Genomic DNA, 56177 nt, shown 5'->3' with positions numbered 1-56177 from the left:
CCACGGCCACCGCGTTGAGCACGATGCCGAGCGCCACCACCCGGTTGGCCCCCGCGGGCTCCAGGCCGAACGCCTCCACCAGGATCGTCTGCCCGAAGATCGCGAACGTCCAGTAGAGCACCTGCCAGCCGGTGTTGCCCAGGACGTGTGCCCACAGGTGGGGATGGCGGAACAGCTCGCGCACCCGTCCGGCGTCGATCTTCTCCTCCGCCGCGACGGCCTCCTCGGCGTCGAGCACCTGGGCCCGCAGCGCCGCCGACGGCTCGGCGATCTTCCAGACGATGACCGCGCACATGGCCAGCGAGACGACGCCCATGATGATCGCCTGCGACTGCCAGGCGTTGTCGAACAGCGGCAGCGTGAACCCGGCGATGAACGAGGCCAGGAAGGACGCCCCGACCGGCCCCCACGTCCAGAACGCGAACGCCTGGGCGCGGCCGAGCCGCGGAGAGAAGTCGCGGACGAGGGAGGCGGTGATGGTGATCCCGGCACCCTCGATGAACAACATCAGGCAGCGCACCCAGAACAGGCCGGCCACGGTGTCCACGGTGGCGAGCAGGAAGTTGCAGGCGGCCGTGACGGTGAGGGTGGGCACCAGGAGCGTGACCCGTCCCCAGCGGTCGGACAGGATGCCGCCGACGCCCGCCGACAGGCCGCCGATCAGCACCGATCCCGCGGCGAGCAGGCCGTAGACCGTGAGCGACATGCCCAGGTCCTTCATCAGCAGCGGCAGGATCGTGGCGAGCGTGGTCTCGAAGTTGGCCACCAGGCTCGCCAGCACGGCTATCGCCAGCAGGAAGATCCGCCGGCGACCGACCGGGTACACGCTCAGCTCGCGGACATAGAACGGCTTCATTCCCATCCTCCGGGGACGGTGTGTGACGGTCGCTCTAGAACGCGTTTCTAGTGGCCTCAGAGTTGCCCTTCTCAGGGGGGTTCGTCAACGGCGGCGGCGGTCACGATGTGATCTCGATCACAGCATTCCCGTTGTGACGGAATCGCTCCCGATTCACAGAACAACCAGCCGCGAATAGGCATAAACTGCGCGCCTGTGAGCCTGCCTGTACGTGAACGTTCCCCCCGGCCCGGCGGCGGCCGGCACCGCCGCCCCGTGCCCACGTCCCTGCCGCCGGACGCGCCCATGCTCGTGCTGGCCACCCCCGGCGGCACCGGCGGCGTGGCCGAAGAGATCGCGGCCGTGGTGCGGGTCGACAACCCGCAGATCGAGGTGCGGCTGACCGCCGTCGCCGACCTGGCAGACGCGCTGCCCGCGGGCCGCGACGCCGTCGTGGTGCCCCTGCTCACCTGGGACGACCCGGTCGTCATGGCCGAGATCGGCAAGGCCATCGCGGCCGCCGGCTCCGGCGCGGTCGCCACCGAGGCGCTCGGCCCCCACCCGCTGCTCGCCGAGGCCCTGCACATCAGGCTGGCCGAGCGCGGCCTGGCCAGGGCCGACCGGGTGCGCCTGCTCAACGTCTCCAGCCCCGTCGACGCCGTCATCCTGGGCACGGTGGGCGGCGAGCGCGCGGTGCACGCCGTCCAGGCCACGGCCGTGCTGCTGGCCTCCAGGCTCACGCTGCCGGTCGTCGCCGCCTCGCTGGACAGCGAGCCCGGCGTGGACGTCGCCGCCCAGCGCCTGCGCGCCGCCGGGGCCGAGCGGCTGGCCATCGCGCCCTGCCTGATCGGTCACGAGGCCCCGGGGGAGCTCGTCGAGCGCGCCGCCGCCGCCGTCGAGGCCGGTCACGCCGAGCCGCTCGGGGCGCACAGCGCCGTCGCCGAACTTGTCGCGCGGGCTTACGGCAGTCAGCTGGCGACTTGACACCCTTGTAAAGATCGCTACAGTCGCGTTACCTTCTGCGCATGCGGCGCGTGATGGTCATCGGCGAGCGAATCGGACTTCGTGACCTCACCGACGCCGACGTCGTCCCGCTGCACTCCGTCTACGGCGATCCGGCGGCCACGCAGCACATGCCGTTCGCGCCGCGCAGCGTGCAGGAGGTCGCCGCCCTGGTCGGCCAGGCCATGGAGGCGGCCGCCGCCGAGCCGCGCCGCCTCTACGTGCTGGCGGTCGTGGACGCCGACCGGCGGCACGTGATCGGCGTGGCCCGCCTGAAGATCGACCCCGACCTGCCCCACAGCGCCGAGATCGGCTTCGGCCTCCATCCCGACCAGTGGGGCCGCGGCATCGGCACCGACCTGGTACGCCTGCTGCTGTCGTTCGGCTTCAAGCAGCTCGGGCTGCACCGCGTCTGGGGCGCGAGGTCGCCGGCCAACCTGCCCGCCCAGCTCGCCATGCTGACGGCCGGGATGGTCGAGGAGGGACGGATCCGGCACCACGTCCACACCCCGCACGGGTGGCGCGACTCCATCGTGCACGCGGCGATCCAGGACGAATGGACCGCGCGCTAGCGGCGACGAGCGGCCCGGGGGTGGACGGTGAGTGGCCCGTGCGGCGAACGGGGAGTGGCCCGGGCGGTGGACGGTGAGTGGCGCGCCGCGGAATTGTCGGTGGCAGGTCCTACGATGAGCCTCCTCACGGAGGGATAGCCGCATGCCTGACTCGCTGATCGTGCCCCTGTTCGTCACCACCGACCTCCCGCCGCACGCGGACCTGGCCGAGTTCGGTGAGCTGCTGGCCCGCACGGCGCGGGTGCTCGGCCCGGGCGGCTCCGAGGCGGTCCTGTCCGGCAAGGTGTTCTGGCTCGACCGGCCGGTGCTGCCGGCGCAGCGGCCCGCCGCCGACGACGAGCTGCGCTTCGCCGGGATGCTCGGTCACCTCGTCACGTCCGGGCCCGGCGTCCGCGAGGTGGTGGCCGGCGTGCGGCGGGCGATCGGCGCGGCGGTGACCGAGCGCTACGGCGACGTGGGCGCGGCGCCCGCCGTGTTCGCGATCCGCGACCGCGACGTGCGCGAGCGCACCCCCGACTCGGCCCTCCCGCTCGACAGCCGGCGGGCCGCCGAGCTGGTCGGCGCGGCCCGGTGAGGACACCCCCGCGCGGGGTAGTCCAGAGGCATGCTCTATGGCAAGGAACACGTGCAGCGCTATCAGGCCACCGACGGCGCGGAGGGGCACGACTGGAACAACACCACCGTCCTCCTCCTGACCACCAAGGGGCGTAACTCCGGCAGGCCGTACACCACGCCGCTGATCTACCAGCGGTTCGGCGACGACTTCCTCGTGGTCGCCTCCAAGGGCGGCGACCCCGAAGATCCCCAGTGGTACAAGAACCTGCTGGCCCATCCCGACGTCGAGGTGCAGGTCAAGGGCGACAGGTTCAAGGCGCGCGCCCGCACCGCCTCGGAGGAGGAGAAGCCCGAGATGTGGCGGACGATGACCCGCACCTGGCCCCAGTACGACGAATACCAGGAGAAGACCGACCGCCAGATCCCGGTGGTCGTGCTCGAACGCACCACGTAGGCATCGGCCCCCGGTGGTCGCGCTCGAACGCACCACGTAGGCGTCAGGCCGCCACAAGGGCCTCGTCGGCCTCGGGGAGCCAGGAGCCCGGCGGGCGGCGCAGCCAGTGGCGGGCCCGTCCGAGTTCGGCGACGGCGGCCAGGAGCGCGGCGAGGCCCGGGTGCCGCAGGCCCTTGGGATGCACCAGGTTCTGCAGGCCGAGCGGCACGGGCTCGGCCAGCGGCCGGTTCACCGCGCCCGGGATCCCGCCGATCCCCACGCTGGACAGCACGGGCTCGCGATGCCGGCGCAGGTAGTGCCCCATCTCCGCGGCCCCCTCGGGCGCGGCGTGCGGCCGGGCCAGCCGCAGCCCGAACGCCTCGGCCAGCCGCTCCCCCAGGTCGCTCCACTCCCGCGTGCCGGCGTTCCCTGCCATGACGTCCAGCGGGAAGGCGGCCAGCGCGGCGAGCGGCACGGCGTCCAGTTCCGCCAGCGGGTGGTCCGCCGGCAGGAGCACGGCCAGGGGCTGCAGGCGCACCGGGACCTGGGCCAGCCGGGCGCGCACGTCCGCGGGCAGCCCGGCGAAGCGCCCGAACGACACGTCGAGCCGTCCGTCCAGCATCGCGGCCGCGCCCGCGGCCAGGCCGCCGTGGAAACGGGCCAGCATCTCGGTCCCGGGGGCCAGTTCCCGGGCTCTGACCAGCGGCTCGGGCAGGTCGGGGCCCTGCATGGTGACGTCCACGAGCAGGGGGCGATCGGCGCCGAGCACGTCGGCGACGACCTCGTCGTGCAGCGCCAGCAGCCGTCGCGCCCCGGGCAGCAGCCGGGCGCCGGCGGGGGTCAGCTCCACCCGGCGGGTGGACCGGACGAACAGCGGCATCCCGAGCCGGGTCTCCAGCGTGCGCACGTCCCGGCTGAGCGCCTGCTGGGCCAGGAAGAGCCGGGCGGCGGCGCGCCCGAAGTGCAGCTCCTCGGCGACGGCGACGAAGACGCGCAGCAGCCGGGGGTGCAGATCCACGACGCCACATTAACCACAAAAGCGCGTCAATCGCGATATTTCGGTGTTGGACCGGGCGCAGGCGTCACCGCGACGCTGGGCACCATGATCCGCCGTCTTCTGACCCGTCTCCTCCGCCCCGCGCCGCCCGCTCCGGCCCAGGTCCGCGCGCTGTTCGGGCTGCCACGGCCGCCCGGCACGTGCGGTTGCCTGCTCGACCTCCCGCACGACCCGTCGGCCCATCCGGCGGGCCCCTGAGCCCGGCACGGAACGCGGGGGCACGTCCCGTTCGTTGGCCGGGCATGGCTGACATCCCCTACGACCGCAAAGAGCAGTTCAAGCAGATCGAGAGCGGCCTGCTCCCCGGCGAGCAGATCATCGCCGTCTACGACGCGATCGGGGCGGGCACCGGGTTCCTGGGGCTCACGGACCGGCGGGTGATCGTGCAGGACAAGTCGTTCGTGGGCAAGCGGATCGCGATCACCAGCATCCCCTACGCCAAGATCTCGGCGGTGAGCGTCGTGAGCAACAAGTCGCTGGCCGGCGGGTTCTTCTCCTCGGGCGCCATCGCCATCCACGTCGGCACGCACACCTACGAGGTGGACTTCCGCGGCGACAACAAGGCCCACCACGTGCACAACGTCATCCTCCACTACATTTCGCAGGGCTGATCGGCGTCACGCGTGGTCTCCTGGGCAGGGTGAGCGTATTCTGCCGATGATCACGAAGGGGGCGAGGTGCGGCGTTCCGTACGTGCCCGCGTGGCCGGTCTCGGCGTGCTGCTGGCGCTCCCGGCCTGCGCCGGGCCTCCCGGGCGGGACGTCCCGTCCGCTCCGGCGGTGAGCCTCACGGTCCAGGCCCGCTGCCCCCGGCCCGGCGGCGACGACCTGCGCGCCGAGCCCGTACGGTCGCCGTGGCGGACGGTCCCGGCGGGCGACGGGCACGGCACGCTCGACCGGCTCGCGGTCGCCCCCGACGGGGCGGTGTGGGCGGTGCGTTCCGTGCAGCGCGAGACGTCCGCCGGGATGGAGACGACGTCCGGCGGGCTGAGCCGGTGGGACGGCGCGCGCTGGCGCACGTACGCGCTGCCGTCCCGGATGACGGTCGCCGCGGTCGGGGCGGTCTCGGGCGAGCGGGCGTGGGCCTTCGGGACCGGCGACGACGAACGTCCCGGCCTGGTCGCCGGCGTCGCGGACGGCGCCGTGAGCGCCTCCACGCCGCTCAAGGAGCGCGCCTCGGCCATCGGCCTGCACGGCACCGCGGCGAGCGGCCCGTGGGCCGTGTCCGGGCGCGACGCGCTGCGCTGGGACGGCTCGGCCTGGCGCGCGTACCGGCTGCCCGCCCCGGCGCGGGCCCTCGGCGGCGAGGGCGCGGACGTGTGGACGGTCGGCCGGACCGCGCACGATCCCGCCGCCCGCTGGAACGGCGTCGCGTGGCAGGCGGTGCACCTGCCCGAGCCGGGCGCGCCCGAAGGCGCGCGGCCGGCCCGGACAGAGCTCGGCGACGTGGCCGTGCTCGGGCCGGACGACGTGTGGGTGGTCGGCGGGGTGTCCTGGTTCCCGCCCGACGAGTACGACGAGCAGGGCGAGCCCCTGGAACGCCGCCGCCCGCTGGCGCTGCACTGGGACGGGTCGGCCTGGCGGTGCCGCTGGGGCCCGGAGGGCGCGGCCTTCACCGAGGCCGAGCCCGACGGCCGGGCGGGCCTGTGGGTGCTCGACTCGACCCGCTCCCGGCTGCACCACTACGCGGCCGGCCGCTGGACGACGACGACCGTGCGCGGCACGGTCACCGCCCTGGCCCGCCGCCCCGGCACGACCGAGGTGTACGCGGCGGGCTGGACCGGCCCCGAGGGCGACCTGACCAGGCCCGCCCTCTGGCTCAGCCGCTGACCCGCCGCCACCCCTACATGCAGGTGAAGCCGTTGGGGGCCGCCCGGCAGAAGTCGCGCAGGTCGCGCAGCCAGGAGGCGGTGGCCGAGTAGTTGAGCGCCAGGTCGTCGCGGTGGAGGCGGTGGTCGTCGGGCTCCTCGGTCACCTCGCCGTCGAGCCGGACCCGCCCGTGCTCGGGCAGGCCGCCCAGGTAGTCGTCGAGGAAGGCCGCGATACGGCTCGCGTCGGCTCCGGTGAGCTCTATGCAGCCGTTGAAGCCGAGCAGGCACGCGGTCTCGGGGTCGAGGACCCGCGCCTCCTCCAGCAGGGCCAGGGTCGGACGCCAGTTCCAGGCGTTGACGCTCAGGCGTCCGCCCTCGGGGGTCTCCAGATCCCAGCTCAATACGTTCAGTCCCGGCGCAGCGAGGCGTAGAGGTCGAGGGTGCGCCGGGCGATGCGCTCCCAGGAGAACTGCTCGACGGCCCTGGCCCGCCCGGCGCGGCCCATCTCGGCCGCGCGAGCCGGGTCGGCCAGCAGCGCGTTGACCCGCTCGGCCAGGTCGGCGGCGAACGCCTCGGGGTCGTGCGGGGTGCCGTCGGGGCCCTGGTCGATCGGCACCAGCAGGCCCGTCTCGCCGTCGGCGACGACCTCGGGGATGCCGCCGGTCGCGGTGGCCACCACCGGCGTCTCGCAGGCCATGGCCTCCAGGTTGACGATGCCCATCGGCTCGTAGACCGACGGGCAGACGAAGACCGAGGCGTGCGTGAGGAGCTGGATGACCTCCGGCTTGGGCAGCATCTCCGAGATCCACAGCACGCCGTCGCGGTCGAGGCCGCGCACCAGCCCGGTCACCTCGGCGGCGATCTCCGGCGTGTCCGGCGCGCCCGCGCACAGGACGAGCTGGGCCGCCGGGTCGAAGGAGCGAGCGGCGTGCAGGAGGTGCACCAGGCCCTTCTGCCGGGTGATGCGGCCGACGAAGATCACGTAGGGCCGGTCGGGGTCGACGCCGTGCTTCTTCAGCACGTCGAGGCCGGGGTCGGGGGCGTACTGGGCGGTGTCGATGCCGTTGTGGATGACGGTGACCCGGCCGGGCGGGATCTCGGGGTAGGCGGCCAGCACGTCGCGGCGCATGCCCTCGCTGACCGCGATCACCGCGTCGGCGGCGGCCAGGGCGGTGCGCTCGGCCCACGACGAGACCGTGTAGCCGCCGCCCAGCTGCTCGGCCTTCCACGGGCGCAGCGGCTCCAGGCTGTGGGTGGTGACGACGTGCGGCACGCCGTGGAGCATCTTGGCGACATGCCCGGCGAAGTTGGCGTACCAGGTATGGGAGTGGACGACGTCCGCGCCCTCGCAGGCGGCGGCCATCTCCAGGTCGACGCCGAGCACCTGGAGGGCGGCGTTGGCCCGCTCCAGGCCGCCGGGCACCCGGTAGGCCGACACGCCGGGCTCCTCGCGATCGGCCCCGAAGCAGCGCACCCGGACGTCGGCCAGCTTGCGCAGCTCCCTGGCCAGGTACTCCATGTGCACCCCGGCGCCGCCGTAGACGTCCGGCGGGTACTCCCTGCTGAGCAGATCAACACGCATGCCCCCGACCTTACGACGCGCCGGGCCCGGCGCCCTCCAGCGAGCGGCATGTTTTGCGCCGACCATCAACTCCGGCACCGCACTTGTGAACCGTCGCAAGCATAGGGAACACATCGATACAGCCCAATGTCGGTAAGTCCGGCCCCTGCTCAACGCGGATAAGTCAGGACACGGCGGCACAGCCCGGTGCGCGGTTTCGTCGATAGATCGGCCATTTACGGGTAGCGTCCTGGACATGAGGTCCCGGAGGGTGCTTGCGGTTGTGCTGGCAGGTGGAGAGGGCAAGAGGCTCATGCCGCTCACGGCGGATCGGGCCAAACCGGCGGTGCCGTTCGGGGGGATGTATCGGCTGATCGACTTCGTGCTGTCGAACCTCGCGAACGGCGGCTTCCTGAAGATCGTGGTGTTGACCCAGTACAAGAACCACAGCCTCGACAGGCACGTCTCCCGTACCTGGCGGCTGTCGGCGATGCTGGGCAACTACGTGACGCCCGTGCCCGCCCAGCAGCGGCTCGGGCCGCGCTGGTTCTCCGGTTCCGCGGACGCGCTGTTCCAGAACCTGAACCTGATCTACGACGAGATGCCCGAGCACGTGATCGTGTTCGGCGCCGACCACATCTACCGCATGGATCCGCGGCAGATGGTCGAGCAGCACGAGGACTCGGGCGCGGACGTGACGGTGGCGGCGATCCGCCAGCCGCTGTCGCTGGCCGACCAGTTCGGCGTGATCGAGACCGATCCCGAGGGCCGCCGCATCGTGGCCTTCAGGGAGAAGCCGAAGGACGCCGTGGGCCTGGCCGACTCCCCCGACGAGGTCTACGCCTCGATGGGCAACTACGTCTTCAAGACCCAGGCCATGATCGACGCGCTGCGCGAGGACGCGCTCGACCCGACCAGCAAGCACGACCTCGGCGGCAACATCATCCCGATGCTGGTCAAGTCCGGCGGCGCGGACGTCTACGACTTCAAGAACAACATCGTGCCCGGCTCCAGCGAGCGCGACCGCGGCTACTGGCGCGACGTGGGGACCCTCGACGCCTACTACGAGGCCCACATGGACCTCATCTCCGCCCACCCGATCTTCAACCTGTACAACGACAAGTGGCCGATCTTCACCGGGCACGACCCGCTGCCCCCGGCCAAGTTCGTGCACAACGACGGCGACCGGGTGGGCCGGGCGATCGATTCGCTGGTCTCCCCCGGCGTGATCGTCTCGGGCGGCATGGCGATGCGCTCGATCCTGTCGCCGAAGGTCGTGCTCCACTCGCACTCGCTGGTGGAGGACTCCGTGCTGATGGAGAACGTCAAGGTGGGCCGGGGCGCGATCGTGCGCAAGGCGATCATCGACAAGAACGTGGTGATCCCCGACGGCGCGCGCATCGGCTTCGACCTCGACTACGACCGCACCCGCTTCGCGCTGACCCGCGGCGGGGTCGTGGTCATCGGCAAGAACGAGATCGTCGACCGTTAGGGGCCGGGCGGGCCGGTCCCCCGCCCGGGGCCGGCCGCGTGCCGGGCGGCGGCGGCCAGGATCGGCTCCGGCGGCACGCGAGTGTGCTCATCGCGCGGGCGGGCGGTCCGGGGCTCAGCCGGACGGCAGCGGGGGGTGCGGGAACGACCGGGCGCCGCGGGCGCCCGGCAACGCAGGATCCCGGGCCACGCGCGGCGCGGCCCGGGCTCAGGTGATGCGACCTCAGATGCCGACGCCGGCGCCCAGGCCGCCGTACGCCCAGGCGCCGGGCCAGTAGCCGCGGCCGCCCCAGTAACCCCAGTTGTAACCGTCGTAGGGACGCCCGTAGTCCTTGCGGTGCTCGCAGGCTTCGGCGTCACGGTGTCCGGCGGACACGCCCCACGGCGTGATGCGGAGCGCGGTCGAGTCGTCGGACGTGCTCAGGTCGCACTTCTCGTGGTGGACGTTGGCGCTGGCCGTGCCCGCCATGCCGAACAGCGCGGCGACGGCGAAGCCGCCGGCCACGATGAGGTTGGCTTTCATGGTTCCCCCTGGATCACGAAGTGACATCGCTGATCACTGTATGTAATCGCCTTCGTACCGCCGTGTAACGCCACGCCAGGAAAGGACTCGGCGCTTTCCGGTGCCACCCCGGCGAAGTCCGGCCTTCTCCGGCCACTCCGGAAACCCCGCCACGCCACCAGAAGTCCGGCCTTCCCCGGCCACTCCGGAAGCGCTGCCGCGCCTCTGGAACGCCGGTCGGCGGGCCGGGACGCGTAGTCTGCTCCGGGCGCCCGTCCGTTCACGGCGGGGTCGCCGTGAACCGTCCGGAGAGGACCTCATGCCGCCCACACCGCCCGGCCCCTTCACCGGCCGTTCCGTCACCGACCTGGCCCGTGACCTGCGCGCCGGCCGGACCACCGCCGCCGAGCTGGCCCGGCTGGCGCTCGACGCGGCCGTCACCCTGGATCCCGCGCTCGGCGCCTTCGTCACCGTGGACCCGGTGGGCGCGGCGGCCGCCGCCCGGCGGGCGGACCAGGAGCTGGCCGCGGGCGCCGACCGCGGCCCGCTGCACGGCGTGCCGGTCGCCGTGAAGGACCTCATCGACGTCGCGGGGCTGCCCTGCACGATGGGGTCGCGGCACTTCGCCGGCCACGTCGCCGAGTCCGACGCCGCCTGCGTGACGCTGCTGCGCCAGGCCGGGGCGGTGATCGTCGGCAAGACCACGACGCACGAGTTCGCGTACGGCCCCACCGGCGACCGCTCGGCCAACGGTCCCTCGCGCAACCCGCGCGACCCCGCGCGCATGTCCGGCGGGTCGAGCGGCGGCAGCGCGGCGGCCGTGGCGGCGGGCATGGTGCCCCTCGCGATCGGCACCGACACGGGCGGGTCGGTGCGCATCCCGGCCGCTCTGTGCGGGATCGCCGGGTTCAAGCCCGCCTACGACGCGATCCCGGCCGCCGGGGTGTTCCCCTTGTCCCGGACGTTCGACCACGTCGGCGTGCTGGCCGCCGGCCCGCTGGACTGCCTGATCGCCTATCGGCAGCTCGCGACCGGCGGGCCGCCGCCCGCCCGGGACAGCGCCGGTGAGGCGGCGGCGGTGCGGGTGGGGTGGCTGGACCCCGCCGTCCTGTCGCCCTGTGATCCGCGTGTCGTGGCGGTCGTGCGGGCGGCGGCGGGCGCGGGGCTGAAGGAGGTCCGGCTGCCCGGGGAGCTGGCCGAGGAGCTGCGGGAGACGTACGCGACGGTGCAGGGCGCGGAGGCGTCCGCCGTGCACGCCGACCGGATGGCCAGGGCGCCCGAGCTGTTCGACCCCGAGGTGCTCGACCGGCTGCGCGCGGCCATGGACCTGCCCGCCTGGGCCTACGTCAAGGCCCTGGACGAGCGGCCCGCGCTGGCCGCCGCGGCGGAGTCGCTGTTCGACGAGCACGACGTGCTGGCGCTGCCGGCCGTGCCGCTCGTCGCGCCGCCGCTGGAGCAGCGCCAGACCGAGCTGGACGGGCGGGCCGTCGCCGTCCGGGCCGCGCTGCTGGCCCTGACCAGCCCGTGGAACGTGCTCGGCCTGCCCGCGCTGAGCGTGCCGGCCGGCTCGGTGGACGGCCTGCCGGTCGGGCTGCAGCTCGTCTGCCGGCCCGGCCGGGAGGAGCTGCTGTTCCGGGTGGCCTGCCCACCGGGCGGCTGAGGAAAGGTGGGCCCCGGGCCGGCCCGGCGCAGGCCGGACCCGGGGGCGGGGGCTCGTGTCCGGCCGGGGGGCGCCATTCCCGTCGGCCAGGCCGAAGCCCACGGCCCTTTTCTTTCAGGGCCGTACGTCCGAGTGGCAGGATTCGAACCTGCGGTGCTCCTGCTCCCAAGGCAGGCGGGCTGACCGAACTGCCCCACACTCGGTCCTGACAATCAACGAAGCCGCCCCGGCGGAGGCCCGGGACGGCTTTCCTGGTCGATTCTCCGTGGAATCACCGGGAAAGCCTTGGCCGCAGCTCAGGCCGGTTGCCGGACGGCCTGGAGGGTCGAGGTCCGCACATGGCCGCCGCCTTTCTCGTCGTTCTCCGTGAATGTCGTTCCGGAACGAGATCAACGGTAGGCCGGGGGTCGCCGGAAATGCCACGCATTTATCGCCGGTCGCGGTCCCGGTCGTTGGTCCAGGCCACCCCGGCGCGCGTTTCAGGGGCCTCGACGCGAAACCGGGGAAGGGCGTCCGGATAGTTGTCGCGGACGAAATTGACGAGGAATTCGCGGACGTCGCACTTCAGGTCCCAGGAGGACGGCGAGTCGGCGGCGCTCATCAGGGCGCGCAGCTCGACCAGGCCGTTGGGCAGCACGTCGGTGACCTGGAGCGTCCAGTCCTTCTGGTCCCACAGCGGGTTGCCCTGGAGGAACTCGTACAGGGCGTCGCGCAGTTTGGGCACCGGCACCGCCCAGTCGACCCGCAGGAACACCACGGCGAGCACCCGGCTGCCGTGCCTGGTCCAGTTCTCGAACGGGTTCTGGGTGAAGTAGGAGACGGGCAGCACCAGCCGCCGCTCGTCCCACAGGCGCAGCACCACGTACGTGAGCGTGAGCTCCTCGATCCTGCCCCACTCCTCCTCCACCACGACCACGTCGTCCAGCCGCAGCGCGTCGCTGAAGGCCAGTTGCAGCCCGGCCAGCATGTTGCCGATGGTCGGCTGGGCCGCGATGCCGACGATGGCGCCGGCGATGCCGGCCGAGGCCAGCAGCCCGGCGCCGAGCGCCCGCACCTGCGGGAAGGAGAACAGCATGGCGCCGAGCGCGATGACGATGATGACCGCGGCGGCGATGCGGCGCACCAGCGCGATCTGCGTCCTGATCCGCCGCGCCCGGCGGTTGCGCTCGCCCTCGACCAGCACCAGCCGGTCGAGCACGACGTCCGTCAGCGCGTACGTCGCCTGGATGATCAGCCAGGTCACCGTGCCGATGGTGGCCAGGCCGATGACCCGGTCCACCGACTGGGCCAGGCCGCGCTCGTCGGCCGTGTCGCCGAAGATGCCGGGGGCGAAGACCAGGTTGCAGGCCACCGTGGCGGCCACGCAGAACGCCGGCCACGTGCAGTGCTCGACCAGGTGGCGGGCCAGGGCCCATTTTCGTCCGACCCGGATCAGCACCCGGCGGACCACCTCCACCAGGAGCACCGCTCCGACCACCGAGATGACGAGGATCGGCCAGGCTGCCGGCGACTGCACGCTTCGCGCCCCCTATGTCGTAGAACGTCGCTTCAAGGTCACATTGCCCTCAAGCGCCACTCCATACGCACGGACACGCCGTTTCTGCTAGTGGCCGTTGCCGCAACTGCCCCAGCACGTCGTGGCTCTGGTGCTGGCCAGCAGCCCGAGATCGCGCAGCACGGCCTGGGTGCGCTCGACCTCGGAGGTCAGCCAGAGCCGGAAGTCGTCCCCGCTGAGCGGGATCGAGATCCACCCCGCCTTCCGGCACGCCCGCCGCCACGAGGCCGAGGAGGTCACCTCGTCGCACATGCGCACGGCCGACTCCCTGCCGTCCTCCGGCATGTTCTCGGGCCCGACGGCCGCGGCCCAGTCCGCGAAGTCCACCCGTACGCCGGACTCCAGCAGGGTCGGCACGTCGAGCCCCGGCACCCGGCGGGCGCAGGAGACGGCCAGGGCCCTGACCCGGCCGCCGTCGATGGCCGCGCGCCAGTCGCCGAGCAGGCCCGCCGCGGCCGCCGCCTTGCCGCCGAGCAGCGCCGAGACGGCCTCGTGGCTGCTGGGGTAGCCGGTGTAGTCCATCTGCCTGGTGTCGGCGCCGAGCCCCTTGGCGATCAGGCCGAACAGCAGGTGGTCGGGCTCGCCCTGCGGCCCGCCGGCCAGCATCGTCCCGCTCGGGTCGGCCCGCAGGTGGGCGCCGAAGTCGTCGAAGTCGGCGAACCGGGAGTTGCCGGGCACGACGACGACCTCGACGTCGCCGGTGAGCCTGGACAGCGGGGTCGAGGTGTCGAGCAGCGTCTGCCCGTTGTTCAGCTCGGAGGCCGCCAGCGCGGGCAGGCCGGTCACGGTGATCCGCGTGCCGGTGGGAGACGCGCCGACGCCCGAGGCGCGCGCGGCGGCGGCGAACGCCTCGCCGACCCGGGCCCAGCGGTCGCCGCCTGCGACGATCGAGAACCGCCCCCTCGCGCCGGCGGGGCCGCCGACGACGTGTTCCGTCCCGCATCCGGCCGCGCACGCCGCCGCGCCCAGGGTCCATGCCAAGAACCGCCGACGACGCATCCGCCCTCCCCCGACCTTCGCGAGTACCGCTATTACCTAAAGTTATTGACAGTTCACTCGCTGTTACACATCGGGATACGGTTAACCGAAATTTCGGCGTATGCCGGAGTCAGTCCTGCTTCGTGGCCACCCCGGCCATCAGGGACGACGGCAGCGACCAGTCCCCCACCAGCTTGGGCCGGTCCGGCCGCCAGTCCACGGCCTGCACCAGGCCGGGCGGGTCGAGCGCGAAGCCGCCGAAGAACGCGCGGATCTCGGCCGGGCTGCGGTCCGCCCCGCCCGAGCCGGACGAGCCGCGGCGGCCCCCGCGCGGGTTCTCCTGGTCCGACAGGCGTCCCATCGAGGTGGCGTGCGAGATCACCAGACGGCTGCCGGGCGCGACCGCCTCGCGCAGCGCCGCCACCGCGCCCTGCGGATCGGCCGCGTCGGGCAGGAAGTGCAGGATCGACACCAGCACGATCGCGACCGGCCGCGACAGGTCCAGGAACCGGCCCGCGCGGGCCAGCACCTCCTCGTGGTCGAGCAGGTCGGCCTCCAGGAAGGCGGCCCTGTCCGCCCCGGCGAGCAGGGCCCTGGCGTGCGCGGCGACGACCGGGTCGTCGTCGACGTAGACGACCCTGGCCGCCGGCGCGACCTCGTGCACGCTGCCCTGCGTCGGCAGCCCGCTGCCCAGGTCGATGAACTGGGTGATCCCCGCGGCGGCGACGTAGCGCACGGCACGCTGGAGGAAGGCCCGGTTCGCGCGGGCCAGCGGGACCGCCTCCGGGACCAGCTCGGCGAGCTGGTCGATCGCCAGGCGGTCGACCGCGAAGTTGTCCGTCCCGCCGAGCATGTAGTCGTACATGCGTGCGAGATTCGGAGTGTGGGGGTCGAACTGCCGCACAGTAATGAATTTATGTGGTACGCAGCCGGATAACACTACCCTGCGAGGATTGTGGCTGAATTTATTCCACAGTCACGCTCTTGGCGAGATTGCGAGGCTTGTCCACGTCCCTCCCGAGGGCAACCGCCGCGTGGTAGGCCAGTAGCTGGAGCGGGATCGTCAGCAGCATCGGGTCGAGCTCGATCTCGTTCTTCGGGATCACGATCACGTCGTCGGCCAGCTTGGCGTCGGGCTCGCGGTGGCCGACCATGAGCACCTGGCCGCCGCGGGCGCGGATCTCGCCGAGCGTGGTGAGGTTCTTGTCGAGCAGCTCGTCGTCGGGGACGATCGCGACCGTCGGCATGTCCGGGCCGATCAGCGCGAGCGGGCCGTGCTTGAGCTCGCTGGCCGGGTACGCCTCGGCGTGCACGTACGAGATCTCCTTGAGCTTCTGCGCGCCCTCGCGGGCCACCGGGTAGCCCCTGACCCGGCCGACGAACATCATGCTCGGGTGCTTGGCGTACTTCTGCGCCAGTTCGGCGATCTTGTCGCCCTGGGCGAGGATCTCCTCGATCTGGCCGGGCAGCCGGCGCAGGCCCTCCACGATGCGCCGCCCGTCGGCCGGCGACAGGTCGCGCACCCGGCCCAGGTGCAGCGCGAGCAGCGCGAAGGCGACCGAGGTCGAGGTGAACGCCTTGGTCGAGGCGACCGAGACCTCGGGCCCGGCGTGCAGGTAGATGCCGCCGTCGACCTCGCGGGCGATGGCGCTGCCCACGGCGTTGACGATGCCGATCACCCGGCCGCCCTTGCGCTTGAGCTCCTGGACGGCGGCCAGCGTGTCGTAGGTCTCGCCCGACTGGCTGATCGCGACGTAGAGGGTGTCGGGGTCGACGACGGGGTTGCGGTAGCGGAACTCGCTGGCCGGCTCGGCGTCGGCCGGGATGCGCGCCAGCTCCTCGATGAGCTGCGCGCCGATCTGCCCGGAGTAGTACGCCGACCCGCAGCCGATGATCTTCACCCGGCGGAACGAGCGCGTCTCACGGGCGTCCATGTTCAGGCCGCCGAGGTGGGCGACGTGGAAGCGCTCGTCGAGGCGGCCGCTCATCGTGCGGGTCATCGTCTCGGGCTGCTCGGAGATCTCCTTGAGCAGGTAGTGCTCGTAGCCGCCGGTGTCGTAGTGGCCGGCGTCCCAGTCGACGGTCAGCGGCTCCTTGGCGGTCTCGCGGGCGTCGCTGGCGAAGGTGTGGAAACCGTCGGCCTTGAGCACGGCCAGCTCGCCGTCCTCCAGGTGCACGACCTGGCGGGTGTAGCGGACCAGGGCGGCGACGTCGGAGGCGGCGAACATCTCCTTCTCGCCGATGCCGAGCACGATCGGGCTGCCGTTGCGCGCCACGACCACCTCGCCCGGCCGCTCGGCGTCGATCACCGCGATGCCGTACGTGCCGACGATGTTCTTGAGCGTCTTCCTGACCGCCTCCTCCAGGGAGTCGTTCTCCTCGGCGGCGCGGGCGATCAGGTGGGCCAGGACCTCGGTGTCGGTCTCGGACAGGAACTGGACGCCGTCGGCCTCCAGCTTGGCGCGCAGCTCGCCGGCGTTCTCGATGATGCCGTTGTGCACGACGGCGATGCGCTGGTCGGCCGACAGGTGCGGGTGGGCGTTCTCGTCGCTGGGCACGCCGTGGGTGGCCCAGCGGGTGTGGCCGATGCCGTGGTTGCCCTTGAACCGCACCGGCACGACCTTGGCCAGGTCGGCGACCCGGCCCTTGACCTTGCGTACCTTGAGCCCCTTGTTCGACACCACGACCCCGGCGGAGTCGTAGCCCCGGTACTCAAGCCGCTGCAGCCCTTCCAACAGGATGGGCGCCGCGTCCTTGGGGCCCACGTAGGCCACGATTCCGCACATCGAGGTCTCCTCTTATCCGTAGACGATCCTGCGGAGCTGCCGCAGCGACAGCTCTGGTGCCGCTACCCGGCGTGCGGGTAACTCGGCGGCGATCCGAGGGAAGATCTCGTCGTTGGTCAGGCCGCGGGCCTTGAGCTCGCCGTGACGGCGGCGTACGAACTCCTCGACCGGCTCGGAGAAGTACGACAGCACGTCGGCGACCACGCGGGCCGCCTCTCCTGGGCCGAGCGCGCTCGTCCGGGTGAGATGGGCGATGAGGTCTTCGTAGGGATGCCGCGCCGTGGACACAGACGAGGACATTACGCATCTGGAGCGAGACACGCCAACATCCTGCCCGGAATCGGGCAGGATTTAACTCCATAGCGCTATCACTTCTCTCCTGCGGGTCGTCGAGAGGCTGGCGCGGCGGATCCCGCGGTGCTCATCCGTCACATTCGACCCGTCTGACACATCCCTTTCTGGGAATGGTTACGGACAGTGATCGAGTAGTGCCGTTCCGTGGGGAGATGTCATGCAGCTTCGGCTTGCCGCCGTCCTGGCCACCAGCTTGTCCGCCGGTGTGTGCGCCGTCGTCGGCGGCCCGGCCGTCCCGGCCGCGCCCGCCGTCACGGGCGGCACGGGGGTCCGGGAGCAGGGGCGGCAGGCCGACTTCGCGGCCGCCGCGGCGGAGTTCGGGGTGCCGGTGAGCGTGCTGCTCGGGGTGTCGTACCTGGAGTCGCGGTGGGACGCCAACGGCGGCCGTCCCAGCACGGCGGGCGGGTACGGCCCGATGCACCTGGTGGACGTCGTGCCCGCCGGGCAGGCGGGCCCGGCCGCGGAGGGGTTCGCGCCGGGCGACGCCAGGGGCGACGACAGCCGCCCACTGCCCCGGTCGGCGACGCGGCCGGTCCGCCAGCCGGTCTCCCGGTCACCCCAGTCGGCCTCCCGATCGGCCTCGCAGTCGGCCTCACAGTCAGGCTCCCGGTCGGGCTCGCGGTCGGCTTCGCAGTCGTCGGGGGCGCGGTTGATGGCGGGGGCCGGCACGTCGGCTGCCGCGGTGCCGGACGCGGTGCCGGACGCGGTGCCGGACGCGACGCTCGCGCTGGCCGGGCGGCTGGCCGGGGTCGCGCCGCGGGCGCTGCGCGCCGACCCGCGCGCCAACATCAGGGGCGGCGCCGCCCTGCTCGCCTCCTACCAGCGCCACCCCAGCCCCGACCCGGCCGACTGGTACGCGGCCGTCGCCCGCTACTCGGGCGCCCGCGACCCGCTCGCCGCGCGGTCGTTCGCCGACGAGGTGTTCGCGGTGCTGCGCGAGGGCGTCGCACGGCGCACGGACGACGGCTTCGACGTGCGGCTGGACGCCGTGCCCGGCCTGCGCCCGCCCGCGGCCCCGGCGAAGAGCGCGACCGGCGACGACAGCGCGACCGGCGACGACTCCGACGAGGACGACGACCCGTTCTTCTTCTCCGACATGGAGCCCGAGGGCGACGACGACTCGGAGTCGGCCGACGAGTCCGACTGGGACGTGCCCGCGCAGGACGAGCTGCCCCTGACCGCCGCCGACTCCTCCGCCGGTTCGTCCGCCGAGTGCCCGAGCAGCCTCAGGTGCGAGTGGATGCCGGCCGCGTACGAGAGGTACGGCAGGAAGAAGGACCGCGGCTACGGCAACCACGACCGGGTCGAGGGCCGCCGCCAGATCGACTACATCGTCATCCACGACACCGAGGGCGGCTACCAGGGCATCCCGTCGATGATCGGCAATCCGAAGTACGTGAGCTGGCACTACACGATCCGCTCCCGGGACGGGCACGTCGCCCAGCACGTCCCGACGAAGGACATCGCCTGGCACGCCGGCAACTGGGACTTCAACGCCCGCTCGATCGGCATCGAGCACGAGGGCTACCTGGCCAGGGGCTCCTGGTACACCGAGGCGATGTACCGCTCGTCGGCCCGGCTGGTGCGCTACCTCGCCGGCCGGTACGGCATCCCGCTCGACCGCGCCCACATCCTCGGCCACGACAACGTGCCGGGCGCCACGGCGCAGGCGGTCGCCGGCATGCACGAGGACCCCGGCCCCTACTGGGACTGGGCCCACTACTTCGAGCTGATGAACCACCCGTTCAAGGGCGACGGGACGGGCTCGTCGGTGATCATCCGGCCGTCCTACGACGACAACCGGCCGTACTACACCGGCTGCGCCAGCACCAAGCCCGGCCGCCGGTGCCCGGAGCACGGCGCGGCCAGCGTGTGGCTGCACACCCGGCCGAGCGAGAGCGCCCCGCTGGTCACCGACGCCGGCAAGCACCCCGGCAAGCCGAGCACGTACAGCGTGTACGACCACGGCGCCCGCGCCTCGACCGGGCAGCGGTTCGCGGTGGCCGGACGGCAGGGCGACTGGACGGCGATCTGGTACCTGGGGCAGCGGGCCTGGTTCCTCAACCCGGCCGCCGCCCCCACGGCCGTCCCGGCGAAGGGCCCGCTGGTCACGCCGCTGGCCGCGGGCACCAAGGTGTACGGCCGCGCCTACCCGGAGCGGTCGGCGTACCACGGCGGCGGGGTGCAGCCGCTGACGCCGCTGCAGTACCGGATCGGGCCGGGGCAGTCGTACTCGCTGGGCGGCACGGTCACCGGCTCCTTCTACTCGGCCGGCGCCTTCAACCCGGCCAGGCACGTGCGGGTCACGGGGTCCGTCCGGTACCACCAGATCCAGCTCGGGCATCGTGTCATGTTCGTCCAGGCCAAGGATGTGCGCGTCATCCGCTGAATTTCGCCGCACGGGGCTCGGGCTGCGCACGGGCACTCCGCGAAGACGATATGGTTTTCCCGTGGCCCCGCGAGTTCGCGGGGGATTCACGCGGAAGTGGCTCAGTGGTAGAGCATCACCTTGCCAAGGTGAGGGTCGCGGGTTCGAATCCCGTCTTCCGCTCGGAGTCAAACTCCTGGTGGAGTGGCCGAGAGGCGAGGCAGCGGCCTGCAAAGCCGTCTACACGGGTTCAAATCCCGTCTCCACCTCGGTGGTACAACGGACTCTCCTGGGTCCGGTAAAGTTAAGTGCGCCATGCGGAAGTGGCTCAGTGGTAGAGCATCACCTTGCCAAGGTGAGGGTCGCGGGTTCGAATCCCGTCTTCCGCTCTGAGTGACAACTCAACAAGGACGATTAGCTCAGCGGGAGAGCGCTTCCCTGACACGGAAGAGGTCACTGGTTCAATCCCAGTATCGTCCACCCACGCTCTTCGGAAGTCAGACCGGGTTTCGGTCCGGTCCGGACAGCGGTCAAGCCCCAGCGAACGGCAAGCGCCGGACGACTGGGGCTTCTTCGTTTCGCGGGCCGGCCCCCGCCTTCCCGGGCAAAGCCCGCCCCGCGGCTCCAGACGCTCATCCTCAGGCGGTCGCCCATCGGACCGGCGGCCCCAGGGCCTGTACGGAGTTCTGGCCAGCGGCTCGTACTCGTCCGGTCAGGTCACGTCCCACAGGCTGCCGGTACGGAACCGCCACCTCACCGCGTTGAACAGCCGCCGCAGCTCCGATCTCGGGCCGCGCTCATCCAGCGGTCGATCAGGGACCATTCTTCGCCGGTGAGTTCTCCCCGCCATGTTCGATGGCCTACCAGGGCCACCGGCCATACTCCCCCGGGCTGTCGCGCGGCCTGCGTCAGTGCCTTGATGTCGGGAATTCGGTGTATCGCGGGCGTATCGAAAAGCGCATACGCCACCGCAACAGTCCTCCGTCTTCAGTAGAGGCACCGACCACATGGTGGTGATCGGCTGCCGACGGCGGTCGCGGTCAGACCTGCAGCGGTCGGTTCGTCGTCAGGAAAGGACCGTGATCATGGACTCTGTGGGTGGCGTCGGCCGGCGGCGGCTGCTCGGGTGGAGCGGGCTCGCGGCGGCCGGCGTGGTGGCGGCCGGCGTGCCGCTGGTGGGCGGCCGGCCCGGCAACCGGCAGCACCGTCCGGCCGCGACCGGCCCTGGCATCCCGCCGGACACCCGTCCCGGCGGAGCCTACGACCGGTACGTGGCGAAGCTGGCCGCGGAGGGCAGGTTCTCCGGCGTGGTGCTGCTGTCGCACCGGGGCCGGACGGTGCTGTCCCGCAGCTACGGCATGGCGGACAAGGAGAAGGGGATCCGCAATCACGAAGGCATCGCGTTCAGCCTCAGTTCGGCGGGCAAGCCGTTCGGCGCGGTGGCCATCCTGCAGCTGGTGCAGCAGGGCAAGGTGAAGCTGTCGGACACGGTGGGCACCCACCTGACGGGCTACGCCAAGGACGTCGCCGACCAGGTGACCGTCCACCACCTGCTCTCCGGCACCTCCGGGCTGAACACCCCGGAGGAGGACCCGCAGCGCATCTTCCGGAGCCGGGAGGAGGTGCACGAGTTCTACGAGCGGTGGGCCCGGAAGGCGAAGCTGGTGGCCGCCCCCGGCACCCCCACCGAACACGCCGGCGCCGACGTCGTCATCCCGGCGCTGATCGTGGAGGCGGTGACCGGCAGGACGTACTGGGACTACGTCGAGGAGAACATCTTCAAGCGCTGCGGCATGACCGGCTCGGCGTTCTACACCAGGCGGCAGTGGCTCACCGATGCGCACATCGCGCACCCTCACATGAGGCTGGCTGACGGCAGCGTGGTGGACGCCGTCCGCAACCTGGGCAAGAGCAGCTCGAACCAGTCCACGCCGGGCAAGAACCCGGGCCGCGGCTTCATCGACGTCCCCGGGGACGGGGGGTTCGCCACCGCACCGGATCTGGTCCGGTTCGCGCACGCCCTGAGCGAAGGCACGGTGCTGGAACGGCCCTACGCCGAGGTGCTGACCGCGGCCAAGTCCCCCCACGGGCCGCAGTCGTTCGGGGCCTACCACATGGCGGTCCGCATCGTCAGCGGTCAGTGGGTGCACGGGCGCGCCGGCGCCAACCCCGGTGTCGGCGCCAGCTGGAACATCTACCCGTACACCGGCTGGGTCGGTGTCATCCTCAGCAACACCGACGGCGGGACGCTGCAGGAGGTGACCGAGCGGGAGGTACAGGCTGTCACCGGCGGCACGCCTGGCGGCGGGGGCGGGGGCGGCTGAGGTGGTCCGGCGGTCGACACGCTGAGGGGCACGGCGTTGCCCGCCCTGACTTCGCGTGCGTCCCGGCTCGGCGCAGCGGACGTCGCCGCCAGGTGATCGACTCCGCGGCCACACCTTTGAGAGGCCTTTCGAGCGAGCGAGGAGTGGGTCATGGATCGCATGGTGGAGATCGCCATTCCGGTCTACAACGAGCAGCACGTGCTGGCGTGCAGCGTGCGCAGACTGCACGCCTATCTGGAAGAGACGTTCCCCTACCGGTTTCGGATCACGATCGCCGACAACGCCAGCGTCGACGGAACGTGGCAGGTCGCGCAGGAGCTGGAGACCGAACTGCACGGGGTCCGGGCGGTACGGCTGGAGCAGAAGGGCCGCGGACGGGCGCTGCGGCATGTGTGGAGCCACAGCGACGCCGACGTGGTCGCCTACATGGACGTGGATCTGTCCACCGACCTGGACGCCTTCTTTCCGCTGGTGGCGCCGCTGATCTCCGGGCACAGCGATCTGGCCATCGGGACCCGGCTGACGCGCGGGTCGGCGGTGGTGCGCGGCCCGAGACGGGAGCTGATCTCCCGGGGTTACAACGTGTTGTTGCGCACGACGCTGGCGGCCCGCTTCACCGACGCCCAATGTGGTTTCAAGGCCGCGCGGACCGTGATCGCCAGGGCGTTGCTGCCGTCGGTGCAGGACGAGAAGTGGTTCTTCGACACCGAGTTGCTGCTGCTGGCCGAGTGCAACGGGCTGCGCATCCACGAGGTGCCGGTGGACTGGGTCGACGACCCCGACAGCCGGGTGGACGTCCTGCGAACCGCGCTGGATGACGTGAAGGGCATGGCCCGGGTGGCGCGGCGCATGCTGACGGGCGCGTTCGACGCCCCGGTGGAGAGCCGGCCGCGGCCGCGGCTGCCGGCGGGGATGGCCCGGCAACTGCCGACTTTCGCGATCATCGGGGTGTTCAGCACGATCGCTCAGCTGGTGCTGTTCGTGCTGCTGCGCATGGTGATGGGGCCGCTGTGGGCGAACGCGGTCTCGCTGTCGATCACCACTGTCGGCAACACCGCCGCCAACCGCCGGTTCACCTTCGGGGTGACGGGCCGGGAACGGGCGTTCAGGCAGCAGCTGGAGGGCGGTCTGGCGTTCCTGCTCGGACTGGCGCTGAGCACCGGCTGTCTGGCCCTGCTGCACGCACTGGCGCCCGAGGCGCCACGGGCCGTCGAGATCGCCGCGCTGGTGACCGCCAACGGGGTCGCGACGCTGGTGCGGTTCCTTCTGATGCGCACCTGGATCTTCCATCCACGGCGCCTGGGGCGCCGGTCGGCCCCGGCCGATCCGACCGTCGGCACGGCCCGGAAGGACGAGGTCGCATGACCATCCGCGTACGTCGTGCACAGACGCCCTCCGATCCGCCGGGCCCGTCTGACGGGCCCCGCTCGTATGCCGCATCGGGGTGGCTGCGCCGGCTGGCCTTGGGCGGGCCTGAAGATCCGCGCTGGTCGCGTCCGGCGCTCTGGGGCGTGCTGTCGGCGGCTTTCGTGCTGTACGCGTGGAACCTGTGGTCGGCCGGCTACGCCAACTCCTACTACTCGGCGGCGGTCAAGAGCGGCACCGGGAGCTGGAAGGCGTTCTTCTTCGGGGCCCTGGACTCCGAGTCGTTCATCACCGTGGACAAGCCTCCTATGGCGCTGTGGGCGATGGGCCTGCTCGCCCGCGTCCTGGGGTTCGGGACGTGGAGCCTGATGTTGCCGCAGGTGCTGGCCGGGGTGGCCGCCGTCGCGGTGCTGCACGCCACGGTACGGCGCGCGGCCGGGTTTCCGGCGGCGCTGATCGCTGCCGGGGTGCTGGCGCTGACCCCGATCACGGTGGCCATCAACCGCGACAACAATCCCGACACGCTGCTGGTGCTGTGGCTGGTGCTGGCCGCGTGGTCGTGTCAGCGCGCGATCGAGTCGGGACGCCTGCGCTGGCTGCTGGCCTCGGCCGCGTTCGTGGGGTGCGGGTTCAACACCAAGATGCTGCAGGCGTTCGTGGTCGTCCCGGCGCTGGCGGTGGCCTACCTGGTGGCGGCCAGGCCGGGCGTGCCGCGCCGGGTGGGACATCTGCTGGCGGCGGGTGCGGTGCTGGTGGTGTCGAGTTCCTGGTGGATGGTGGTGGTCGACCTGATCCCGTCCGAAAGTCGTCCGTTCATCGGAGGCAGCACCGACGGCACCGTGCGTGACCTCGTCATCGGCTTCAACGGCCTGGGCCGGATCTTCGGCCTGGAGACGCCCGGCGGCGGCCGGGGCGGCGGGGGCTTCGGCGGCGCCCCAGGCGCGGGACGGATGTTCAACGACATGGTCGGCGGTCAGATCTCCTGGCTGCTGCCGTTCGCGATGCTCGCGCTGATCGCGGGGGGCGTGCTGCTGTGGAAGCGGTCGCGCACCGACCTGGCCCGGGCCGGGCTGGTGCTGTGGGGCGGCTGGCTGGCGATGTACTGGGCGGCGTTCAGCTTCGCCAAGGGCGTGTTCCACCCGTACTACACCACGTCGCTGGCCCCCGCGATCGCCGTACTGGCCGGAGTGGGCGGGGTGTTGTTGTACGACGCGTACCGGGGGCCGGTCCGGTGGTCGTGGGTGCTGCCCGTGGGCGTCGCGGTCACGGGGGCGTGGTCGTTCGCGCTGCTGAACCGGACGCCCGACTGGAATCCATGGCTGCGCTGGGTGATCGTGGCGGCGACCGTGCTGGCGGTGCTCGCGCTGGTGGCCGCGCGGCTGCCGTGGGCGCGGGGTCACGGCCTCGTCGTCGCGTCGATGACGTTCACGCTGGTCGCGGCCCTGGCAGGTCCGGGGGCGTACGCGGCGGTGACCGCGTTCGGCGGCGGCAACACCAGCGGCAACGCGCTGGCGGGTCCGTACGCGGCGCAGGCCGGGAACGGTCAGGCCGGGAACGGTCAGGCGCCGCCCCAGGGGCGGGGCGGCATGCTGGTGGTCGGCGGGCCGGCCGGTGAGTTGAGCGACGACATGGTCGGCTACCTGCTCAAGCACCGGGGCGGTGCGCGCTGGCTGGTCGCCGTGGTCAGTGCCCAGCAGGCGTCGTCGATCATCCTGTCGACCGGCGAGCCGGTGATCGCGATGGGCGGCTTCACCGGGCAGGACCCGGCGATGACGGTGGCCGGGCTGCAGGAGTACGTCGGCAGGGGCGAACTGCGCCACATCGTGATCAACGGGGCGGGTCAGAGCGGCCCGATGAGCGGCGACCCCGCCATCGCCTCATGGGTGCGGAAGAACGGCACGAGGGTTCCCGCGAGCGCGTACGGCGGCAGGGCCGACGAGGGCGGCGGTGAGCTGTACCGGCTCGGCTGAGGGGGAAGGCCGAGCGGGCGGATCACGGCCAGGGGTCGGACGGCTCCTGCTCGATCGTCGTCACCCTCGCGTCCCCCGGCCGCTCCAGTGGCGTACGGCGATCAGGGGTCGGGTCTTCGCCGGTGCCGGCGGCGTCGAGTGATCGCAGGGCCGCCTGGGTGCCGGCGATCAGCTCGGGGTCGCCTTCGGCCGTGCGCAGGGCCAGGGCTTCCTGCAGCGCCTCGCGGGCCTCCTGCTTGCGTCCCAGGTCGGCAAGGGTCTTGCCGAGATGCTGGAGCGGGAAGCACACCATCTCGGGTGCTTCCTTCCTGGCAAGGGCGAGCGTCGCGCGGCACAGGGTTTCCGAGGTTGCCGCGTCACCTGCGTACCGATGGGCGTCGGCCAGGTTGAGCGACGCGGCGATCCGCCTGCCGGTCGTGTCCGCCAGGTCGAGCGCACGGCGGAGGCAGCGGATCGCGTCGCCGTACTCGCCCAGGACCAGCAGCCCGATCCCGATCGCGCGCAGCGTGCCGTGGTCGGCGGGGTCCTGGGCGCGGGCCGCGTCCACGAGTGCGGTGAGCCGGCCACGGTCGCGGGGGACCATCCGTTGGCGTTCGTCGTAGGTGACGAGCTGGTTGATCTCTTGGAAGAGCACGGCCCGGGTCACAGGTATTCGTGGGGGCCGGTGGGCACGGGTTCGCCGGCGGGCGGGTCGTCGTCGGACAGGCCGGTGAGGATGACGGCGAGTTCGGCGCGGGTGTGGATGCCGAGCTTGCGGTAGATGCGGGCGAGATGGGTGTCCACGGTGCGCTTGCTGATCGACAGCGTCGTGGCCACCTCCAGGTTGCTCATCCCGCGCAGCACCAGGTCGGTGACCCGGCGTTCGCCGACGGTCAGCACGTGGTCGTCCTGGCCGGGGACGAGGGCGGCGGCGCGGGCCGGGGCGGTGGCGGCGCGGTGCTTGTCGGCCAGGGCGGCCAGGCGGCCCGCGCCGCAGTCGGCGGCCAGCCGCAGCGCCAGGGCCAGCGTCTCGTGGGCCTTGCCGTCGTCGCCGGCCTGGCGCTGGGCGATGCCGAGGCGGAGCAGGGCCCTGGCGTGTTCGAGCCGGGCGCCCCGGTTGCCCAGCAGGGCGACGGCCTCGTGCAGCATGTCGAGCCGGACCCGTCCCTCGTGGGCGAGGCTGCCTGCGCTGAGCGCGCGGGCGACGACGGTGGGCGCGCCCCAGGCGCGGGCCAGCTCCAGCTCCCGTTCGGCCACCATGCGGGCCGCCGAGCGCTCCCCGGACAGGACGTAGGCCAGGATCGAGTTCGTGCCCCAGGGCACGCAGGCGGGGTTGGTGATGCCGGCGGCGGTCAGGCGGCGGCCGCACTCCAGCAGGGTCAGCAGGCCGTCGCGCGGGCGGCCCTGGGCGAGCCGGAGGCGGCCCAGGGCGTCGAGGGCCTGTCCGGAGATCATCGGGTGCCAGTCGCCGTACGGGGCGACGGACTTCAGCGCCGACTCCGCGGCCTCCAGGTCGCCGAACTCCACCAGCACCCGGGCGGCGCAGGCGGCGGCGGCCACGTGGAACCCCTCGGCCTGGCACTCGCGCGCGCTGACGACGGCGGCCTCGGCGTCGGCCAGCCCGGCCTCCAGGCTGCCGAGCTGGTAGCGCACCTCGGCCCGGGTCAGCAGCGCCAGCGCCAGGCCGGTGCCGGAGCCGGCCTCCTGGGTCTCGCTGACCAGGCGTTCGGCCCAGTAGGAGGCCTCGTCGAGGCGGTCGCCCCACACCAGCGGCAGCACGGCGGCCGCCGGCACCGGGCCCTGGCCGTCGAGGCAGCGCCGGGTCTGGGCGAGCGTGCGCGGCAGGCTGCGGCCCCGCGCGCCGGTGGCCAGGGCCAGCACGCTGAGGAACTCCCTGGCCGCCGGGCTGACCAGCGTGCCGAGGGAGCGTCCGAGCCGGCGCAGGCCGAGCCGTCCGGCCGAGCGGCCCCACAGCAGCGCCTGGGCGGCGAGCACGAGCAGCAGGTCCGCGCCGCCGAACTGCGGGGCGGCGGCGGCGCTCTCGGCCGCGCCGGCGAAGACCTCGGCGGCCTCGGCGGAGTTCGCGGTGACCAGGATGTCGGCGAACGGCGCCAGCGACATCAGGGCGTGCGGGGCCATCCTGACCCGGCCGTAGGCGGTGCGCAGGTGGCGCAGGCAGGCGGGCAGGTCGCGGTGCTTCTCCACGGCGCCCAGCTCGGCGGTGACCTCCAGCACGGTGTCCTGGTCGTCGGTCTCGGCCAGCGCGCGGTGCAGGTAGCCGGTCGCGTCCTCCCACGAGTGCCTGGCGGCGGCCTCGACGGCGGCTTCGCGCAGCACGGTGACGGTGAGCGGGTCGCCGGTCGGGCCGGCCGACATCAGGTGGCGGGCCGAGCGGCGCAGCGGCGCGCCCAGCCGGTACAGCAGCGACGCGGTACGGCGGTGCAGCCGGTCGCGCTCGCCCGGGTCCATCCCGGCCAGCACGGCCTGCTGGATGCGCGGATGGGCGAAGCGGTCGGGCGGCGTGCCGGTGACCAGCCCGGCGCGGCGCAGCGTCTCCCCCGCCGCCCTGGCGGTGTCCTGGCCATGCCCGGCGATCATGGAGGCGACCTCCATGCCGTCCTCGGGCGCGACGATGGCCAGGCTGCGCAGCAGGTCGACGCCCGCGGCGTCCACGCCGGAGCCGCTGCCGGACAACCAGCCGAGCGCGGTCTCGGTCAGCGCCAGCGCGCCGATCTCCAGCACCCGGGGCAGCTCGGCGCGCACCGGGCGCACGCCGGACCGGCCGAGCCGCCCGGCCAGCTCCCGCAGCAGCAGCGGGTTGCCCTGGGTGAGCCGGTGGCAGGCGGCGGCGACCTCCTCGCCGATCTCGTCCCCGGTCTCCTTCCCGCCGCCGAGCACGGACTCCATGAGCCGGGCGGCGCATTGGGCGCACAGGGGCGCGGGCCGCAGCAGCCGCGTGTACGGCAGCGCCGCCAGGTCTCTGACCAGGTCGTCGGGGCCGCCGGAGTCGGCGGTGGTGTCGGCGGTGGTGAGGACCATCGCGATGGGCAGGCCGTCGAGCCGCCGGGCGATGTAGGAGCACCACTGGGAGGACTGCGGATCGGTGTGGTGCACGTCGTCGACGGCGATGATCAGCGGCCGGTCGCCCGTGAAGGACCGGGTGGCCCGGTAGAGGCCGTGCAGCAGGTCGGGGGTGACGGGATGGCCCCGGTCGAGGCCGCCGCCCAGGTCGGGCCCGACGACGGAGCTCCCGCCGGACGGCGGCGCGCGCCCGGCGGTCATGAGCGGTTCGAAGAGCTGGCGGACGACGCCGAACGGGTGGTCGTGCTCGGTGGGATGCCCCCGGGCCATCAGCAGCAGCGCCCCCACCTCGCCCCTGGCCGCCAGCGCGGCGTTGAGCAAGGTCGTCTTGCCCATGCCCCGGGACCCCTGGATCAGCAGGACGGAGGGACCGCCGGCACGGACCCTCGACAGCGCCTCCCGCATCGTGGCGGTCTCGACGTCACGGTGTAGCAGCGGCTGTCCCGAAGACATCGCCACTCCCCACAGTTCGGCCCCCCTGAAACTGTCCACCAGGATCATGCCGCCTCAGGCGGGCGGGCTGTCAATACCTAGGCGCACGAATCCGACTAATCCGGACTATTGGCACCAGGTTCAACAGCCGGCCCACGCCGGGGCGCATGCGCATTCCCGACGGACCAATACGTATTTTCCCCCGTCGTACCGATGAAATGCGTACGCCGGAATTACGTCTTTACACCGGATCCGGCCCGATGCGACTCTGCGATCAACCGATATGGACCCGATACGGGGAGGGCCATGGACCGCCCACGTCTCAAGGCGCACTTCACACCCCAGGTGATCGACGGGTCGAAGGTGTTTCTCCTGGCCGAGGGGCAGCACTACCTCGTCCAGTCGGCGGGGGCCGGGAAACTCCTTCCCTACCTGGACGGACGGCGTACCGTCGCGGAGATCGCGAGCGCGCTGAGCGACGAAGTGCCGCTGCCGCAGACGCTCATCGCCATTCGCAAATTCGCCGCATTCGGCCATCTCGCCAATGGCCGCCCGGATTGGCCGGACGGCACGCTGGCATTCTGGGACGCGCAGGGAATTGACCCGGTCCACGCCCACGACGCGCTCTCCCACGCCGAATTCACCGTCGTGGCCTGCGCGGGGGCCGACGCCGCGCCGCTGCTCCCGGTGCTGCGCGAGCACGGATTACGTATGCGTACGGCCGGTGTGGAGGAGGCGGCCGCCGAGCCCGGAGGGACGATGTCGGTCGTGGTGGCCGGCGACTACCTCGACCCGGCGCTCGACCGGCTCAACGCCGCCTACCTGGCCGCCGGGCACCCGTGGGCGCTGGTGAAGCCGGGCGGGATCACGCTCTGGGTCGGCCCGGTGCTCCAGCCGGGACGTACCGGCTGCTGGGCCTGCCTGGCGCAGCGGCTGGCCGGGAACCGGCAGGTCGAGCGGTACCTGGCGGGCAAGCGCGGCGGCGGGACGCCCTTCCACCCGGCGCGGGAGTCGGCGCCCGCCGGTCCGGCCGTGGCGGGCGGGCTGCTGGCCGTGGAGCTGGCGCGGATCGCCGCGGGGGCGGCCTCCTCGCGGCTGGAGGGCCGGATGACCACCGTCGACCTGCGCACGCTCGGCGTCATGGAGCACACCCTGGTCCGGCTGCCGCAGTGCCCGGCCTGCGGCGATCCCACGCTGATCAGCCAGCGCAGCCCCAAGGTCGCGCTGTCGGCGCGCAGCGCCCGGCACGTCACCGACGGCGGCTACCGCATCGAGCCGCCCGCGCGTACCTACGCCCGGCTGGAGAAGCACATCAGCCCGCTGATCGGCGCGGTCACCCGGCTGCACACCTTCGCCGAGCAGGACAACGGCGTCACCTACAGCTTCACCGCCGGCCACAACTTCGCCATGATCGGCGACAACATGGACCTGCTGCGGCGCAACCTGCGGGGGCAGAGCGGCGGCAAGGGCCGGACCGAGGTGCAGGCCAGGGTGAGCGCGCTGTGCGAGGCCATCGAGCGCTACTCGGGGGTCTGGCGCGGCGAGGAGCCGGTCACCGAGGCCGCCTACGCCGACCTCGACCCGGCGGTGGCCGTCCACCCGGAGTCGCTGCTGCACTTCTCCGACGCCCAGTACGCCGGCCGCGAGGAGTGGAACAAGGACCCCGCGCACCGGCTGCACCTGGTGCCCGAGCGGTTCCGTACGGACCTGCCGGTCGACTGGTCGCCCGCCTGGTCGCTGACCGAGGAACGAGAGCGGCTGGTGCCCTCCGGCTACGCCTGGTACGGCCACCCCGACCTGGAGCGCCACTTCTACTGCGTGGGCGACTCCAACGGCAACGCCTCGGGCAACTCGATCGAGGAGGCCGTCCTGCAGGGCTTCTGCGAGCTGGTCGAGCGCGACGCGGTGGCCCTGTGGTGGTACAACCGGGCCCGGCGGCCGGCCTTCGACCTGGACTCGCTGCGCGACCCGTACGTCGACACCGTGCGCGAGTTCTACCGCGGCATGGACCGCGACCTGTGGCTGCTGGACATCACGACCGACCTCGGCATCCCGGCGTTCGTCGGGGTCTCGCACCGGTTGGGGCACCCGGTGGAGGACGTCATCGTCGGGTTCGGCGCCCACCTCGACCCGCGGATCGCCGCCATCAGGACGCTGACCGAGGTCAACCAGTTCCTGCCCTCGGTGGAGCGGCGCGACGAGCACGGCGAGACGCTCTACCTGGACGACGACGTCGCCACGCTGGCCTGGTGGAAGGAGACCAAGCTGGCCGAGGAGCCGTGGCTGGTGCCCGACCGCGCCGCGCGTCCCCGCACCCTGGCCGACTACGCCCGCTCGGACGGCGGCGACCTGGCCGGCGACGTGCAGACCTGCGTGGCCAGGGCCGCCGCGGCCGGGATCGAGGTCATCGCGCTCGACCAGAGCCGCCCGGACCTGGAGCTCAGCGTGGTCCGGGTGATCGCGCCCGGCATGCGGCACTTCTGGCGGCGGCTCGGCCCCGGCCGGCTGTACGACGTGCCGGTCTCGCTCGGCTGGATCCCCGAGCCCCGCGCCGAGGACGAGCTCAACCCGACCAGCGTCTTCTTCTGACCGGTTCGCGAGGCCCCCGCGTGACGGAGAGGAGCGGGCCATGGACGAGACCAAGCTGCGGCTACGGCGGGACGCGGAGCTGACCGAGGCGGACGGGCAGGTGCGCATCTCCGCGCCGGCCGGCTCGCTCGGCCTGCGCGGGCTCGACGCCGGGACCACGGCCGCCCTGCGGATCCTGGCCGGCGGCGACGCGGGCGAGACCGCCCTGGCGGCGACGGTGGGCGAGGCCGGGCTGCTGCGCTGGAACCTGCTGGTACGCCGCCTGTCCAGAGCCGGCCTGCTGGAGTACGCCGCGGCGGGGGCCCGGCTGCGCCCGGTCGGCGCCGGGAGCGTGGAGCCCGCGCCCGCGCCGGCGGCGGACACGCCGATCAGGCTGTCGCGCTTCGCCGTCGTCACCGCCGGGGAGGGCGTGCTGACCGTGCGCTCCCCGCGCAGCCCGGCGGTGGTCGAGCTGTCGGCCGCCGCCTGCGGGCTGCTCGGCGCGCTGGCGTCCTGGACGACCCCGGCGGACCTGGCGGACGGCGGCCAGGAGGGGAACCAGGGGTGGGGGCAGGTGCTGCGGTTCCTGGCGGCGGCGGGCGTGCTGGCCACCGGCCCCGAGGACGACGACCTGCGCCAGGCCCAGTGGCACCCGCGCGACCTGTGGCTGCACGCCCACAGCCGCGGCCCGCGCTGGACCGGCCGCTACGGCGGCACGTACGCCTTCACCCCCCGCTTCGACCCGGTGCCCGCCGATCCCCCGCCGTTCACCGGCGAGCGGATCGAGCTGCCCCGCCCCGACCTGGAGCTGCTGGCCAAGACCGACCCCAGCCTGACCGACACGCTGGAACGCCGCCGCTCCCTGCGCGAGCACGACCCGGCCGCGCCCATCACGCTGACCCAGCTCGGCGAGCTGCTCTACCGGACGATGCGGCGGCGGGCCGTGTTCACCTCGCCGGACGGCCAGGAGCTGGCCGACCGGCCCTACCCCTCCGGCGGCTCGGTGCACGAGCTGGAGGTCTATCCGCTGATCGTGTCCTGCCAGGGGGCCGAGCCGGGGCTGTGGCACTACGACACCGCCGGGCACGCCCTGGAGCTGGTCTCGCCGCCCACGCCCGCCGTGCGGGCGCTGGTCGAGCGGGCCAGATCGGCGGCCCAGCTCAGCGGCGACCCGCAGGTGGTGCTGACCGTCACCGCCCGCTTCGGCCGGGTGATGTGGAAGTACGAGACGATCGGCTACTCGCTGGTCCTCAAGCACGTGGGCGTGCTCTACCAGACGCTCTACCTGGCCGGCACGGCCATGGACCTGGCCGTGTGCGCGCTGGGCGGCGGGGACGCCGCCGACTTCGCGCTGGCCAGCGGCCTGGACTACCTGACCGAGGGCAGCGTCGGCGAGCTGATCGTCGGCAGCCGGGGGTGATGGGCACATGACGGCACGACGGCCGGCCGACGGCCGCTTCCAGGGGACGGCGTGATGAAGTTCCGGTTCAAGGCGTTGCAGCGCATGCGGGAGCCCGACGAGCTGGACTCGCCGACGCTGCTGGCCTCCCCGCGCGGGTGGATCGCCACGTTCGTGGTGCTGATCATCGTGGTGGCCGCGGGGGTGTGGTTCTTCGCCGGGCGGCTGCCGGTCACGGTGCCCGCGGTGGGGCTGCTGACCCATCCCGGCGGCACGGCGCGACTGCAGAGCCCGTACGGCGGGACGGTGCGCTCGATGCTCGTCCAGCCGGCCGAGGCGGTGCGGCAGGGCCAGGCGGTGGCGGTCATCGCCGCCGACGGCGGGTCGGAGCAGGTGGTGCGCAGCCCGTTCAGCGGGCGGGTGGTCGCCGGCTCCGCCGTGCCGGGGCACGTGGTCAGGGAGGGCGAGGAGCTGCTGCTCATCGAGCGTACGGACGCGCCGGGCGACCGGCTGGTGGCGATGTTGTTCGTGCCGGTCGACCGGGCGATGGGCGTGGTGCCGGGCAAGCCGGTCGATCTGTCGGTCTCCTCGGCGCCGCCCGGCGCGTACGGGCTGCTGCGCGGCCGGGTCGCGTCGGTCAGCGCCTACCCCGTGATGACCGAGCAGGCCGCCGACCTGGTGGGCGGCGAGGACCCGGCGCGCGGCTACCTGCGGAACACGCCGTCCAGGCTGGTGATCGTGGACCTGGTGCGCGACGCCGGCACGCCGTCCGGCTACGCCTGGTCGACCAGGAAGGGGCCGCCGGTGGGCCTGCAGTCGCAGGTCTCCGTCAGCGGCGCGATCGGGCTGGGCAGCCAGACGCTGTTCGACCTGCTGCTCGGGCGCTGAGGTGGGCCGCGTGAACGCCCCCGCCGCCCGGCCGAAGGAGGGATGCGTGACCACGACCAGCGCCCCCGGGAGGGACGTGTGACCACCACCGGCGTCCCCGAGCAGGGGCATGCTGACCAGGCCCCCGGGCAGACCGGGAAGCCCGCCGCGCCCGCTCCCCCGGCCGCCCCCGTACGGCGGCGGCGGTGGAGGTGGCGGCGGCGCACGCCGACGGTGATCCAGATGGAGGCCGTGGAGTGCGGGGCCGCCTCGCTGGCGATGATCCTCGGCTACCACGGCAAGTTCGTGCCGCTGGAGGAGCTCCGCTCGGCCTGCGGCGTCTCCCGCGACGGCGCCAAGGCCTCCAGCGTGGTGGCCGCCGCCCGCCGCTACGGGCTGATCGCCAGGGGCTTCCAGATGGAGGCCGAGGACCTGCGCTCGCTGACCGAGCCGGCCATCGTGTTCTGGGCGTTCCAGCACTTCATGGTCCTGGAGGGGGTGCGCAGCCGGTTCGGCAGGAAGGCCGTCGCGGTCAACGACCCGGCGGGCGGCCCCCGGATGATCGACTGGGACGACTTCGACTCCGGCTTCACCGGCGTGGTCCTGACGTTCGAGCCGGGGCCGGACTTCCGGCCCGGCGGCCGGCCCACCCGGGTCGGGCAGGCCCTGCTGGCCCGGCGGATGCCGTCGGGCCGCGCGCTCCCGCTGGTGCTGCTGGCCAGCCTGCTGCTGGTCGTGCCGGGCATCATCGGGCCGGCGTTCAGCCGGGTGTTCATCGACCGGATCCTGACCGGGCGCGACCCGGGCTACCTGGTGCCGCTGCTGTTCGCGATGGGGGTCACCGCGGTCGTGGTGTTCGTGCTGACCTCGGTGCAGCGGCACTACCTGCTGCGGCTGGAGATCCGGCTCGGCCTGGTCAGCTCGGCCCGGTTCTTCCGCCATCTGCTGCGGCTGCCGGTGGAGTTCTTCCTCCAGCGCCGTCCGGCCGAGGTGGCCAAGCGGGTGCAGGCCAACGACGGCGTGGCCGAGATCCTCTCCCGGGATCTGGCCGTCACGCTGGTGAACCTCGTCCTGGTGCTGTTCTACGCGGCCGTGCTCATCCGCTACGACGTGCTGCTCGGGCTGGTCGGGGTGTCGATGGCGCTGCTGAACATCCTGGTCCTGCGCCAGGTGTCGCGGGCGCGGACGGACGCGGTGGCGGCGCTGCGGGCCGACCTGGGGAACCTGACCTCCACCACGTTCAACACGCTGCAGCTCGTGGAGACCGTCAAGGCGACGGGGGCCGAGCCGACGGCGTTCCAGCGCTGGGCCGGGTTCCTGGCCAAGGCGGTCACCGCCAAGCAGCGGCTGGGCGTGGCCACGGCGACGCTGACCGTCGTGCCGCCGCTGCTGGCCGGGATCAACAGCGGGCTGATCCTGCTGATCGGCGGGCTGCGGGTGGTGGACGGGGTGATCAGCGTCGGCATGCTGGTGGCGTTCCAGACGCTGCTCAACGCCCTGTCCAGGCCGGTCACCCAGCTCACCAACCTGGGCGGCCAGCTGCAGGACATCTCGGCCGACATCTGCCGCCTGTACGACGTCGAGAAGTACCCGATGGCCAGGACGTTCGAGCGGGCCGTCGCCGGCGGGGAGCAGGCCGACCCCGGCGGGCGCCTGGACGGGCGGCTGGAGTTCGCCGACGTGACCTTCGGCTACAACGCGCTCGCCGCTCCCGTCATCAGGAACCTGTCGTTCACCGTGGTGCCGGGCCGCCGGGTGGCGATCGTCGGCAACTCCGGGAGCGGCAAGTCCACCGCCGGCAAGCTGGCCGCCGGCCTGTACGCGCCGACCTCCGGCCAGGTGCTGCTGGACGACCGGCCGCGCGACGACCTGCCGCGGGCCGTCGTGGCCTCCTCCGTCGCCTACGTGGACCAGGACATCACCCTGTTCGAGGGCACCGTGCGCGACAACCTGACGTTGTGGAGCGACGACGTGCCCGACGAGGTGGCGGTCTCGGCGCTGCGCGACGCGGCGCTGTTCGACCTGATCGCGGCCCGGCCCGGCGGCCTCAACAGCCGGGTGCTGGAGGGCGGCAGGAACCTCAGCGGCGGCCAGCGGCAGCGGCTGGAGCTGGCGCGCGCCCTGTCGATCCAGCCCACGCTGCTGATCCTGGACGAGGCGACCAGCGCCCTGGACCCGGAGACCGAGCGGACCATCGCCGACAACCTGCGCCGTCGCGGCTGCGGCTGTCTGATCATCGCGCACCGGCTGTCCACCGTGCGCGACGCCGACGAGATCATCGTGCTCGACCGCGGCGAGGTGGTCGAACGCGGCAGGCACGCCGAGCTGCTGGCGCTCGACGGCCACTACGCCGAGCTGCTCAGGAGCTCGCGCAAGAACGGCGACGGCGGATGACGACACGGCAGATGACACGGAGGATGACGCAGTGCTGAAGGTGGCCGGTTTCTCCCCGTTCTTCACCGACGCCGCCACGCCGGTGGACTACTCGGCGGAGAACCTGTTCGTGGTGTCGGGCGTGCGCGAGGTGCTGCTGGTGGAGGAGGGCGCGGTCGACCTGTTCGCGGTGCGGCTGGAGGGCGGCCGTCCGGTCGGCCGGTGGCACTACCTGTGCCGGGTCCGGCAGGGCACGCTGCTGCCGGGCTCGCCCAAGGGGCCCAGGCACGGCATCGTGGGCCGTCCGGTGCTCGGCACCCGCGTGTCGCGTCTGCCGCTGGCCAGGCTGGGCGAGCTGTCGGGCACCAACCGGTCGGCGACGATGTCCACCGCCGAGTACGGGCTGGCCGTCCGGCAGTTCGTCCGCGGGCTGGAGGCGGGGATGATCGCGCTGGCCACCGCCCTGCGCGACGCGCTGCCGCCGCGCGAGTTCGTCCCGCTGCTGCCCGACGCGGTGACCGAACTGCCCGCCGGGCGCGCCGCCCGGTCGGTGGACGGCGTGCGGTGGATGACCGTCGAGGCGGGCGCGGTCGAGATGCCCGACGGGGTGGCCGGCGTGCTGACCGCGGGCGCCGAGCTGGCGGTGACCGAGCGGGACTGGCTGGTCGCCGACGCGCCCGCCCGGCTGCGCGCCCGTTCGACCTGGCAGTTGCTGGCCGACGAGACGATCTGGGCCCGCTGGGTCGAGCACGCCATCCGCTTCCTCTACACCGTGGACCGCCGGGTCGAGCGGCGGCGGGCGCAGGAGCTGGAGGCGTTGCGGCGGCGCAAGGAACGCGAGGCCGGCACGACCCGGGCGGCCCGCCGCGGCTTCGACACGCTGGTCCGCGACACCGAGGCCAAGGTGCGCCTGGCCGACGTCACCGCCGACCCGCCGGCGCTGGCGGCGGCCAGGCTGGTGGCCTCGCACGGCGGGTTCACCGTGACCGCGCCGCCGACCGGCCAGGCCCGGGGGGCCGATCCGCTGCAGGCCGTCGCGCTGGCCTCCGGGGTGCGCACGCGCTCGGTCCGGCTGGACGACGGCTGGTGGAAACACGACATCGGGCCCATGGTGGGCTACCGGTCCGACGACGGGACGCCGGTGGCCCTGCTGCCGATCGGCTCGCGGTACGTGGTGGCCCAGCCGGGCCACAGCCGGGTCACGCCGATCACCAAGGCGGTGGCCGCCACGCTGAGCGGCAAGGCCGAGGTGCTGTACCAGCCGCTGCCGCGCGAGGTGCGGACCGTGGCCGGGCTGCTGCGCTTCGGCCTGGCCCGCAACGGCCGCGACCTGTGGGTGCTGGCCTCCCTGGGCACGCTGGTGGCGGTCATCGGCCTGCTGGTGCCCGCGATGACCGGGCTGGTGCTGGGGACGTTCGTGCAGCGGGCCGAGCGCGACCTCATCGTGCAGGGCGCGGCGCTGGTGATCGGCGGCGCGCTGGTGGCGGGGGCGCTGTCGATCGTGCAGAACGTCGCGGCCCTGCGCGTCGAGGGCCGTTCGTCGGCCCGGGTGCAGGCGGGCGCGTGGACCCGGCTGCTGTCGCTGCCCGTCACGTTCTTCGGCCGGTACTCCACCGGCGAGCTGGGCACGACCGTGCTGGGCGTGAGCGCGGCGCAGGAGACGCTGTCGGGCGTGATGACGACGGCGACGCTCGGGCTGTTCGGCGGGCTGGCCAACCTGACGCTGGTGTACTTCTACGACGTCGGCCTGGCGCTGCTGGCGACCCTGCTGGTGCTGGCCGGCGTGCTGGTGTGCGCGGTCGCCGGCTTCTTCGAGGTGCGCCTGCAACGCCGCCTGTACGAGCAGGAGCAGCGGCTGTCCTCGCGGGTGTTCCAGCTGCTGTCGGCGGTGCCCAAGCTGCGCGTGGCGGCCGCGGAGGACCAGGCGTTCGGCGTGTGGACGCGCGACTTCATGGCCACCAGGACCACCTCGGCCGCGGCCCGGCGGCTGCAGAACGTGGTGACCACCTTCAACGCCGGGTTCCCGCTGGTCTGCTCGGTCGTGATCTTCGCCGTGGCCGCCGGGCCGCTGCGCGGGCAGCTCCCGATCAGCGCGTTCCTGGCCTTCTTCGCCGCGTTCAGCCTGCTCATCGCCTCGGTGTTGCAGTTCACCGGGGCGGCCATCACGGCCATGGGCGTCGTGCCGATGCTGGAGAAGCTGGCGCCGGTGCTGGAGGCCGAGCCGGAGGACCACGCGGGCAAGGCCGACCCCGGCGACCTGTCGGGCCGCGTCAGCCTGTCGCGGGTGTCCTTCCGCTACGGCGCGGACGGCCCCGCGGTGCTCACCGACATCGACCTGTCGATCGAGCCCGGCGAGTTCGTCGCGATCGTGGGCCCGACCGGCAGCGGGAAGTCCACGATCCTGCGCCTGCTGCTCGGCTTCGAGCAGCCCGACGTCGGCTCGGTCCTGTACGACGGCCAGGACCTGGGCGAGCTGGACCTCGGCGCGGTGCGCCGGCAGTGCGGCGTGGTGCTGCAGAACGGCGCGCTGCTGGCCGGCGACATCAGGCAGAACATCGTCGGCAGCACGAACCACACCATCGACGACGCCTGGGAGGCGGCGGCGATGGCCGGCATCGCCGACGACATCACGGCCATGCCGATGGGCATGCACACCGTCCTGTCGGAGGGCACGAACACGCTCTCCGGCGGTCAGCGGCAGCGCATCATGATCGCCAGGGCGCTGGTCTCGCGGCCCCGCATCGTCTTCTTCGACGAGGCGACCAGCGCCCTGGACAACCCCGCCCAGAACGTCATCGCCGAGAGCACCCGGCGGCTCAACGCCACGCGCGTGGTCATCGCCCACCGGCTGTCCACCGTCCGGGACGCCGACAAGATCCTGGTGCTCGACGGCGGGCGCATCGTCCAGCAGGGCACCTACGACGAGCTGCTCGCCGAGGAGCAGGGGCTGTTCGCGCGGCTGGCGCGGCGGCAGATGTGAGCGCACGGGAGGAGCCGTCATGGAGTTCGCGCTGCTGATCCACGGGCCGGAACGGGCCTGGGCCGAGCTGTCCGAACAGGACCGCGCCGCGCTGTTCGGCGCCTACCTCGACTTCGGGCGGGAGCTGCGGGAGGCCGGCGTCACGGTGCTGTTCGGCGCGCGGCTGGCCCGCCCGGACGCGGCGAAGGGGGAGCCGCGCGAGGACGGCCGTCCGGAGCTGGGCGGCATGTGGATCCTCGACCTGCCGTCGGAGGAGGCGGCGCTGGAGTGGGCCGGGCGCCTGCCGTCCGGGCCGGGCGACCGGGTCGAGTTACGGCGCTGCGACCGTGGAAGGATGTCACGATAGTGCCAACCGGGGCTCTGCCCGCGCCCCACCACGCCTTTGGGGCAGAACCCACAGGGAGGTAGACGACTCATGGACTTCGTGCTGCTGATCCACGGCGACGAGATGCTCTGGGACGCCTTCAGCGAGAGCGAGCGGGAGCGGATGGCCGAGGCGCACCGCCAGTTCGGCCGGGCGATGGCGATGGCGGGGGTCAAGGTCAAGTACGGCGCGGGGCTGACCAGGTCCAGGGAGGGCAAGCTGGTCAGGCCCGACGGGCCCGCCGTCGACGGGCCGTACGCGGTCGGGCGGGAGCAGATCGGCGGCATCTGGGTCATCGAGGTCCAGTCGGCCGAGGAGGCCGAGTCGTGGGCGCGCAAGATGCCCTACGCGCCCGGTGACATCGTCGAGGTGCGCCCCTGCGACCCGGCCTCCTGAAGGGCCGGGCCCCGGGCCGCCCTCAGTAGCGGGCTCTGCGGCTGAGCAGCACGCCCACGGCCAGGAACAGCAGGCCGGCGGCGCCGTACACGATGGCCAGCGAGGTCGCGGGCGGCTTCTCGCTGGCGTTCACGACGGCCAGCCCCAGGCCCACGATCGCGCTGATGTAGCTGAAGATCGCGATGAAGATCTTCCAGAACGGACTCATGACGTGCTTCCTTCCGATGGGTGCTGAGCCGGTCCGTACGGTGCGGTCCCGGCGACGACGAAGCCGAGCAGCATGACCCAGGCGTCCGGGTCGGCCAGGAAACGCCGCCAGCGGTCGGCGGCCAGGGCCAGCCCCGCCATCGGCAGCGCGCCCGAGGCGACGAGCGGCGCCAGGCGTTCGGGCCCCAGGTGCGGGGCGAAGGCCGCGGTGGGGTGGGTGTCGTTGGTGGTGGCGAACGGGCGCAGCACCACGTCGGCGAACCCGCCGCGGCGCAGCAGCCGGGTGAGCTTCCTGCCGATCTGCCGGTCGCCTCCGGCGCCGCGCTGGGCCTGCGCCATGGTGGCGTGCACGGAGGCCAGCTCCGGGTACATCGGGTCGGCCAGCCCCCACAACATGCTGTCCACCTCGACGACTGCGATCCGGCCGCCGGGACGCAGCACGCGCAGCGCCTCGGCCAGCATCGGCGCCGGATCGCCCACGTGCTGCAGTACGTACCGCAGCAGTACGCCGCCCACGCTGCCGGTACGCAACGGCAGCCGGGCGCCGTCGGCGGTGACCAGCGGCGCGCCGCAGCCGCCCGCGTTGCGCAGCAGGGCGGCGTCCACGTCGAGCGCGATGACCGGCAGCCCCGGCTCGGCGGCGCGCAGCCTGCGGGTGACCGCGCCGGACCCGGCGCCGAGCTCCAGCAGCGGGCCCTGGCCGGTCAGGCCGAGGTCGCGCATGATGCGCAGCTCCTCCTCGAAGGAGAGCGCCGCCTGGGCCTCCAGCCGGGCCAGCTCGCCCGCCACGCCTCCCCAGGTGGTGTTGGCGGCGTCGTAGGAGCCGGTCGAGGCCTGAGTACTCACCCGGGCGCTCACCGGGGCACTCACCGGGGCGCTCACCGGGGCCTCGGGGTCATCATCAGGCCGTGCCGGGGCCGCAGCGTGACCAGCGCCTCCGGCTCGACGGGGAAGCCCGGCACCAGCTCCATGCGCAGCCCGCGCAGGATCACCGCGAGCACGAGCGTGGCCTCGACCAGCGCGAAGTGCCGTCCGACGCAGATGCGCGGGCCGCCGCCGAAGGGCAGGTACTGGTGGCTGAGCAGCCGCGCGGCCCGGTCGGGGTCGAACCTCTCCGGCCGGTACGCATCCGGCTGCTCCCAGTACCTCGGGTCCCGGTGCAGCACCCACGGGCTGACGCACACCAGCGACCCGGCCGGTACGTCGTAGCCGTCCAGCACGTCGTCGGCCGTCCCGCGGCGCGAGATCAGCCAGACCGGCGGGTAGAGCCGCATGGCCTCCTGGACGGCCTGCCGGCAGCGCCGCAGCCTGGGCAGGTCGGCGGCCTTGGGCGAGCGGCCGGCCAGCACCTCGTCGATCTCGGCGTGCACCGCCTCGGCCGCCGCCGGGTTGCGGTCGAGCAGGTAGAGCGTCCAGGTCAGCGACTTGGCGGTGGTCTCGTGCCCGGCCATGACGATGGTCAGCACCTGGTCGCGCAGGTCGGCGTCGGACATCGCGTGCCCCTCGGCCAGCATCGCGCCGAGCAGGTCGTCGCCCGCGCCGCCGGCCCGGCGGGCGGCGATGATGAGCCTGGTGACCCGGTCGAGGAAGGCCCGCGCGCGCAGGAAGCCGGCGTGCCGGGCGGCCGTGTCGGCCGGGTCGGGGTCGTCGCTGGGCACGTAGTGGCCGATGAAGCGGTTGACCGCGTCCACGGCGCGGCCGAAGCCCTCGCCCGCGACGCCGATGTCGGTGCCCAGCATGGCCTTCACGATCACGGTGAGGGTGAGCGAGGTCAGGTCGTGGTCGACGCGTACGGGCCGGCCGCCGGCCCAGTGCGCCACCAGGTTCTCGGCCGCCTCCACGATGACCCGGTCGAACCGGCCCACCTCGGCGGGCCTGAACGCGGGCGCGCACATCCTGCGCTGGGCCGCCCACTCGGCGCCGTCGCTGGTCAGCAGGCCGTTGCCGAGCAGGGGGCGGAGCATGTCGTCGTCCGGCGTGCGTTCCTTGGTGTAGGCGGCGCCGTTCTCCTTCAGCACGTGCCTGGCCAGGTCGGGGCGATTCAGCATGTAGACCGGCTCGCCGTCGGCGTCGTGGCGGGTGACGTCGCCGAGGGCCGCCATGGCGGTGACGAACTCCAGCGGAGCGTCGCGCATGGCCCTCAGGCTCTGGGTTCCGGCGGGTCCCGGCGGCACCCGGGGGGATACGTACGTCCCGGACATGGGTTCTCCCGATGGCTTACGCAGACGAATATTCTCGATACGCATTTCCGGCCATCGAATACGTATATCGCTTCGTATTGTTCCGGTCGGCGTATTTGCAGAGTACCTTTTAAGCAGAGGGCTCTCAATACTTAATCCAGGGCCCCGGAAATTAAGTCTAGGCACTGCGAATTCGGCTGTGTAAGACTCCGTTCCGAGACGGCGCACCGCGCCGAAGGGGAAAAGCTCCAGGAGGACGCAATGGCCCTGAACCCCAGAGAGCGGACCGAATTCGTCAACGCCTACACGCGAGTCCTGATCACCGCGTGGTCGAGCGAGGAATTCTCGGCGAAGCTGGACAGCAACCCTCGTGAGGCGCTGGCCGAGGCCGGCCTCGAGGTTCCCGCGGGCGCCCAGATCAACCTCGTGCGCAATGTTCCCGACGGCCACCACGACACGAACCTCGACGTGCAGGTCTCGCTGTGGGAGCGCGGGCTGGAGACGGGGACGTTCGAGTTCCACATCCCCGAGACGCCGCAGATCGACATGGCCGAGCTGAGCGAGGGCGACCTCGACTCGATCGCGGCCGGCGACGTCAACTGCTGCTGCTGCCCCTGCTGCTGCTGCACCTGACGCCGGGAGCCACGCACGCCAAGAGGAGGTAGAGGAGATCATGTCCGACGACCAGGCGAACCCCATCCACGTACGGGGGCTGCGCAAGCAGTACGGTCCCGCTCTCATCCTGCAGGGTGTGGACCTGGACGTTCGTCCCGGAGAGGTGTTCGCCTTACTCGGGCCCAACGGCGCGGGCAAGACGACCACGGTCGAGATCCTCGAAGGCGTGCGCAGGCGTTCGGGCGGCGACGTGCGAGTCCTCGGCCGTGACCCGGCCGAGGACGCCCCGCAGTGGCGGGCGCGGCTCGGCATCGTGCCGCAGACGACGGGCGCCTACGCGGACCTGACCGTCCGCGAGGTCGTCGAGCACTTCGCCGCCTTCTACCCCGCGCCGCTGCCCGCGGCGCAGGTGATCGACATGGTGGGCCTCGGCGCCAAGGAGCGCAAGCAGGCCCAGACGCTCTCGGGCGGCCAGCTGCGCCGCCTGGACGTGGCCGTCGGCGTCGTCGGCGACCCCGACCTGATCTTCCTCGACGAGCCGACCACCGGGCTGGACCCGGAGGCCCGGATGGAGGCGTGGGACCTGGTCCGCTTCTTCGCCGACCAGGGCAAGACGACCGTGCTGACCACCCACTACCTGGACGAGGTGGAGGCGCTGGCGCAGCGCGCGGCCGTGATCGTGGCCGGCCGGATCGTCGAGACCGGGCCGGTGAGCGAGCTGGGCGGACGGCGCGACACGCCCGCCGCGGTGAGCTTCACCCTCACCCCCGAGCTGAGCGCGGCCGACCTGCCGGACCTGCCCGCGGGCACCGCGCTCGACCCGTCCTGCACGCCCGGCGTGCCCGGCGGCACGCTCACGCTGCTCACCCACACGCCCACGCGGGCCCTGGCCGCGCTGCTGCCCTGGGCCGCCCGCGCGGGCGCCGACGAGCTGCCCGACCTGCGCGTCCACCGGCCCACGCTGGAGGACGTCTACCTCAAGCTGATCCGCGAGAACCAGGGGGCCCAGGCATGACCAGCTCGAACGCGATCGTGGCCGAGCAGGGCCGTCCCGTGCGCGCATCAGGCGGCGGGTCGGGGCTGTGGCGGGCGTCGGCGGCCCGTTCGTCGGTGGAGCTGAAGTCGTTCTTCCGCAACCGGCAGTCGTTGTTCTTCACGCTGCTGCTGCCGATCGTGCTGCTGCTGGTGCTCGGCTCGATCTTCTCCGGCACGGTCCCCGGCACGCACACCGACTTCAAGCAGATGTTCGTGGCCGGGATCATCGCCTGCGGCATCATGAGCGTCAGCTTCAACGGCCTGGCCATCAACATCGCGATCGAGCGGGACAACGGCATGATCCGCCGCCTGGCCTCCTCGCCGATGCCGAAGACGGCGTACTTCGTCGGCAAGATCGTCCGGGTGGTGGTGACCGGGGTGCTGGAGGCGGCGATCCTGCTGGGCGTCGGCGTCGCGCTGTTCCGCCTGCCGTTGCCGCCGGACGCCGGACACTGGCTGACCTTCGCCTGGGTGCTGCTGCTCGGGGCGACGTCCTGCTCGCTGCTGGCGGTGGCCTTCAGCGCGATCATCCCCAACGCCCGCTCGGCCGCGGCGATCGTCACGCTGCCGTTCCTGGTGCTGCAGTTCATCTCCGGGGTGTTCTTCCCCTACAGCGAGCTGCCGGCGTGGATGCAGAGCCTGGCGGCGTTCTTCCCGCTGAAGTGGATGACGCAGGGCCTGCGCTCGGTGTTCCTGCCGGCCGACTTCGCGGTGGTGGAGCCCGCCGGCGCGTGGGAGCTGGGCAGGACCGCCGCGGTGCTGGGCGGCTGGTGCCTGGCGGCGCTGCTGCTGAGTCTGCTGACCTTCCGCTGGCGCGGCGCCAACGTCCGCTGACCGGGGAAGGGGCTCAGATGGCGAGGGTGAAGCCGGTCAGCCTCCTGGGCACCAGGCCCGGCGCCCAGGCGGGCGGCTTCCCCGTGCGCCGCAGCCCGGGATACCGCTCCAGCAGCCCGCTCAGCAGCAGCCCGCCGGCCTGCCTGACCAGCGGCGCGCCCAGGCAGAGATGGGTGCCCGCGCCGAAGGCCAGATGGGGGTTGGGCGACCGGGTGACCAGCAGCTCGTCGGGCCGGTCGAACACCGCCGGATCGCGGTTGGCCGCCCCGACCAGGGCCAGCACCCTCGCCCCCGCCGGGATCAGGCCGCCGTCCAGCGGGACCGCCTCGGTGGTCACCCGGGCGGTGAACGGGATCGGCGACTCCAGCCGCAGCAGCTCGTCGACGGCCGCCTCGGCCACCTGCGGGCCGCCGTCCCTGATCAGGCCGGCGGCCTCGTCGCGCGGCAGCAGCCAGTGGAGGGCGTTGCCCACCATCTCGGCCAGCGGCTTCCATCCGCCGACGACCGTGAGCGCGGCGATGCCGAGCATCTCGGCCCTGGTCAGCCGGTCGTCGGCGGCCAGCCGCCCGAACGGCGAGCCGCCCGGCCCGTTCCCAGCGGCGGCTTCGGCGGCTTGGGCGGCGGCGTCGGCGCGCTCGCCGAGGAAGCGGGTGAGCTCGCCCATCGCGGCCCGCCCGGCCGCGGCGGCCTGCGGCCCGGCCAGCGGGTCGAGGTTGACCGACACGCGGGCGGCCAGCCCGGCGAAGGCCGGCACGTCGGCGGCCGGCAGGCCGAACAGCCTGGCCAGCACGCCGGTGGCCAGCGGCTCGCCGAGGTCGGCGGTGGCCTCGATCTCCGCCCGGCCGGCCAGCCCGTCGAGCACCGCGCCGATGCCGGCCTCGATGTCGCCGGCGATGCCGCGGATCGCGGCCGGGCCCATCAGCAGCGCGCCGGGCGAGCGCAGGCGCTGGTGCTCGGGGGGATCGGTGGTCAGCATCGACGGCGGCAGCTCGTCGTCCCTGACCCGCTCCCGCTGCCCGAGCGCGGCCGAGAAGCGCGGGTCGCGCAGCGCGAGCGCGCAGTCGGCGTGCGCGGTCAGCAGCCACATGCGCGAGGTGACGTCGAAGTGCACGGGATCGTGCTCGCGCAGCCAGCGGTACGCCGGATACGGGTCGAGCCGCCCGCGAGGAGAGAACGGGTGCGGCAGGTGGCCGGGCAGCGTGCGGGGTGCCGTCATGGCGTCTCCTCGTGATCAGGCCGAGGACAAACTACTACAGAGGATGTGCCGGTGGCAGAGCTTGACGTCGTCGTGATCGGCGCCGGGGTGAGCGGGCTGGCGGCGGCCGCGCGGCTGGCCGCCGCCGGGCTGGCGGTCACGGTGCTGGAGGCCAGGGAGCGGGTGGGCGGCCGGATCCGCACCCACCGGCCGACCCTGCTGGAGCTGGGCGCGCAGGTCATCCACGGCGACCGCAACCCGATCGCGGCGCTGCCCGGCCTGGAGGCGCCCGTGCCGGTGCCGCGGCGCGCGGCCCGGGTGCTGCTGCCCGGCGGGCCGCGCCCGCTGACCGCGCTGCGGCCCACGCCGCCGCTGCTGGAGGAGCGGCTGACGTCCGGCGCGGCCCGGGAGCCGCTGCGCCGCCTGGCGGGGGCGAGCCCCTGGGACGTGCCGGTCGCGACGTGGCTCAAGGAGGAGACGGCGCAGTGCCCGCAGGCCCTGGAGCCGGCGGCGGAGTGGTTCAGGCAGAACTGGGCGGCCGAGCCGGAGGCGCTGAGCGCGCCCGCGCTGGCCGCGCTGCGCCGGGCCGACCGGTCCGGGCGGGGCGAGTTCGCGCTGCCCGGCGGTTTCGACCGGCTGCCCGCGCGGCTGGCCGAGGGGTTGCGGGTGCGGCTCGGCGACGCGGTCGTCCGCCTGGCCTGGACGCCGGGCCGGGTGCGGGCGCTGACCGCCGCGGGACGCGTGGAGAGCGCCGCCGCCGCCGTGGTGACCGTGCCGCCGCCGGTGGTCGCCGAGGGACGGCTCGTGCTGGACGACCTGCCGGTGCGCAAGCAGGCGGCGGCCTACGAGCTGCGGCCCGGCGACGCCTGGTGCGGGCTGGCCGCCTATCCCGTGGCCGCCCCCGAGTCCCTCGTGGTCTTCGACGCCGGCGGCCGTCTGGGGTTCGTCAGCACGACCGCCGGGCGGCCCGAGGTGCTGGTGACGGCCAAGGGCCGGGCCGCGGCGGCGGCCCGGAGCGCGTGGGCCGAGCCGGGCGGCCTGGCCGCGCTGCTGGCCCGCGCCCTGCCGTGGACGCGGGGGCTGAACCCGGAGGTGGTGGTGTCCGACTGGGGCGCCGACCCGTGGGCGGGCGGCGCGTACACCTACCCGGGCGTGGGGACGTTGTGGGCGTCCCCGGCCTGGGCCGAGCCGCTGGGCGGGACGGTCTTCTTCGCCGGGGAGGCCACCGTCGGCCTGTCCGGCCCGCCCATGGCGCACATGGCGATGGCCAGCGGGGAGCGCGCGGCCACAGAGGTGATTGGGGCGCTGGAGAGATGACGGCCGGAAACGGGGAGCTCCACGGCGGGTGGTTCCTGCTCGCCCTCGACGACGAGATCGGCCCGGGGCTCACCCCGCTGCGGCTGGGCGGCGCGCGCCTGATGGCGGTGCGCGACGGCGAGCGGATCCGGGTGTTCGAGGCCACGTGCCCCCACCGGGGCGCCCATCTGGCCTACGGCGGCAAGCTGGACGGCGACTGCGTGATCTGCCCCTTCCACGGCAAGCGCGTCTCGCTGGGCGGGTCCGGCCGCCGCTGGTCGGTGGGCGAGCTGCGGACGCTGCGGGCCGGGGCGGCGCTGTTCGCCCGGCTGTCCGGCGACCCCGGCGACGACCGCGGCTTCGAGCAGGCGATCAAGCAGGCTGCCGAGGACCTGGTGATCGTGGCGGCGGTGAACCAGCCGGTGACGGTGCCGGCGGAGTACGTCGTCGAGAACGCCTTCGACGCCCAGCATTTCAGCACCGTCCACCTGGTGCCCTCGGTGCGCGGCATGCGGGTCAGCATGGGCGGGCACGACGAGCTGGTCATCGAGGGCGAGTTCCGCACCAAGGCGCCGCCGTGGGAGCGGGAGCGGCGGCTCGACTTCGCCTCCCGGTTCGTGGCCCGCGCCTACAGCCCGCACCTCGTGGTGACCGAGCTGGGCACGGAGTCGGCGCCGTACACGATCGTCACCGGCGCGGTGCCGGACGGGACGGGCTGCGTGGGACGGGTGGCCATCGGCGTGCGGCCGGACCAGCGGGACTCGCTGCCGGCGCTCGTGCACGGCGCCCGCTACGCCTTCGACCAGGACCGCGTCGTCTGGGACCACCTGGACACCGGCGCCCCGCAGCGGCTGGACGCCGGCGACACCCCGGTCATCGCCTTCCGCCGCTTCTGCCAGGGCTTCGCCCCCGTCCCCGCCTCCGCCTCCGCCTCCGCCGGAGCGTCCTCATGAGCCTGTACGTGCGCTCGACCGGCGAGGGCCGGGCCGTGTTGTGGATCCACGGCTACACGATGGACGCCTCGGTCTGGGAGCCGCTGTGGAACCTGCTGCCCGGCTGGCGGCACGTCGGCGTGGACCTGCCGGGACACGGGCGGTCCGGGCCGCTGCGGCCGGGCACGTCGCTGCCCGCGCTGGCGGCCGAGCTGGCCGGGCTGGCCAGGGCGGAGTCGGCCACGCTGGTGGTGGCCGAGTCGATCGGCTCGATGATCGCGCTGCAGCTGGCCGTCGACCATCCCGATGACGTGCGCGGGCTGATCGTCGGCTCCCCGACCATCGCCGGCGCGCCTCCCGAGCCGGGCACCGCCGAGCGTTACCGGGCGCTGGCCGGGCTGGCCCGGATGGGCGCGGACGGCGAGCAGCTCGCCGACCTGTGGATGTCCTCGCCGCCGGACATCTTCCGCGGCACCGAGGACCATCCCGAGCTGCGGGCCAGTCTGCGGGCGATCGTGGCCCGGCACTCGTGGCGGGAGCTGCGCGACGGCGCGATGCACGGGCTGAGCAGGCACGTCCACACGGTGGAGGACCTGCGCGGCATCCGGGCGCGCACGCTGGTCGTCGTGGGCGACCGGGACATGCCGACGTTCCGGGCCGGCGCGGCGCTGCTGCGCGAGTCGGTCCCCCGGTGCCGCACGGTCACCGTCCCCGGCGCTGGGCACCTGTGCCTGATCGAGCGGCCCGAGGTCGTGGCGCCGCTCGTCGCCGCGCACCTGCGGCTGTCGGCCCTGGACGCGCACGAAGGCGACGATGTGGACAAGGAGGCCGGGCGTGCCGATTCACGAGCACTATGAGCCGGGCGAGCCGTGCTGGGTGGACTACGGGACGCTCGACCCGGCCGGCGCGCGGGCCTTCTACGGGGAGCTGTTCGGCTGGACCTTCCGCGAGGAGGGCGGCTACTCCTTCGTCGAGCTCGGCGGCCAGGTCGTGGCCGGTTTCGGCCGGGTGCCGCCGGGCCTGCCCGCCTCCTGGAACACCTACCTGGCGGCCCCGGACGCGGACGCCGTGGCCGTACGGGTGAAGGAGCTGGGCGGCGGCGTCGTCTTCGGCCCGATGGCGGCCGGCCAGGACGGGCGCGTGCTGTTCGCGACCGACCCGGCGGGGGCGGCCGTCGGCTTCTGGGAGGGGCACCGGCCGGCCGGGATCGTGCTGGCCGGCGAGCCGGGCACGTGGTGCGCCCACGAGCTGTGGTCGGCCGGGGCCGGGTTCTACCGGGACCTGCTCGGCGTCGCGCCCGAGGTCCGCGAGGGGACGGGGGCGCGGCCGCAGTGGATGACGTTCTTCGCGACCGCCGACCGCGCCGCGACCGCCGCGGCGGCGGCCCGGCTGGGCGCCACGACCGCCCCCGGGCATCCCCGGGCGACGATCGTGCGCGACCCGTGGGGGGCCCTATTCGCGCTGACGTGACCGGCCGGACAGCACGAAGAACAGGGCCACGAGGACGGCGCCGGCGATGACGACCACCGAGCCGACCGTCTTGCCGATCAGGAAGGCCACGACCACCGCGGCGGCGTAGACCAGGGGAACGACCAGCCGGAGGTTCAATCCCATGCGCGCTCCTTGAAGAAAGACGGAACGGAACTCAGACGCATCATCGAACAGGCCGGGCCGGCGGTCCAGAATAACGCCGGAATATACGTATCGGCCTACGTATTGGGCCCCGCACGCCGGGCCCGTCACTGCGTAATACGTATCGATTATCGGAAGGGCTCGCGATGACCAAGGTATTAGTGATCGGCGGCGGCCCGGCGGGCTCGATCGCCGCGACGCTGCTGGCCCGCAACGGAATGGACGTCCGGCTCCTGGAACGCGAACGTTTCCCGCGTTACCACATCGGCGAGTCCGTCTCGCCGTCCTGCCGGACGATCATCGACTACGCCGGGGCGCACGAGAAGATCGAGGAGCGCGGCTATCCCGTCAAGGAGGGCCTGCTGCTGCGCTGGGGCGCCGAGCGCGACTGGACGGTGAACTGGGCGGCCACCTTCGGCCCGGAGGTGCGCTCCTGGCAGGTGGACCGGGACGACTTCGACCAGGTGCTGCTGGACCACGCCGCCTCCCAGGGCGTCGAGGTGATCCAGCGGGCCAGGGTCAGGCGGGTGCTGTTCGAGGACGGCCGCGCCCGCGCCGCCGATTGGGACCGCGGCCTGGAGCGCTTCGATCATTTGGTCGACGCCTCCGGACGCGCCGGGGTACTGTCGGCGCAGCACTTCCGTGACCGACGCCCGCACGACGTCTTCAGGAACGTCGCCATCTGGGGCTACTACCAGGGCGGCGAACTCCTTCCCGACACGCCGGGCGGCGGCATCAACGTGATCTCCTCACCGGAAGGGTGGTACTGGGTGATCCCGCTGCGCGGCGAGGTGTTCAGCGTCGGCTTCGTCACCCACCAGACCCGCTTCCTGGAGCGGCGCGCCCACTACCGGTCGCCGGAGGAGATGTTCCACGCGGTGGTGGCCGAGTCGCCGACCGTGGCGGGGCTGATCGGCAGGTTCACCGGCCCGGTGCGCGTCGAGCAGGACTTCTCGTACGTGGCCGACTCCTTCTGCGGCCCCGGCTACCGCATCGCCGGCGACGCCGCCTGCTTCCTCGACCCGCTGCTGTCGACCGGCGTGCACCTGGCCATGTACAGCGCCCTGCTGGCCGCGGCCTCGATCACGGCCACCGAACGCGGCGAGGTGAGCGAGCAGGAGGCCCTGGGCTTCTACGAGTCCCTGTACCGCAACGCCTACCAGCGGCTGCTGACCATGGTCTCCTCGGTCTACCGGCAGTACCGCGGCCGGGCCAGCTACTTCTGGCTGGCCCAGCACCTGATCAGGGGCGGGGCGTCCGACCACGCGTTCGCCGCGATCACGGCCGGGCTGTCCGACCTGACCGACGCCACCACCGCCGGCGGCACCGCGCCGATGAGCGAGCTGGTGACCGCCGCCCACGACGCGGGGCTGCGCGCCCTGCGCAACGTCACGCCCGCCGGCAGCACCCTGGCCCCCATGCGCATGGACGCCAACGACCTGTACGACGCCGCCACCGGCCTCTACCTGACCGCTCACCCCCGGCTCGGCATCAGCCGCTCACTGACGAGGACGCCTTGATGAAGTCACTGGTCCGCCTGCTCCTGCCGCTCGCCTTACTGGCGGCCCTGCTCTCCCCCGCCCCGGCGACGGCTGCCCGGACGCCCGCCCCGGCCGCGGGCGGGCAGGCGTTCGCCGGGCAGGCGGAGGCCATGCGGCGGCTGTCGTTCATGATCGGCACGTGGGCGGGGGCGGGCTGGACCGTCACGCCCTCCGGCACCCGGCAGGAGTTCCTGCAGACCGAGCGGGTGCGCTGGCAGGCGGGCGACCTGGTGATCTCGGTCGAGGGGCAGGGCCGCGACAAGGCGGACCCGCGCACGATCGTGGACAGCGCCCTGGCGGTGATCAACTACTCCGAGGCGACCGGCCAGTACCGCTGGGAGGCGTTCTCGCGCGGCTACGTCACCACGGTGGTGCCGGTGGTCGGCGACGACACCTTCGAGTGGAGCCTCCAGACGCCCGCCTACACCAGCCGCTACACGCTGACGTTCACCGGCACCACCTGGCACGAGATCGGCGAGACCACCGTGGACGGCGGCCAGACCTGGCACCAGAACTTCCAGATGGACCTGCGCCGGCTCTACTGACCCCTGCGCACACTTGTACAAATGTAACACTGTGCGAAAATTTGGTAGCAATACGTGCATAGTCCCAGGTCGGCCGGGTACCGCGACTCCATAGGCTCCTCGTCCTGGAGGAAACCGTGGACATCAATATTGGCCAAGGCCTGACGGACGCCTGGCGACAGGTCGCGACGTTCGTGCCCAGGCTGGTCGCGTTCCTGGTGATCCTGATCATCGGGTGGATCGTGGCGAAGGCGCTGCAGAAGCTCGTGGACAAGATCCTGGACCGCGTCGGGTTCGAACGGGCGGTACACCGCAGCGGCGTGCAGCGCTGGCTCGAAAGCAGCCGGTACGACGCCAGCGGGCTGCTCGCCAAGCTCGTCTACTACGCGATCCTGCTGATCACCCTGCAGATCGCCTTCAGCGTCTTCGGGCCCAACCCGATCTCGGCGCTGCTCAACGGGGTGGTGGGCTGGCTGCCCAAGGCCGTGGTCGCCATCGTGATCATCGTGATCGCCGGGGCGATCGCCCGGGCCGTCCGGGACCTCGTCGACGGCGCGCTCGGCGGGCTGTCCTACGGACGCTGGCTCGGCATCGCGGCGGCCGTCTTCATCTGGGCGCTGGGCATCATCGCCGCGCTCAACCAGATCGGCGTCGCCACGACCGTCACGACCCCGGTGCTCATCACCGTGCTCGCCACCATCGGCGCGATCATCGCCATCGGCCTCGGCGGCGGGCTCGTCCGTCCGATGCAGCAGCGCTGGGAGCGCTGGATCGGCCGGATCGAGGCGGAGGCGCCGCAGGCCAGGGCGCACGCCGAGGCGTACCAGCGGGGGCGTGAGGACGCCCGCTCGATGGCCCGGCCCGCCGAACCGGCCCGCACCACACCCGGCGCGCCCGGCACGACCGGCCCGACCGGCCCGACCATGGGCCCGACCGGCGGGGCGACCCGCGCGGACCTCCCGCCGGAGAGCTGAGCTCCGTGTGGCCGGGACAAGCGCCCGGCCACGCGGACCCCTCACGGACGGCCGGCCAGCGGGCGTGAGCCTCGCGGGCCGGCCGGGAGCGGGGTCCGATGCCCAGGTGGTGGCCGTCTGAGCGCGGGACGTCCGGCGCGGGGTCAGGCGGGTTCGGCGAGGAAGCCCTGTTCGCGGGCGAGCCAGCAGACCGCCGTCAGCCGCAGCGCGGGCGCGTCGTGGTCGCCGCTGAAGATCCAGCCGCGGTGGCGCAGCTCGTCGAGGAAGCCCAGCAGATAGTCGCCGAGGGTCTCGCGGTCGAGCGGGATCGCGTCACGCAGCAGCGCCGCGTGCTGATCCACGGCCGCGACCAGCGCCGGCTCGCACTCCATCCTGGCGAGCTGGGCATGGCCCAGCGTGTCCATCAACCACCGCAGGGGCGCATGCGCCCAGCCCTCCTCGAAAACCACGCGCCAACTTTAAGGCATCGCCCGAGGTCAGCCCGCCTGGGGGGCGGGTGCCGTGTGCGGTCAGTCGTGCGGTCGGTCGAAGGGCAGTCCGACGTAGTTCTCCGCCAGCGTGGTCGCCGCCGCCTCCGAGGAGGTGACGTAGTCCAGGTAGGAGGTCTGGAGCCGCCGCCCGTACGGGTCGTCCTCGTCGAAGGTGTGCAGCAGCGTCGTCATCCACCAGGAGAAGTGCTGCGCCCGCCACACCCGCTTCAGGCACGCCGCCGAGTAGCCGTCGAGCCGTTCCGGCGAGCCGTGCTCGAAGAACGCCGCCAGCGCCTCGGTCAGCACCCGGACGTCGGCCACGGCCAGGTTCAGCCCCTTGGCGCCGGTCGGCGGCACGATGTGGGCGGCGTCCCCGGCCAGGTAGAGCCGCCCGTACTGCATGGGCTCGGCGACGAAGGAGCGCATCGGCGTGACGCCCTTCTCGATGATCTCGCCCGTGGTCAGCTCGAAGCCCGGGACGGTCTCCAGGCGGGCCTTCAGCTCGGCCCAGACGCGCTCGTCGGGCCACTGCGCCACGTCGGCGTCGGCCGGGACCTGGAGGTAGAAGCGGCTGACCGTGGGCGAGCGCATGCTGTGCAGCGCGAAGCCGCGCTCGGTCCTGGCGTAGATCAGCTCCTCCGACGACGGCGCCACCTCGGCCAGGACGCCGAGCCAGGCGAAGGGGTACTCCCGCTCGAAGACCTCCAGGACCCCGTCCGGGACGCTCGGCCGCGAGACGCCGTGGAAGCCGTCGCACCCGGCGATCACGTCGCAGTCGAGCCGCTCGCCGCCGAAGGTGAGGTACGGCTCGGACTCCGGCGAGTGCACCTCGACGTCCTCGACCTCGAACCGCAGGTCGCCGCCCGCCGCCAGCCGGGCCGCGATCAGGTCCTTGACGACCTCCTGCTGGCCGTAGACGGTGATGGCCCGGCCGGGGACGAGCTTGTCGAAGGCGATGCGGTGGCCCGCGCCGCCGTACCGCAGCTCGATGCCGTGGTGCGGCAGGCCCTCGCGCAGCAGGCGCGCGCCGACGCCCGCCTCGACGAGCGTGTCCACCGTGCCCTGCTCCAGGACGCCCGCGCGGACCCGCCGCTCGACGTAGGCGCGGCTGCGCTTCTCCAGCACCACCGAGGAGATGCCGCGCAGGTGGAGCAGATGAGACAGCAGCAGGCCAGCGGGGCCCGCGCCGATGATCCCGACCTGAGTTCGCATGAGGGAAGTCTGCTGCCTGCCTGCCCCCGGAGCCGAGTAGCCTCTTCCACTGAGTGGAAGATGCGCGCAGGAGTGTGGTCATGTCCGGAGGAGCCCTGCGTCCGGGGCAGACGGTGACGTCCAAGGTGCTGGCCATCCTGGGGGCGTTCGACGCGGCCCATCCGCAGCTCACGCTGACCGACCTGGCCAGGCGGAGCGGGGTGCCGCTGAGCACGGCCCACCGGCTGGTGGCCGAGCTGGAGGAGTGGCAGGCGCTCAGCCGCTCCCCCGACGGGCGGCTGCGGGTGGGGCTGCGGCTGTGGGAGCTCGGCCAGCTCGCGCCCGGCAGCCTCCAGGGCCGCGCGCACCCCTGGCTCCAGGAGCTGTTCGCCACCACCGGCGAGAACGTGCACCTCGCCGTCCGCGACGGCCTGGAGGTCCTGTACGTGGACAAGGTGTACGGCAGGCGGGCCGTGCCCATCGTCTCGCGCACGGGCGGGCGGCTGCCGATGCACCCGACCGGGGTGGGCAAGGCGCTGCTGGCCTTCGAGCCGGAGTGGTTCGTGCAGGCGTACCTGGCCCGCGCGCTCGAACGGCCCACGCCGCACACCGTCACCGAGCCGGGCCGGCTGGCCAGGGAGCTGGCGGCGGTGCGGGCGCAGGGCTACGCGCTGACGCACGAGGAGATGACGCTCGGCTCGTGCTCGGCGGCGGCGCCGGTCGTCGTGGACGGGCGGGCGGTGGCCGCCGTGGGGATCGTGCTGGCCTCGCGGCGCGCCCGCGAGCTGCCCCGGCTGGTGGACCCGCTGCTGGAGACCGCCGCCCGGATCGCCGCCGCCTGCCGGGCCCCCTGACCGGCCGCCGGACGGCGCTCAGTCGGTGAACCTCTGGATGCGGTCCTTGAACAGGGTGGTCGCGATGGCCGCCTTGTGCGGCTGCCCCTTCAGGAACGCCTGGGCGAAGCTCTTGGCCTGGTCGTAGGAGACCTTGCCGGGCATCGGCGGCTCGTTCGGGTTGACGTCCACGTCCACCAGGGCGGGGCCGTCGTGGGCGAGCGCCTGCCTGATCGCCGCGGCCACGTCCCCGGATTTGGTGACCTTGGCGCCGAACCCGCCGCACGCCCTGGCCCAGACCGAGTAGTCGGCCTCCGGCTGGGCGAAGCGCACGCCGTGCTCGGGGTAGCCGAGGACCATCTGCTCCCACAGGATCTGGCCGAGCGAGTTGTTGTTGTTGATGACGACCTTGACCGGCAGCCGGTGCTGGGCGGCGGTCAGGAACTCGGCCATCAGCATCGCGAAGCCGCCGTCGCCGACGTAGGCGATGACCTGCCGGCCGGGGAAGGCGTGCTGCATGGCGATGGCGTACGGCAGGCCGGGCGCCATCGTGGCCAGCGTGCCCGACAGGTAGAACTCGCGCCCGCCGCGGATCGTCCAGTGGCGGGCGGCCCAGGTGGCGATCGTGCCGCTGTCGCAGGTCAGGATGGCGTCGTCGGCGGCCAGGTCGTCCAGGACGGACATGGCGTACTGGGGGGCGATCGGGTCCCTGTCGGGGTTCTCCAGGCTGTCCATGTCGGAGCGCCACTTGGCCATGAGCTTCTGGTACTTGGCCAGGTGTCCGTCGCCGCCGCGCCGGGTGAGCAGCGGCAGCAGCTCGCGCAGGCCCTCCTTGGCGTCGCACACCACGGGCACGTCGGTCGGCACCCGCGCCCCGGCCCTGGTGGGCTCGGCCTCGAACTGCACCACCCGCGCCTTGCCCGGCTCGGGGAGGAACTTCGTGTAGGGGAAGTTCGTGCCGATCATGAACAGGACGTCGGCCTCGTCCATCAGCTCCTCGCTCGGCTTGGTGCCGAGCAGCCCGATCCCGCCCGTCGTGTACGGCGAGTCGTCCGGGACGACCGCCTTGCCGGGCAGCGTCTTGACCACCGGCGCGCCCAG

Annotated in this window: 51 protein-coding genes and 5 tRNA genes (2 of these 56 only partly in view); 35 read left to right on the top strand and 21 right to left on the bottom strand. The window is 73.0% G+C overall.

Going from position 1 to position 56177, the window contains the following annotated elements:
- Positions 1–856, bottom strand: partial view of an MFS transporter gene (locus tag AB0C33_RS09705; protein WP_358285454.1) — the 5' portion only. The gene continues 443 nt to the left of window position 1, outside the view; 856 of the gene's 1299 nt are visible here — the first part of the coding sequence; the start codon lies at positions 854–856; its stop codon lies beyond the left edge, outside the window.
- A gap of 195 nt (positions 857–1051) precedes the next feature.
- Between AB0C33_RS09705 and AB0C33_RS09700 the strand changes: the two genes are divergently transcribed.
- The 4 genes from AB0C33_RS09700 (at position 1052) to AB0C33_RS09685 (ending at position 3418) form a co-directional block, all read left to right on the top strand.
- Positions 1052–1819, top strand: a complete 768-nt coding sequence (locus AB0C33_RS09700; RefSeq protein ID WP_358285452.1) for a hypothetical protein — start codon at positions 1052–1054, stop codon at positions 1817–1819.
- 41 nt (positions 1820–1860) lie between these two features.
- On the top strand, positions 1861–2409 hold the full coding sequence (locus tag AB0C33_RS09695; RefSeq protein ID WP_358285451.1) for a GNAT family protein: 549 nt from the start codon (positions 1861–1863) through the stop codon (positions 2407–2409).
- A gap of 142 nt (positions 2410–2551) precedes the next feature.
- Positions 2552–2983, top strand: a complete 432-nt coding sequence (locus AB0C33_RS09690; protein ID WP_358285450.1) for a hypothetical protein — start codon at positions 2552–2554, stop codon at positions 2981–2983.
- A gap of 30 nt (positions 2984–3013) precedes the next feature.
- The gene (locus AB0C33_RS09685) at positions 3014–3418 is read left to right on the top strand and encodes a nitroreductase family deazaflavin-dependent oxidoreductase (protein WP_358285448.1); all 405 of its coding nucleotides are present in this window, start codon (positions 3014–3016) and stop codon (positions 3416–3418) included.
- A gap of 43 nt (positions 3419–3461) precedes the next feature.
- Here AB0C33_RS09685 and AB0C33_RS09680 read toward each other — a convergent pair whose 3' ends face one another.
- Positions 3462–4415, bottom strand: a complete 954-nt coding sequence (locus AB0C33_RS09680; RefSeq protein WP_358285446.1) for a LysR family transcriptional regulator — start codon at positions 4413–4415, stop codon at positions 3462–3464.
- Between the two features lie 84 nt (positions 4416–4499).
- On the opposite strand from AB0C33_RS09680, the gene AB0C33_RS09675 reads away from it, so the two are divergent.
- The 3 genes from AB0C33_RS09675 (at position 4500) to AB0C33_RS09665 (ending at position 6283) form a co-directional block, all read left to right on the top strand.
- Entirely contained in the window at positions 4500–4652 is a 153-nt protein-coding gene (locus AB0C33_RS09675; RefSeq protein WP_352361139.1) for a hypothetical protein, read from the top strand.
- A 44-nt stretch (positions 4653–4696) separates the two neighbouring features.
- A complete protein-coding gene (locus AB0C33_RS09670) occupies positions 4697–5065 on the top strand; it encodes a PH domain-containing protein (protein WP_352361137.1) in 369 nt (122 codons plus the stop codon).
- Positions 5066–5131: 66 nt separating this feature from the next.
- Entirely contained in the window at positions 5132–6283 is a 1152-nt protein-coding gene (locus AB0C33_RS09665; RefSeq protein ID WP_358285444.1) for a hypothetical protein, read from the top strand.
- 13 nt (positions 6284–6296) lie between these two features.
- On the opposite strand, the gene AB0C33_RS09660 is transcribed toward AB0C33_RS09665, so the two are convergent.
- Positions 6297–6665 carry a hypothetical protein gene (locus AB0C33_RS09660; protein ID WP_358285442.1) on the bottom strand — a complete coding sequence of 123 codons (369 nt, stop codon included), beginning with the start codon at positions 6663–6665 and terminating at the stop codon, positions 6297–6299.
- 5 nt (positions 6666–6670) lie between these two features.
- Positions 6671–7846: a glycogen synthase gene (glgA, locus tag AB0C33_RS09655; protein ID WP_358285440.1), complete on the bottom strand. Its 1176-nt coding sequence runs from the start codon at positions 7844–7846 to the stop codon at positions 6671–6673.
- Positions 7847–8081: 235 nt separating this feature from the next.
- Between glgA and glgC the strand changes: the two genes are divergently transcribed.
- A complete protein-coding gene (glgC, locus tag AB0C33_RS09650; protein WP_352329862.1) occupies positions 8082–9317 on the top strand; it encodes a glucose-1-phosphate adenylyltransferase in 1236 nt (411 codons plus the stop codon).
- Between the two features lie 222 nt (positions 9318–9539).
- Here glgC and AB0C33_RS09645 read toward each other — a convergent pair whose 3' ends face one another.
- Positions 9540–9839 carry a hypothetical protein gene (locus tag AB0C33_RS09645; RefSeq protein ID WP_358285438.1) on the bottom strand — a complete coding sequence of 100 codons (300 nt, stop codon included), beginning with the start codon at positions 9837–9839 and terminating at the stop codon, positions 9540–9542.
- Positions 9840–10137: 298 nt separating this feature from the next.
- Between AB0C33_RS09645 and AB0C33_RS09640 the strand changes: the two genes are divergently transcribed.
- Positions 10138–11478 carry an amidase gene (locus tag AB0C33_RS09640; protein WP_358285436.1) on the top strand — a complete coding sequence of 447 codons (1341 nt, stop codon included), beginning with the start codon at positions 10138–10140 and terminating at the stop codon, positions 11476–11478.
- Positions 11479–11605: 127 nt separating this feature from the next.
- On the opposite strand, the gene AB0C33_RS09635 is transcribed toward AB0C33_RS09640, so the two are convergent.
- The 6 genes from AB0C33_RS09635 to AB0C33_RS09610 all read right to left on the bottom strand — a co-directional run bounded on the left by AB0C33_RS09635 (position 11606) and on the right by AB0C33_RS09610 (position 17097).
- Positions 11606–11681 (bottom strand) — tRNA-Pro (locus tag AB0C33_RS09635).
- Positions 11682–11905: 224 nt separating this feature from the next.
- Entirely contained in the window at positions 11906–12994 is a 1089-nt protein-coding gene (locus AB0C33_RS09630) for a mechanosensitive ion channel domain-containing protein (protein WP_352361127.1), read from the bottom strand.
- Positions 12995–13081: 87 nt separating this feature from the next.
- Positions 13082–14032, bottom strand: coding sequence for a tripartite tricarboxylate transporter substrate-binding protein (locus tag AB0C33_RS09625; RefSeq protein ID WP_358285432.1), 951 nt, complete (start codon positions 14030–14032; stop codon positions 13082–13084).
- 109 nt (positions 14033–14141) lie between these two features.
- The gene (locus AB0C33_RS09620) at positions 14142–14915 is read right to left on the bottom strand and encodes an SAM-dependent methyltransferase (RefSeq protein ID WP_358285430.1); all 774 of its coding nucleotides are present in this window, start codon (positions 14913–14915) and stop codon (positions 14142–14144) included.
- 61 nt (positions 14916–14976) lie between these two features.
- A complete protein-coding gene (gene glmS, locus AB0C33_RS09615) occupies positions 14977–16797 on the bottom strand; it encodes a glutamine--fructose-6-phosphate transaminase (isomerizing) (RefSeq protein ID WP_358285427.1) in 1821 nt (606 codons plus the stop codon).
- A 12-nt stretch (positions 16798–16809) separates the two neighbouring features.
- Positions 16810–17097, bottom strand: a complete 288-nt coding sequence (locus AB0C33_RS09610) for a hypothetical protein (protein ID WP_358285425.1) — start codon at positions 17095–17097, stop codon at positions 16810–16812.
- Positions 17098–17308: 211 nt separating this feature from the next.
- Between AB0C33_RS09610 and AB0C33_RS09605 the strand changes: the two genes are divergently transcribed.
- The 8 genes from AB0C33_RS09605 (at position 17309) to AB0C33_RS09570 (ending at position 25178) form a co-directional block, all read left to right on the top strand.
- Entirely contained in the window at positions 17309–19540 is a 2232-nt protein-coding gene (locus AB0C33_RS09605) for an N-acetylmuramoyl-L-alanine amidase (RefSeq protein WP_358285423.1), read from the top strand.
- A 90-nt stretch (positions 19541–19630) separates the two neighbouring features.
- Positions 19631–19702, top strand: a tRNA-Gly gene (locus AB0C33_RS09600).
- 15 nt (positions 19703–19717) lie between these two features.
- A tRNA-Cys gene (locus AB0C33_RS09595) sits at positions 19718–19788 on the top strand.
- A gap of 48 nt (positions 19789–19836) precedes the next feature.
- Positions 19837–19908 (top strand) — tRNA-Gly (locus AB0C33_RS09590).
- Positions 19909–19927: 19 nt separating this feature from the next.
- A tRNA-Val gene (locus AB0C33_RS09585) sits at positions 19928–19999 on the top strand.
- A 605-nt stretch (positions 20000–20604) separates the two neighbouring features.
- Positions 20605–21843 carry a serine hydrolase domain-containing protein gene (locus tag AB0C33_RS09580; RefSeq protein ID WP_358285421.1) on the top strand — a complete coding sequence of 413 codons (1239 nt, stop codon included), beginning with the start codon at positions 20605–20607 and terminating at the stop codon, positions 21841–21843.
- Positions 21844–21993: 150 nt separating this feature from the next.
- On the top strand, positions 21994–23208 hold the full coding sequence (locus AB0C33_RS09575; RefSeq protein ID WP_358285419.1) for a bifunctional glycosyltransferase family 2/GtrA family protein: 1215 nt from the start codon (positions 21994–21996) through the stop codon (positions 23206–23208).
- A gap of 146 nt (positions 23209–23354) precedes the next feature.
- Complete coding sequence (locus AB0C33_RS09570; RefSeq protein WP_358285417.1) at positions 23355–25178, top strand: glycosyltransferase family 39 protein; 1824 nt, start codon at positions 23355–23357, stop codon at positions 25176–25178.
- A 22-nt stretch (positions 25179–25200) separates the two neighbouring features.
- Here AB0C33_RS09570 and AB0C33_RS09565 read toward each other — a convergent pair whose 3' ends face one another.
- Together AB0C33_RS09565 and AB0C33_RS09560 are read right to left on the bottom strand one after the other, a co-directional pair.
- Positions 25201–25812 (bottom strand): tetratricopeptide repeat protein, encoded by a 612-nt coding sequence (locus AB0C33_RS09565; protein ID WP_358285415.1) that lies wholly within the window; start codon positions 25810–25812, stop codon positions 25201–25203.
- A gap of 8 nt (positions 25813–25820) precedes the next feature.
- Positions 25821–28691, bottom strand: coding sequence for an AAA family ATPase (locus AB0C33_RS09560; RefSeq protein WP_358285414.1), 2871 nt, complete (start codon positions 28689–28691; stop codon positions 25821–25823).
- Between the two features lie 285 nt (positions 28692–28976).
- Between AB0C33_RS09560 and AB0C33_RS09555 the strand changes: the two genes are divergently transcribed.
- From AB0C33_RS09555 to AB0C33_RS09525, 7 genes are all read left to right on the top strand, one after another.
- On the top strand, positions 28977–31259 hold the full coding sequence (locus tag AB0C33_RS09555; RefSeq protein WP_358285412.1) for a TOMM precursor leader peptide-binding protein: 2283 nt from the start codon (positions 28977–28979) through the stop codon (positions 31257–31259).
- 40 nt (positions 31260–31299) lie between these two features.
- Positions 31300–32658: a SagB family peptide dehydrogenase gene (locus tag AB0C33_RS09550; RefSeq protein ID WP_358285410.1), complete on the top strand. Its 1359-nt coding sequence runs from the start codon at positions 31300–31302 to the stop codon at positions 32656–32658.
- A gap of 54 nt (positions 32659–32712) precedes the next feature.
- A complete protein-coding gene (locus AB0C33_RS09545) occupies positions 32713–33525 on the top strand; it encodes an HlyD family efflux transporter periplasmic adaptor subunit (protein ID WP_358285407.1) in 813 nt (270 codons plus the stop codon).
- A gap of 42 nt (positions 33526–33567) precedes the next feature.
- On the top strand, positions 33568–35898 hold the full coding sequence (locus AB0C33_RS09540; RefSeq protein ID WP_358285405.1) for an NHLP family bacteriocin export ABC transporter peptidase/permease/ATPase subunit: 2331 nt from the start codon (positions 33568–33570) through the stop codon (positions 35896–35898).
- Between the two features lie 31 nt (positions 35899–35929).
- Complete coding sequence (locus AB0C33_RS09535; protein ID WP_358285402.1) at positions 35930–38857, top strand: NHLP bacteriocin export ABC transporter permease/ATPase subunit; 2928 nt, start codon at positions 35930–35932, stop codon at positions 38855–38857.
- Between the two features lie 19 nt (positions 38858–38876).
- Positions 38877–39203 (top strand): YciI family protein, encoded by a 327-nt coding sequence (locus tag AB0C33_RS09530; RefSeq protein WP_358285400.1) that lies wholly within the window; start codon positions 38877–38879, stop codon positions 39201–39203.
- A gap of 69 nt (positions 39204–39272) precedes the next feature.
- Positions 39273–39617, top strand: a complete 345-nt coding sequence (locus tag AB0C33_RS09525; RefSeq protein WP_352356825.1) for a YciI family protein — start codon at positions 39273–39275, stop codon at positions 39615–39617.
- A 22-nt stretch (positions 39618–39639) separates the two neighbouring features.
- Here the strand turns inward: AB0C33_RS09525 and AB0C33_RS09520 are convergent, their stop codons facing one another.
- From AB0C33_RS09520 to AB0C33_RS09510, 3 genes are read right to left on the bottom strand one after another with little or no spacing between them, the layout of a single operon-like run.
- Positions 39640–39825 (bottom strand): hypothetical protein, encoded by a 186-nt coding sequence (locus AB0C33_RS09520; protein WP_189646391.1) that lies wholly within the window; start codon positions 39823–39825, stop codon positions 39640–39642.
- Complete coding sequence (locus AB0C33_RS09515) at positions 39822–40670, bottom strand: methyltransferase domain-containing protein (protein WP_358285398.1); 849 nt, start codon at positions 40668–40670, stop codon at positions 39822–39824. The genes AB0C33_RS09520 and AB0C33_RS09515 overlap by 4 nt, the downstream gene beginning before the upstream one ends.
- Before the next feature lie 32 nt (positions 40671–40702).
- The gene (locus tag AB0C33_RS09510; protein ID WP_358285395.1) at positions 40703–41959 is read right to left on the bottom strand and encodes a cytochrome P450; all 1257 of its coding nucleotides are present in this window, start codon (positions 41957–41959) and stop codon (positions 40703–40705) included.
- Between the two features lie 306 nt (positions 41960–42265).
- Here AB0C33_RS09510 and AB0C33_RS09505 point away from each other — a divergent pair, with 306 nt between their 5' ends.
- From AB0C33_RS09505 to AB0C33_RS09495, 3 genes are read left to right on the top strand one after another with little or no spacing between them, the layout of a single operon-like run.
- The gene (locus tag AB0C33_RS09505; RefSeq protein WP_358285393.1) at positions 42266–42637 is read left to right on the top strand and encodes a hypothetical protein; all 372 of its coding nucleotides are present in this window, start codon (positions 42266–42268) and stop codon (positions 42635–42637) included.
- Between the two features lie 40 nt (positions 42638–42677).
- On the top strand, positions 42678–43634 hold the full coding sequence (locus AB0C33_RS09500; protein ID WP_358285392.1) for an ABC transporter ATP-binding protein: 957 nt from the start codon (positions 42678–42680) through the stop codon (positions 43632–43634).
- Entirely contained in the window at positions 43631–44488 is an 858-nt protein-coding gene (locus AB0C33_RS09495; RefSeq protein WP_358285390.1) for an ABC transporter permease, read from the top strand. Before AB0C33_RS09500 ends, AB0C33_RS09495 begins: the two co-directional genes overlap by 4 nt.
- Before the next feature lie 13 nt (positions 44489–44501).
- Here AB0C33_RS09495 and AB0C33_RS09490 read toward each other — a convergent pair whose 3' ends face one another.
- Positions 44502–45704: a cytochrome P450 gene (locus AB0C33_RS09490; RefSeq protein WP_358285388.1), complete on the bottom strand. Its 1203-nt coding sequence runs from the start codon at positions 45702–45704 to the stop codon at positions 44502–44504.
- A 51-nt stretch (positions 45705–45755) separates the two neighbouring features.
- On the opposite strand from AB0C33_RS09490, the gene AB0C33_RS09485 reads away from it, so the two are divergent.
- Genes AB0C33_RS09485 through AB0C33_RS09470 form a run of 4 tightly spaced genes read left to right on the top strand, consistent with a single transcriptional unit; the run spans position 45756 to position 49381 of the window.
- Positions 45756–47000 carry an FAD-dependent oxidoreductase gene (locus AB0C33_RS09485; RefSeq protein WP_358285386.1) on the top strand — a complete coding sequence of 415 codons (1245 nt, stop codon included), beginning with the start codon at positions 45756–45758 and terminating at the stop codon, positions 46998–47000.
- Entirely contained in the window at positions 46997–47932 is a 936-nt protein-coding gene (locus AB0C33_RS09480; protein ID WP_358285383.1) for a Rieske 2Fe-2S domain-containing protein, read from the top strand. The genes AB0C33_RS09485 and AB0C33_RS09480 overlap by 4 nt, the downstream gene beginning before the upstream one ends.
- Complete coding sequence (locus tag AB0C33_RS09475; RefSeq protein ID WP_358285380.1) at positions 47929–48768, top strand: alpha/beta hydrolase; 840 nt, start codon at positions 47929–47931, stop codon at positions 48766–48768. Before AB0C33_RS09480 ends, AB0C33_RS09475 begins: the two co-directional genes overlap by 4 nt.
- Positions 48746–49381: a VOC family protein gene (locus tag AB0C33_RS09470; RefSeq protein ID WP_358285378.1), complete on the top strand. Its 636-nt coding sequence runs from the start codon at positions 48746–48748 to the stop codon at positions 49379–49381. Before AB0C33_RS09475 ends, AB0C33_RS09470 begins: the two co-directional genes overlap by 23 nt.
- Here AB0C33_RS09470 and AB0C33_RS09465 read toward each other — a convergent pair.
- Positions 49364–49525: a hypothetical protein gene (locus tag AB0C33_RS09465; RefSeq protein WP_352329725.1), complete on the bottom strand. Its 162-nt coding sequence runs from the start codon at positions 49523–49525 to the stop codon at positions 49364–49366. The genes AB0C33_RS09470 and AB0C33_RS09465 overlap by 18 nt on opposite strands.
- 164 nt (positions 49526–49689) lie before the next feature.
- Between AB0C33_RS09465 and AB0C33_RS09460 the strand changes: the two genes are divergently transcribed.
- From AB0C33_RS09460 to AB0C33_RS09450, 3 genes are all read left to right on the top strand, one after another.
- Positions 49690–51063, top strand: a complete 1374-nt coding sequence (locus AB0C33_RS09460) for an NAD(P)/FAD-dependent oxidoreductase (protein WP_358285376.1) — start codon at positions 49690–49692, stop codon at positions 51061–51063.
- Positions 51063–51629, top strand: a complete 567-nt coding sequence (locus AB0C33_RS09455; protein WP_358285374.1) for a hypothetical protein — start codon at positions 51063–51065, stop codon at positions 51627–51629. Before AB0C33_RS09460 ends, AB0C33_RS09455 begins: the two co-directional genes overlap by 1 nt.
- A 116-nt stretch (positions 51630–51745) precedes the next feature.
- Entirely contained in the window at positions 51746–52582 is an 837-nt protein-coding gene (locus AB0C33_RS09450; RefSeq protein WP_358285372.1) for a hypothetical protein, read from the top strand.
- 143 nt (positions 52583–52725) lie between these two features.
- On the opposite strand, the gene AB0C33_RS09445 is transcribed toward AB0C33_RS09450, so the two are convergent.
- Positions 52726–53031, bottom strand: coding sequence for a DUF6401 family natural product biosynthesis protein (locus AB0C33_RS09445; RefSeq protein WP_358285370.1), 306 nt, complete (start codon positions 53029–53031; stop codon positions 52726–52728).
- A gap of 60 nt (positions 53032–53091) precedes the next feature.
- On the bottom strand, positions 53092–54264 hold the full coding sequence (locus tag AB0C33_RS09440) for a 4-hydroxybenzoate 3-monooxygenase (RefSeq protein ID WP_358285368.1): 1173 nt from the start codon (positions 54262–54264) through the stop codon (positions 53092–53094).
- A gap of 80 nt (positions 54265–54344) precedes the next feature.
- Between AB0C33_RS09440 and AB0C33_RS09435 the strand changes: the two genes are divergently transcribed.
- Complete coding sequence (locus AB0C33_RS09435; RefSeq protein WP_358285365.1) at positions 54345–55097, top strand: IclR family transcriptional regulator; 753 nt, start codon at positions 54345–54347, stop codon at positions 55095–55097.
- Positions 55098–55115: 18 nt separating this feature from the next.
- Here the strand turns inward: AB0C33_RS09435 and AB0C33_RS09430 are convergent, their stop codons facing one another.
- Positions 55116–56177 carry the 3' portion of a thiamine pyrophosphate-dependent enzyme gene (locus tag AB0C33_RS09430; protein WP_358285363.1) on the bottom strand. Its footprint extends 705 nt past the window's final position, so only the last 1062 of its 1767 coding nucleotides appear in the window; the start codon falls outside the window, past its right edge; the stop codon is at positions 55116–55118.

The organism is Nonomuraea sp. NPDC048881 (assembly GCF_040649795.1).
In the GTDB taxonomy this organism is placed as follows: Bacteria; Actinomycetota; Actinomycetes; order Streptosporangiales; family Streptosporangiaceae; genus Nonomuraea.
The sequence above is the reverse complement of the archived record's forward strand: the minus strand, read 5'-3'. Positions and strand labels throughout refer to the sequence as shown.

Coding starts and splice junctions, on each gene's coding strand:
- AB0C33_RS09695 (WP_358285451.1), top strand. CDS start 1,861: ATGCGGCGCGTGATGGTCATCGGCGAGCGAATCGGACTTCGTGACCTC.
- AB0C33_RS09690 (WP_358285450.1), top strand. CDS start 2,552: ATGCCTGACTCGCTGATCGTGCCCCTGTTCGTCACCACCGACCTCCCG.
- AB0C33_RS09685 (WP_358285448.1), top strand. CDS start 3,014: ATGCTCTATGGCAAGGAACACGTGCAGCGCTATCAGGCCACCGACGGC.
- AB0C33_RS09675 (WP_352361139.1), top strand. CDS start 4,500: ATGATCCGCCGTCTTCTGACCCGTCTCCTCCGCCCCGCGCCGCCCGCT.
- AB0C33_RS09670 (WP_352361137.1), top strand. CDS start 4,697: ATGGCTGACATCCCCTACGACCGCAAAGAGCAGTTCAAGCAGATCGAG.
- glgA (WP_358285440.1), bottom strand. CDS start 7,846: ATGCGTGTTGATCTGCTCAGCAGGGAGTACCCGCCGGACGTCTACGGC.
- glgC (WP_352329862.1), top strand. CDS start 8,082: ATGAGGTCCCGGAGGGTGCTTGCGGTTGTGCTGGCAGGTGGAGAGGGC.
- AB0C33_RS09645 (WP_358285438.1), bottom strand. CDS start 9,839: ATGAAAGCCAACCTCATCGTGGCCGGCGGCTTCGCCGTCGCCGCGCTG.
- AB0C33_RS09640 (WP_358285436.1), top strand. CDS start 10,138: ATGCCGCCCACACCGCCCGGCCCCTTCACCGGCCGTTCCGTCACCGAC.
- AB0C33_RS09625 (WP_358285432.1), bottom strand. CDS start 14,032: ATGCGTCGTCGGCGGTTCTTGGCATGGACCCTGGGCGCGGCGGCGTGC.
- glmS (WP_358285427.1), bottom strand. CDS start 16,797: ATGTGCGGAATCGTGGCCTACGTGGGCCCCAAGGACGCGGCGCCCATC.
- AB0C33_RS09610 (WP_358285425.1), bottom strand. CDS start 17,097: ATGTCCTCGTCTGTGTCCACGGCGCGGCATCCCTACGAAGACCTCATC.
- AB0C33_RS09605 (WP_358285423.1), top strand. CDS start 17,309: ATGCAGCTTCGGCTTGCCGCCGTCCTGGCCACCAGCTTGTCCGCCGGT.
- AB0C33_RS09580 (WP_358285421.1), top strand. CDS start 20,605: ATGGACTCTGTGGGTGGCGTCGGCCGGCGGCGGCTGCTCGGGTGGAGC.
- AB0C33_RS09575 (WP_358285419.1), top strand. CDS start 21,994: ATGGATCGCATGGTGGAGATCGCCATTCCGGTCTACAACGAGCAGCAC.
- AB0C33_RS09560 (WP_358285414.1), bottom strand. CDS start 28,691: ATGTCTTCGGGACAGCCGCTGCTACACCGTGACGTCGAGACCGCCACG.
- AB0C33_RS09555 (WP_358285412.1), top strand. CDS start 28,977: ATGGACCGCCCACGTCTCAAGGCGCACTTCACACCCCAGGTGATCGAC.
- AB0C33_RS09550 (WP_358285410.1), top strand. CDS start 31,300: ATGGACGAGACCAAGCTGCGGCTACGGCGGGACGCGGAGCTGACCGAG.
- AB0C33_RS09545 (WP_358285407.1), top strand. CDS start 32,713: ATGAAGTTCCGGTTCAAGGCGTTGCAGCGCATGCGGGAGCCCGACGAG.
- AB0C33_RS09540 (WP_358285405.1), top strand. CDS start 33,568: ATGCGTGACCACGACCAGCGCCCCCGGGAGGGACGTGTGACCACCACC.
- AB0C33_RS09530 (WP_358285400.1), top strand. CDS start 38,877: ATGGAGTTCGCGCTGCTGATCCACGGGCCGGAACGGGCCTGGGCCGAG.
- AB0C33_RS09525 (WP_352356825.1), top strand. CDS start 39,273: ATGGACTTCGTGCTGCTGATCCACGGCGACGAGATGCTCTGGGACGCC.
- AB0C33_RS09520 (WP_189646391.1), bottom strand. CDS start 39,825: ATGAGTCCGTTCTGGAAGATCTTCATCGCGATCTTCAGCTACATCAGC.
- AB0C33_RS09510 (WP_358285395.1), bottom strand. CDS start 41,959: ATGCGCGACGCTCCGCTGGAGTTCGTCACCGCCATGGCGGCCCTCGGC.
- AB0C33_RS09505 (WP_358285393.1), top strand. CDS start 42,266: ATGGCCCTGAACCCCAGAGAGCGGACCGAATTCGTCAACGCCTACACG.
- AB0C33_RS09500 (WP_358285392.1), top strand. CDS start 42,678: ATGTCCGACGACCAGGCGAACCCCATCCACGTACGGGGGCTGCGCAAG.
- AB0C33_RS09495 (WP_358285390.1), top strand. CDS start 43,631: ATGACCAGCTCGAACGCGATCGTGGCCGAGCAGGGCCGTCCCGTGCGC.
- AB0C33_RS09490 (WP_358285388.1), bottom strand. CDS start 45,704: ATGACGGCACCCCGCACGCTGCCCGGCCACCTGCCGCACCCGTTCTCT.
- AB0C33_RS09480 (WP_358285383.1), top strand. CDS start 46,997: ATGACGGCCGGAAACGGGGAGCTCCACGGCGGGTGGTTCCTGCTCGCC.
- AB0C33_RS09475 (WP_358285380.1), top strand. CDS start 47,929: ATGAGCCTGTACGTGCGCTCGACCGGCGAGGGCCGGGCCGTGTTGTGG.
- AB0C33_RS09465 (WP_352329725.1), bottom strand. CDS start 49,525: ATGGGATTGAACCTCCGGCTGGTCGTTCCCCTGGTCTACGCCGCCGCG.
- AB0C33_RS09460 (WP_358285376.1), top strand. CDS start 49,690: ATGACCAAGGTATTAGTGATCGGCGGCGGCCCGGCGGGCTCGATCGCC.
- AB0C33_RS09455 (WP_358285374.1), top strand. CDS start 51,063: ATGAAGTCACTGGTCCGCCTGCTCCTGCCGCTCGCCTTACTGGCGGCC.
- AB0C33_RS09440 (WP_358285368.1), bottom strand. CDS start 54,264: ATGCGAACTCAGGTCGGGATCATCGGCGCGGGCCCCGCTGGCCTGCTG.
- AB0C33_RS09435 (WP_358285365.1), top strand. CDS start 54,345: ATGTCCGGAGGAGCCCTGCGTCCGGGGCAGACGGTGACGTCCAAGGTG.